The 55,095-nt window shown below is 62.7% G+C and carries 60 protein-coding genes (2 of these 60 only partly in view); 41 read left to right on the top strand and 19 right to left on the bottom strand.

Annotation, left to right across the window (positions count from 1 at the left end):
- Together ACCO56_RS03475 and ACCO56_RS03470 are read right to left on the bottom strand one after the other, a co-directional pair.
- Window positions 1-188, bottom strand: the start of a protein-coding gene (locus tag ACCO56_RS03475) for a tungsten formylmethanofuran dehydrogenase (protein WP_433637641.1). It extends 892 nt beyond the left edge of the window; 188 of the gene's 1,080 nt are visible here — the first part of the coding sequence; it begins with the start codon at window positions 186-188; its stop codon lies off the left edge, out of view.
- 96 nt (window positions 189-284) lie between these two features.
- Window positions 285-659 (bottom strand): 4a-hydroxytetrahydrobiopterin dehydratase, encoded by a 375-nt coding sequence (locus ACCO56_RS03470; protein ID WP_433637638.1) that lies wholly within the window; start codon window positions 657-659, stop codon window positions 285-287.
- A gap of 140 nt (window positions 660-799) precedes the next feature.
- Here ACCO56_RS03470 and ACCO56_RS03465 point away from each other — a divergent pair, with 140 nt between their 5' ends.
- The 7 genes from ACCO56_RS03465 (at window position 800) to fae (ending at window position 7,267) form a co-directional block, all read left to right on the top strand.
- A complete protein-coding gene (locus ACCO56_RS03465) occupies window positions 800-1,768 on the top strand; it encodes a beta-ribofuranosylaminobenzene 5'-phosphate synthase family protein (protein ID WP_433637637.1) in 969 nt (322 codons plus the stop codon).
- 18 nt (window positions 1,769-1,786) lie between these two features.
- Window positions 1,787-2,683, top strand: coding sequence for an NAD(P)-dependent methylenetetrahydromethanopterin dehydrogenase (locus ACCO56_RS03460; RefSeq protein ID WP_433637634.1), 897 nt, complete (start codon window positions 1,787-1,789; stop codon window positions 2,681-2,683).
- Between the two features lie 16 nt (window positions 2,684-2,699).
- Window positions 2,700-3,842, top strand: a complete 1,143-nt coding sequence (locus tag ACCO56_RS03455) for an ATP-grasp domain-containing protein (protein WP_433637633.1) — start codon at window positions 2,700-2,702, stop codon at window positions 3,840-3,842.
- Window positions 3,839-4,795, top strand: a complete 957-nt coding sequence (mch, locus tag ACCO56_RS03450) for a methenyltetrahydromethanopterin cyclohydrolase (RefSeq protein ID WP_433637632.1) — start codon at window positions 3,839-3,841, stop codon at window positions 4,793-4,795. The genes ACCO56_RS03455 and mch overlap by 4 nt, the downstream gene beginning before the upstream one ends.
- 3 nt (window positions 4,796-4,798) lie before the next feature.
- Entirely contained in the window at window positions 4,799-5,749 is a 951-nt protein-coding gene (locus tag ACCO56_RS03445) for an ATP-grasp domain-containing protein (RefSeq protein ID WP_433637631.1), read from the top strand.
- A complete protein-coding gene (locus ACCO56_RS03440) occupies window positions 5,746-6,591 on the top strand; it encodes a triphosphoribosyl-dephospho-CoA synthase (RefSeq protein WP_433637630.1) in 846 nt (281 codons plus the stop codon). The genes ACCO56_RS03445 and ACCO56_RS03440 overlap by 4 nt, the downstream gene beginning before the upstream one ends.
- Window positions 6,592-6,760: 169 nt before the next feature.
- Window positions 6,761-7,267, top strand: coding sequence for a formaldehyde-activating enzyme (gene fae / locus ACCO56_RS03435; RefSeq protein ID WP_433637628.1), 507 nt, complete (start codon window positions 6,761-6,763; stop codon window positions 7,265-7,267).
- A 113-nt stretch (window positions 7,268-7,380) separates the two neighbouring features.
- Here the strand turns inward: fae and ACCO56_RS03430 are convergent, their stop codons facing one another.
- Window positions 7,381-8,082: a HisA/HisF-related TIM barrel protein gene (locus ACCO56_RS03430; protein WP_433637626.1), complete on the bottom strand. Its 702-nt coding sequence runs from the start codon at window positions 8,080-8,082 to the stop codon at window positions 7,381-7,383.
- A 43-nt stretch (window positions 8,083-8,125) separates the two neighbouring features.
- On the opposite strand from ACCO56_RS03430, the gene ACCO56_RS03425 reads away from it, so the two are divergent.
- Window positions 8,126-9,154: a hydantoinase/oxoprolinase family protein gene (locus tag ACCO56_RS03425; protein ID WP_433637625.1), complete on the top strand. Its 1,029-nt coding sequence runs from the start codon at window positions 8,126-8,128 to the stop codon at window positions 9,152-9,154.
- A 16-nt stretch (window positions 9,155-9,170) separates the two neighbouring features.
- Here the strand turns inward: ACCO56_RS03425 and ACCO56_RS03420 are convergent, their stop codons facing one another.
- From ACCO56_RS03420 to ACCO56_RS03390, 7 genes are all read right to left on the bottom strand, one after another.
- A complete protein-coding gene (locus ACCO56_RS03420) occupies window positions 9,171-10,394 on the bottom strand; it encodes a multidrug efflux MFS transporter (RefSeq protein WP_433637622.1) in 1,224 nt (407 codons plus the stop codon).
- Window positions 10,395-10,450: 56 nt separating this feature from the next.
- The gene (locus tag ACCO56_RS03415) at window positions 10,451-10,636 is read right to left on the bottom strand and encodes a hypothetical protein (RefSeq protein ID WP_433637620.1); all 186 of its coding nucleotides are present in this window, start codon (window positions 10,634-10,636) and stop codon (window positions 10,451-10,453) included.
- A 57-nt stretch (window positions 10,637-10,693) separates the two neighbouring features.
- Window positions 10,694-11,287 carry a DUF447 domain-containing protein gene (locus tag ACCO56_RS03410; protein WP_433637618.1) on the bottom strand — a complete coding sequence of 198 codons (594 nt, stop codon included), beginning with the start codon at window positions 11,285-11,287 and terminating at the stop codon, window positions 10,694-10,696.
- Entirely contained in the window at window positions 11,288-12,682 is a 1,395-nt protein-coding gene (locus tag ACCO56_RS03405; RefSeq protein WP_433638323.1) for a DUF6513 domain-containing protein, read from the bottom strand.
- A gap of 325 nt (window positions 12,683-13,007) precedes the next feature.
- Window positions 13,008-13,637 carry a dihydroneopterin aldolase gene (locus ACCO56_RS03400; protein ID WP_433637616.1) on the bottom strand — a complete coding sequence of 210 codons (630 nt, stop codon included), beginning with the start codon at window positions 13,635-13,637 and terminating at the stop codon, window positions 13,008-13,010.
- On the bottom strand, window positions 13,634-14,818 hold the full coding sequence (locus ACCO56_RS03395; protein WP_433637614.1) for a (5-formylfuran-3-yl)methyl phosphate synthase: 1,185 nt from the start codon (window positions 14,816-14,818) through the stop codon (window positions 13,634-13,636). The genes ACCO56_RS03400 and ACCO56_RS03395 overlap by 4 nt, the downstream gene beginning before the upstream one ends.
- Complete coding sequence (locus ACCO56_RS03390; RefSeq protein WP_433637612.1) at window positions 14,815-15,354, bottom strand: DUF3280 domain-containing protein; 540 nt, start codon at window positions 15,352-15,354, stop codon at window positions 14,815-14,817. The genes ACCO56_RS03395 and ACCO56_RS03390 overlap by 4 nt, the downstream gene beginning before the upstream one ends.
- A gap of 53 nt (window positions 15,355-15,407) precedes the next feature.
- Between ACCO56_RS03390 and ACCO56_RS03385 the strand changes: the two genes are divergently transcribed.
- The 6 genes from ACCO56_RS03385 (at window position 15,408) to ACCO56_RS03360 (ending at window position 20,562) form a co-directional block, all read left to right on the top strand.
- On the top strand, window positions 15,408-16,679 hold the full coding sequence (locus ACCO56_RS03385; protein ID WP_433637611.1) for an ABC transporter substrate-binding protein: 1,272 nt from the start codon (window positions 15,408-15,410) through the stop codon (window positions 16,677-16,679).
- 25 nt (window positions 16,680-16,704) lie between these two features.
- Window positions 16,705-17,679 (top strand): YVTN family beta-propeller repeat protein, encoded by a 975-nt coding sequence (locus tag ACCO56_RS03380; protein ID WP_433637609.1) that lies wholly within the window; start codon window positions 16,705-16,707, stop codon window positions 17,677-17,679.
- Between the two features lie 35 nt (window positions 17,680-17,714).
- Entirely contained in the window at window positions 17,715-18,188 is a 474-nt protein-coding gene (locus ACCO56_RS03375) for a hypothetical protein (RefSeq protein WP_433637608.1), read from the top strand.
- An 84-nt stretch (window positions 18,189-18,272) separates the two neighbouring features.
- A complete protein-coding gene (locus tag ACCO56_RS03370) occupies window positions 18,273-19,055 on the top strand; it encodes an ATP-binding cassette domain-containing protein (RefSeq protein WP_433637607.1) in 783 nt (260 codons plus the stop codon).
- 38 nt (window positions 19,056-19,093) lie between these two features.
- On the top strand, window positions 19,094-19,930 hold the full coding sequence (locus ACCO56_RS03365; RefSeq protein ID WP_433638321.1) for an ABC transporter permease: 837 nt from the start codon (window positions 19,094-19,096) through the stop codon (window positions 19,928-19,930).
- Entirely contained in the window at window positions 19,927-20,562 is a 636-nt protein-coding gene (locus ACCO56_RS03360) for a hypothetical protein (protein ID WP_433637605.1), read from the top strand. The genes ACCO56_RS03365 and ACCO56_RS03360 overlap by 4 nt, the downstream gene beginning before the upstream one ends.
- Before the next feature lies 1 nt (window position 20,563).
- Here ACCO56_RS03360 and ACCO56_RS03355 read toward each other — a convergent pair whose 3' ends face one another.
- Window positions 20,564-21,508: a LysR substrate-binding domain-containing protein gene (locus ACCO56_RS03355; protein WP_433637603.1), complete on the bottom strand. Its 945-nt coding sequence runs from the start codon at window positions 21,506-21,508 to the stop codon at window positions 20,564-20,566.
- Between the two features lie 115 nt (window positions 21,509-21,623).
- Here ACCO56_RS03355 and ACCO56_RS03350 point away from each other — a divergent pair, with 115 nt between their 5' ends.
- The 9 genes from ACCO56_RS03350 (at window position 21,624) to ACCO56_RS03310 (ending at window position 30,954) form a co-directional block, all read left to right on the top strand.
- Window positions 21,624-22,667 (top strand): class 1 fructose-bisphosphatase, encoded by a 1,044-nt coding sequence (locus ACCO56_RS03350; protein ID WP_433637601.1) that lies wholly within the window; start codon window positions 21,624-21,626, stop codon window positions 22,665-22,667.
- Between the two features lie 17 nt (window positions 22,668-22,684).
- Entirely contained in the window at window positions 22,685-23,557 is an 873-nt protein-coding gene (locus tag ACCO56_RS03345) for a phosphoribulokinase (RefSeq protein ID WP_433637600.1), read from the top strand.
- Between the two features lie 9 nt (window positions 23,558-23,566).
- Window positions 23,567-25,576, top strand: a complete 2,010-nt coding sequence (gene tkt, locus ACCO56_RS03340; protein ID WP_433637598.1) for a transketolase — start codon at window positions 23,567-23,569, stop codon at window positions 25,574-25,576.
- A 10-nt stretch (window positions 25,577-25,586) separates the two neighbouring features.
- Window positions 25,587-26,666, top strand: a complete 1,080-nt coding sequence (gene fba, locus ACCO56_RS03335) for a class II fructose-bisphosphate aldolase (protein ID WP_433637596.1) — start codon at window positions 25,587-25,589, stop codon at window positions 26,664-26,666.
- Between the two features lie 31 nt (window positions 26,667-26,697).
- Window positions 26,698-28,158, top strand: coding sequence for a form I ribulose bisphosphate carboxylase large subunit (locus ACCO56_RS03330; protein ID WP_433637593.1), 1,461 nt, complete (start codon window positions 26,698-26,700; stop codon window positions 28,156-28,158).
- Between the two features lie 11 nt (window positions 28,159-28,169).
- A complete protein-coding gene (locus tag ACCO56_RS03325) occupies window positions 28,170-28,589 on the top strand; it encodes a ribulose bisphosphate carboxylase small subunit (protein ID WP_433637591.1) in 420 nt (139 codons plus the stop codon).
- 210 nt (window positions 28,590-28,799) lie between these two features.
- Entirely contained in the window at window positions 28,800-29,690 is an 891-nt protein-coding gene (gene cbbX, locus ACCO56_RS03320) for a CbbX protein (RefSeq protein ID WP_433637588.1), read from the top strand.
- A 1-nt stretch (window position 29,691) separates the two neighbouring features.
- Window positions 29,692-30,381 carry a ribulose-phosphate 3-epimerase gene (gene rpe / locus ACCO56_RS03315; protein ID WP_433637586.1) on the top strand — a complete coding sequence of 230 codons (690 nt, stop codon included), beginning with the start codon at window positions 29,692-29,694 and terminating at the stop codon, window positions 30,379-30,381.
- 15 nt (window positions 30,382-30,396) lie between these two features.
- Window positions 30,397-30,954, top strand: coding sequence for a thioredoxin family protein (locus ACCO56_RS03310; protein WP_433637585.1), 558 nt, complete (start codon window positions 30,397-30,399; stop codon window positions 30,952-30,954).
- Between the two features lie 256 nt (window positions 30,955-31,210).
- Here ACCO56_RS03310 and ACCO56_RS03305 read toward each other — a convergent pair whose 3' ends face one another.
- On the bottom strand, window positions 31,211-31,588 hold the full coding sequence (locus tag ACCO56_RS03305; protein WP_433637584.1) for a c-type cytochrome: 378 nt from the start codon (window positions 31,586-31,588) through the stop codon (window positions 31,211-31,213).
- A 294-nt stretch (window positions 31,589-31,882) separates the two neighbouring features.
- Between ACCO56_RS03305 and ACCO56_RS03300 the strand changes: the two genes are divergently transcribed.
- The 6 genes from ACCO56_RS03300 to ACCO56_RS03275 are packed head-to-tail and all read left to right on the top strand — an operon-like array spanning window position 31,883 to window position 36,523.
- Window positions 31,883-32,092, top strand: a complete 210-nt coding sequence (locus ACCO56_RS03300) for a hypothetical protein (protein WP_433637583.1) — start codon at window positions 31,883-31,885, stop codon at window positions 32,090-32,092.
- Window positions 32,093-32,104: 12 nt separating this feature from the next.
- Window positions 32,105-33,082, top strand: a complete 978-nt coding sequence (locus ACCO56_RS03295) for an ABC transporter substrate-binding protein (protein ID WP_433637581.1) — start codon at window positions 32,105-32,107, stop codon at window positions 33,080-33,082.
- On the top strand, window positions 33,079-33,885 hold the full coding sequence (locus tag ACCO56_RS03290; RefSeq protein WP_433637579.1) for an ABC transporter permease: 807 nt from the start codon (window positions 33,079-33,081) through the stop codon (window positions 33,883-33,885). Before ACCO56_RS03295 ends, ACCO56_RS03290 begins: the two co-directional genes overlap by 4 nt.
- Complete coding sequence (locus ACCO56_RS03285) at window positions 33,854-34,588, top strand: ABC transporter ATP-binding protein (protein ID WP_433637577.1); 735 nt, start codon at window positions 33,854-33,856, stop codon at window positions 34,586-34,588. The genes ACCO56_RS03290 and ACCO56_RS03285 overlap by 32 nt, the downstream gene beginning before the upstream one ends.
- An 11-nt stretch (window positions 34,589-34,599) precedes the next feature.
- Entirely contained in the window at window positions 34,600-35,562 is a 963-nt protein-coding gene (locus tag ACCO56_RS03280; protein WP_433637574.1) for a quinoprotein relay system zinc metallohydrolase 2, read from the top strand.
- A gap of 13 nt (window positions 35,563-35,575) precedes the next feature.
- On the top strand, window positions 35,576-36,523 hold the full coding sequence (locus ACCO56_RS03275) for a quinoprotein dehydrogenase-associated SoxYZ-like carrier (RefSeq protein WP_433637572.1): 948 nt from the start codon (window positions 35,576-35,578) through the stop codon (window positions 36,521-36,523).
- Between the two features lie 7 nt (window positions 36,524-36,530).
- Here the strand turns inward: ACCO56_RS03275 and ACCO56_RS03270 are convergent, their stop codons facing one another.
- Window positions 36,531-36,887: a hypothetical protein gene (locus ACCO56_RS03270; RefSeq protein WP_433637570.1), complete on the bottom strand. Its 357-nt coding sequence runs from the start codon at window positions 36,885-36,887 to the stop codon at window positions 36,531-36,533.
- A gap of 667 nt (window positions 36,888-37,554) precedes the next feature.
- Between ACCO56_RS03270 and ACCO56_RS03265 the strand changes: the two genes are divergently transcribed.
- From ACCO56_RS03265 to ACCO56_RS03225, 9 genes are all read left to right on the top strand, one after another.
- Entirely contained in the window at window positions 37,555-39,456 is a 1,902-nt protein-coding gene (locus tag ACCO56_RS03265) for a methanol/ethanol family PQQ-dependent dehydrogenase (protein WP_433637569.1), read from the top strand.
- A gap of 162 nt (window positions 39,457-39,618) precedes the next feature.
- Window positions 39,619-40,140, top strand: a complete 522-nt coding sequence (locus ACCO56_RS03260) for a c-type cytochrome, methanol metabolism-related (protein WP_433637566.1) — start codon at window positions 39,619-39,621, stop codon at window positions 40,138-40,140.
- Window positions 40,137-41,003: a substrate-binding domain-containing protein gene (locus ACCO56_RS03255; RefSeq protein ID WP_433637564.1), complete on the top strand. Its 867-nt coding sequence runs from the start codon at window positions 40,137-40,139 to the stop codon at window positions 41,001-41,003. Before ACCO56_RS03260 ends, ACCO56_RS03255 begins: the two co-directional genes overlap by 4 nt.
- Window positions 41,004-41,023: 20 nt before the next feature.
- The gene (locus ACCO56_RS03250; protein WP_433637562.1) at window positions 41,024-41,584 is read left to right on the top strand and encodes a PQQ-dependent catabolism-associated CXXCW motif protein; all 561 of its coding nucleotides are present in this window, start codon (window positions 41,024-41,026) and stop codon (window positions 41,582-41,584) included.
- Window positions 41,585-41,946: 362 nt separating this feature from the next.
- Complete coding sequence (gene pqqB / locus ACCO56_RS03245) at window positions 41,947-42,885, top strand: pyrroloquinoline quinone biosynthesis protein PqqB (RefSeq protein WP_433637560.1); 939 nt, start codon at window positions 41,947-41,949, stop codon at window positions 42,883-42,885.
- Window positions 42,882-43,637: a pyrroloquinoline-quinone synthase PqqC gene (gene pqqC / locus ACCO56_RS03240; RefSeq protein WP_433637558.1), complete on the top strand. Its 756-nt coding sequence runs from the start codon at window positions 42,882-42,884 to the stop codon at window positions 43,635-43,637. The genes pqqB and pqqC overlap by 4 nt, the downstream gene beginning before the upstream one ends.
- Window positions 43,638-43,657: 20 nt before the next feature.
- Window positions 43,658-43,930: a pyrroloquinoline quinone biosynthesis peptide chaperone PqqD gene (pqqD, locus tag ACCO56_RS03235; RefSeq protein ID WP_433637555.1), complete on the top strand. Its 273-nt coding sequence runs from the start codon at window positions 43,658-43,660 to the stop codon at window positions 43,928-43,930.
- A complete protein-coding gene (pqqE, locus tag ACCO56_RS03230) occupies window positions 43,927-45,063 on the top strand; it encodes a pyrroloquinoline quinone biosynthesis protein PqqE (RefSeq protein ID WP_433637553.1) in 1,137 nt (378 codons plus the stop codon). The genes pqqD and pqqE overlap by 4 nt, the downstream gene beginning before the upstream one ends.
- 124 nt (window positions 45,064-45,187) lie before the next feature.
- Window positions 45,188-45,700 carry a Dps family protein gene (locus ACCO56_RS03225; protein WP_433637550.1) on the top strand — a complete coding sequence of 171 codons (513 nt, stop codon included), beginning with the start codon at window positions 45,188-45,190 and terminating at the stop codon, window positions 45,698-45,700.
- 35 nt (window positions 45,701-45,735) lie between these two features.
- On the opposite strand, the gene folP is transcribed toward ACCO56_RS03225, so the two are convergent.
- The 3 genes from folP to ACCO56_RS03210 are packed head-to-tail and all read right to left on the bottom strand — an operon-like array spanning window position 45,736 to window position 49,392.
- Window positions 45,736-46,575: a dihydropteroate synthase gene (gene folP / locus ACCO56_RS03220; protein ID WP_433637548.1), complete on the bottom strand. Its 840-nt coding sequence runs from the start codon at window positions 46,573-46,575 to the stop codon at window positions 45,736-45,738.
- A 10-nt stretch (window positions 46,576-46,585) separates the two neighbouring features.
- Complete coding sequence (locus ACCO56_RS03215) at window positions 46,586-48,268, bottom strand: SWIM zinc finger family protein (RefSeq protein WP_433637547.1); 1,683 nt, start codon at window positions 48,266-48,268, stop codon at window positions 46,586-46,588.
- Complete coding sequence (locus ACCO56_RS03210) at window positions 48,265-49,392, bottom strand: NAD(P)/FAD-dependent oxidoreductase (RefSeq protein ID WP_433637545.1); 1,128 nt, start codon at window positions 49,390-49,392, stop codon at window positions 48,265-48,267. The genes ACCO56_RS03215 and ACCO56_RS03210 overlap by 4 nt, the downstream gene beginning before the upstream one ends.
- A 494-nt stretch (window positions 49,393-49,886) precedes the next feature.
- On the opposite strand from ACCO56_RS03210, the gene ACCO56_RS03205 reads away from it, so the two are divergent.
- Entirely contained in the window at window positions 49,887-51,419 is a 1,533-nt protein-coding gene (locus tag ACCO56_RS03205) for an ABC-F family ATP-binding cassette domain-containing protein (protein ID WP_433637542.1), read from the top strand.
- A gap of 90 nt (window positions 51,420-51,509) precedes the next feature.
- Window positions 51,510-52,715 carry an adenylate/guanylate cyclase domain-containing protein gene (locus tag ACCO56_RS03200; RefSeq protein WP_433637540.1) on the top strand — a complete coding sequence of 402 codons (1,206 nt, stop codon included), beginning with the start codon at window positions 51,510-51,512 and terminating at the stop codon, window positions 52,713-52,715.
- 9 nt (window positions 52,716-52,724) lie between these two features.
- Here ACCO56_RS03200 and ACCO56_RS03195 read toward each other — a convergent pair whose 3' ends face one another.
- From ACCO56_RS03195 to ACCO56_RS03185, 3 genes are all read right to left on the bottom strand, one after another.
- A complete protein-coding gene (locus ACCO56_RS03195) occupies window positions 52,725-53,201 on the bottom strand; it encodes an SRPBCC family protein (RefSeq protein WP_433637537.1) in 477 nt (158 codons plus the stop codon).
- Between the two features lie 76 nt (window positions 53,202-53,277).
- Complete coding sequence (locus ACCO56_RS03190; RefSeq protein ID WP_433637535.1) at window positions 53,278-53,871, bottom strand: 2'-5' RNA ligase family protein; 594 nt, start codon at window positions 53,869-53,871, stop codon at window positions 53,278-53,280.
- 97 nt (window positions 53,872-53,968) lie between these two features.
- Window positions 53,969-54,568 (bottom strand): YdeI/OmpD-associated family protein, encoded by a 600-nt coding sequence (locus tag ACCO56_RS03185; RefSeq protein ID WP_433637533.1) that lies wholly within the window; start codon window positions 54,566-54,568, stop codon window positions 53,969-53,971.
- A gap of 300 nt (window positions 54,569-54,868) precedes the next feature.
- Between ACCO56_RS03185 and ACCO56_RS03180 the strand changes: the two genes are divergently transcribed.
- Window positions 54,869-55,095 carry the start of an outer membrane protein gene (locus tag ACCO56_RS03180; RefSeq protein ID WP_433637531.1) on the top strand. Its footprint extends 463 nt past the window's final position, so 227 of the gene's 690 nt are visible here — the first part of the coding sequence; it begins with the start codon at window positions 54,869-54,871; its stop codon lies beyond the right edge, outside the window.

Genomic DNA, 55,095 nt, shown 5'->3' with positions numbered 1-55,095 from the left:
AGCGACGCGCCGCGGGGATGATCGCAGGCTGCACCGATCCGCTCTGCCAAACCAATCGCGGCGCGTACGCCATGAATATCCGTGTCGAGACTGAAGACCGGGCACCGACTTGAACGAAGAAGCATCGCGGCATGCTCGACCGCGCGCCTCAACAGTGTTTCCCGGTTGCCGATCCAAGCAACCGCCATCCTGTTCGCCGCTTTCTGGTGCCGGACGGAACTCTAGACGAAAGCACCAGGGCCGAAAACCCCCGTTGTGAGGCAGGATCGCGGTGCTAGGCCGCCTCAATCATATTTGATGTAAGCAAACCGCTGGTCGGTCGGTGGCGTGCCTTCCAGCGCGCCTCCCTCGGTGGCCGGCTGCCAGTGGACCACATCCTCGATCTTCTTGGCCAGTTCGAAATCCTTGTCGGTGACGCCCTTGGCCGCATGGTTCATCAGACGCACCTCGACCCAGGCATAGGACGCAGTGATGTCGGGATGATGCCACGCGGCTTCGGCGAGATGGCCTACCGTGTTGATGACCATCAGCGTCGATTTCCAGCCATGGGTCTTGTACTTTCGCCTTATCCAACCGTTCTCATACCGCCATTTCGGCAGTTCCTTCTCCAGCCGCTCGACGATCTCGGCTTCCGAATAAACCCTTTCCTGTGTGCTCATCTCGACCTCGCTTGATCCGCCCGGCACCAAAGTAGGGGCTCGCCTTGCCGCTCCGCGCTTGCTCCCAAGGTGAAAGCGGCTATCATTGCGCCGGGCACCTGAACTTCCTGATGCATAATCATGCACCCAACGGGGAGCAGATGTCGAATTCTGTTACGGTACGTGTGCCCGCACGCCTCCATCTCGGTTTTCTCGATCCCAGCGGCGACGCCGACCGGCGCTTCGGCAGTCTCGGCCTTCCCCTGGACGAGCCGGAGACCGTGGTGACGTTGTCGCGTTCGGCGGAGGACCACGTGGCCGGCCCCGACAGCGCTCGGGCCGCAGCGCATCTCACCACGCTGTGCCGGCGCCTCGGTATTCGCGCCCGGCACCGTCTGGTCATCGAGGAGGCGATCCCGGCGCATGCCGGGCTCGGTTCCGGCACCCAGATCGCCCTGGCCGTCGCCGCTGCATTGCGCACTCTGCATCAACTCGCGCTCGACACCGATGGCGATGCGACGCTGCTGGCGCGCGGCGGGCGCTCCGGCATCGGAATCGCGAGCTTCGCGAGCGGCGGGGTCATCATCGATGCCGGCAAGGGCGGGAGCAGCCGGCCACCGACAGTGGTGGCCAGACTGCCCTTTCCCGAGGATTGGCGGGTGGTTCTGGTACTCGACTACAAGCGGGAAGGACTCCACGGGGCGGAGGAGGTCGCGGCCTTTCGTGCCCTGCCACCCTTTCCCAGAAGCAGCACAGGCGAAATCTGCCGGCAGGTGCTGACGGGTTTGATGCCCGCCTTGATGGAGCAGGACATCGCAGCCTTCGGCGCGGCGGTCTCCGCGGTGCAGATTCTGGTCGGCACGCATTTCGCCCCGGCACAAGGGGGAATCTTCACCTCGTCGCGGGTGGAGCGGGTGATCGGCGGCCTTGCAGAAGCAGGCGCCGTCGGTATCGGACAAAGCTCGTGGGGACCGACCGGCTTTGCCTTCGCAGCCTCTCAGAACGCCGCGGAAAGCATGGTCGCATCCATCGCGGCGCTCGTGCCGGAAGGCATCGAGACCAGGATCGTGCGCGGGCGGAACCATGGCGCCACGATCAGCGCACGCGGCCTCGATCTCGTGGGGAGCTGAAGTTCGAGGGAGGACAGTATGGCACGCAAACATATCCTTCATATGCTCACCCCGCTCGGACATATGAGTCCCTTCGACGTCAATATGGCGCTCGACGCGGGGTTCGACGCGGTCCTGCCCTATGTCGGCGTCAGTCCCGGCGAGGTGACCGGGCTTGTGCAGGACGCTATCTTCTCCCGCCCGCCCGATGCCGGGGTCGATACCGGTATCTTCATAGCTGGCAAGGATGTCTCGCTGGCACTCGACATGTTCGACGCGGCCAGGAAAGCGATGGTGCCGCCCTTCAAGGTCTCGGTTTTTGCCGATCCCGCGGGGTCATTCACCACGGCCGCCGCCATGGTCGCCAAGGTGGAGAAGGCGCTGCAGGCCAAGTTCGATCGGGGCTTGAACGACAGCCGCATCGCGATTTTCGGCGCCACCGGTGTTGTCGGCTTCTGCACGGCCGTCATTGCGGCGAAGGAGGGTGCACATGTGACGCTTGTCGGCCATGACGGGGTCGAACGCGTGAAGAAGGTCGCGGCCGAGATCGAGAGCCGGTTCGAGGCGTCTGTCGATATCGCCGACGGATCGACCGAGGCTGGAAACAAGAGAGCCGTCGCGGCATCCGAGATCGTCCTTACTGCAGCCAAGGCCGGCGTTCAGGTCATTTCCAAGGCGCAGTTCGAGAATGCGGGCGATCTGCTGATCGCGGCCGATGTGAATGCCGTGCCGCCCGCCGGCATCGAGGGGCTGACGGTCAACGCCAACGCCGAGCCGCTCGAAGCGACAAAAGCTGTCGGCATCGGCCCGCTCGCCATCGGCAACGTCAAGTACAAGGTGGAGTTCGGCCTCTTCAAGAAGATGATCGAGGCTGAAAAGGCAGTCACTTTCGATTTCCAGGATGCATTCGCACTTGCACGCGAAATCGCCAAATAGAACATCAGGCCCAAAAGTGGATTTCGGGTTCGGGACGGGCCGCTCCTCCCGTGCCGGGCTTCTCCTTATCGCGGCGATTTCCGGACGGGCGCTCGCGGCCGCGGCGCAACGGGCGGGCTATCGATCGTTGGTGATGGACATGTTCTGCGACAGCGATACGGCAGTCCTCGCCGAACGGATGGCCGGGATTCCAGGCAGCCTGCAGGAGGGTATCGACGGCGAGAAGCTCATTTCCGAGATGAAGCGACTGGCGGGGACGAGCCGGCCGGATGCCGTCGTCCTCGGCTCGGGCTTCGAGCGGAAGGGCGAGCTTGTCGATGACATCGCACGTCATTTCCCTCTGGCCGGAAACGGCGGACCAGCGATCCGCCGGGTCAAGGATCCCTGGTTGCTGGCGAATGACTGCGCCGAACTTGGCATTCCCCATCCCACCTTTCGATGGACGCCACCGCCCGATCCCGAGAACTGGATCGCAAAAACCGCGGGCGGCGCAGGCGGGGCGCATATCAAGCGAGCTCATGACGGAGGCGCGGCTCCCGGGCGCTACTTCCAGCGCTTCGTCGACGGCACGAACATATCGGCACTGTTCGTCGCGGACGGGAATGCCGCCCGCATTGTCGGTTTCAGCAGGCAATGGACGTCACCAGCGCCGAGCACCCCCTACCGTTATGGTGGCGCCGTGCGCCTGAAGCGTTTCGACCGCGCGAGTGCCGCGACCATCACGGATTGGCTTTCCCGCTTGGCGCGTCGCGCTGGACTGCTTGGACTATGCAGCGCGGATTTCATCCGCGCCAAGGATGGTTACCGGCTGATCGAGATCAATCCCCGTCCGGGCGCCACTCTGGACATTTTCGACAGCGCCGACGCACCATTGCTGGAAGCGCATCTGCGGGCCTGCCGCGGCCAAGCCTTCCGTCTGCCGAGCTTCGACGATTGCATGGCCTCGATGGTCGCCTATGCGAGCCGGCCCTTGCCTGATTTTCCGAGGATCGCCTGGCCGGACTGGACGGCCGACCGCCAATCGCCCGGCACGAGGCTGATCACCGGCGACCCGATATGCACCGTTTTCGCCCGAGGCCCGAGCGCGGCCGCAACCCACAGGGCCCTGAAAATTCAGGTCAGGCAACTGGAGGCCAGCTGGCACGGAGACCGGAGATGAAGGACGGTTCGGCATTCCTGAATGACAACGCCCAGCGGATCGCCGAAGGGATGATCCGCGATGCGGAGCGGCTGCGTATCCTCGTATCGAGGGGCTCTTCGGGCGAATGCCTGATAGACGCCGGCGCCAAGGCAGAGGGCGGCATCGAAGCGGGCCTGCGCATGGCCGAGGCCGCGATGGGCGGTCTCGGCACCGTCTCGCTCAGGCTGGATCGCGTCCTGCCGAAATGGCCGCTGGCCATCGAAGTACGCTCTTCCCAGCCCGTGCTCGCCTGCCTGGGCGCTCAGTATGCCGGCTGGAATCTTTCGAGCGAGAACTACTTCGCCATGGGCTCGGGGCCGGCCCGGGCGCTCGCCCGGGTCGAGCCCCTCTACGAAACGCTCCCCTACCGGGATTCCGCATCGGCCGCTGTCCTCGTCCTCGAAACCGCAGAACCGCCGCCGCCGACCCTGGTGGCGAAGGTGGCGCAGGCCACCGGCCTTCCCCAGGAAAGCCTGACCTTCCTGTTTGCGCCTACGCAAAGCCTTGCCGGCACCGTGCAGATCGTCGCGCGCGTGCTGGAGGTTGCCCTGCACAAGGCCAACGACCTGAAATTTCCGCTGGAGAACATCGTCGAAGGTATCGGCGCTTCACCGTTGCCGGCACCGCATCCCGATTTTCTCGTCGCCATGGGCCGGACCAACGACGCGATCATCTATGGTGGTCTCGTGCAGCTCTTCGTCCGAGGCACTGCGAAGGATGCGCTTGCCCTCGCAGAAAAACTGCCGAGCAGCGCGTCGCGCGACCACGGACGGCCCTTCGCCGAGATCTTCACGGCCTTCAAGGGTGACTTCTACGCCATCGATCCTCTGCTGTTCAGCCCAGCCGAAGTCATCGTGACGGCATTCGAAACCGGCGATACGTTCAGGGCCGGCGGCCGGGATCTCAAAATGCTCGAACAGAGCCTGGGTTAGACCATGCGCGCGCCTCACATCCTCATCGCAAACGACAGTTCCGATCTCCGCGCCAAGGGGCTCGCGGGTCGGCTACGCCGTCGCGGAGCGGTGGCAACAACTGCGCCCCTGTCTTCGATCGCCTTCGACAGCGAGCGCCCGCACGGTCTCGCAATACCCGGTTTCGAGCATGGGCTCCCCGATGCCGTGCTCGTCCGCTCGATCGCGGCGGGTTCTTTCGAGGCAGTCACGCGACGCCTCGGCTTACTTCACGCGCTTTCGCGGCTCGGGGTTCCCGTCTGGAATTCCGCGCCGGCGATCGAACGCTGCGTGGACAAGTCGATGACGACCTTCCTGTTGAAGAAGGCCGGCCTGCCGACGCCCGCGACATTCACCGTCGAGGGGCGCGTGTCGGCCGAGGCGATCGCGACGCGGGAACTAGCGCGTGGTCCTCTGGTCTTGAAGCCTCTCTTCGGAGCGCAAGGACGAGGCATCCGGCTGATCCGCAACGTCGCGGAACTGCCGTCGGAGGACCATGTCAACGGAGTTTACTACCTTCAGCACTATGTGCCACGCGACGGGCCTCCTTTTCGCGACTTCCGCGTCTTCGTCTGCGCCGGCCGGGCTGTCGCAATGATGAGCCGGCGCGGCACGCACTGGATCACCAATGTCAACCGCGGCGCAGTCCCGGAACCCATATCGGGCCAGTGCGAAGGCGAACTCGCCGCCATGGCGGTCGGAGCCGCCGACGCGGTCGGCGCCGACTTCGCCGGCGTCGACATCGTGCCGGCGCAGGACGGCAGCTTCTCCGTGCTGGAGGTCAACAGCATGCCGGCCTGGTCCGGCCTCCAGTCCGTCGTGGCGGTGAACATCGCCGACGCGATCGCCGAAGCCCTGCTGGCTCTCCTAACCAATCGCGCGGTGACGGCCGACGTCCGTCGCCTCTATCGCCTTGCCGTGCCGGCAAATTCATGACGCTGTCGCGAGACGACATCCGAACCGCCTATGAACACGCCTGCCGTCTGGAAATCGAGGCGCTGAAGCCAGGGAATGTCCATGTCTTCGCCGACGGTCACCGCATGACGGCCGAGCAGTTCCTTGCCAGCGCGCGCGCCTCGGCCGGTCCGCTCGGTGATCCCGGACTGACGACAGGGCGGCGCGTCCTGGAGGCGGTCCAAGCGACAAAGTCGGCCGTCGGCACCAACACCAATCTCGGTATCATCCTGCTTTGCGCGCCGCTCATGCGCGCAGCGGAACTGCCGGGGGGAGAGTACCGCGACAATCTCGGCGCCGTGCTCGAGGGCATGGACATGGCCGACACGAAAGCGATCTTCGAGGCGATTGTGCTTGCATCGCCCGGCGGGCTGGGATCGGCGGAGGCGCACGATGTGCGGGAGGAGCCCAAGGGGCTCATCCTCGAGGCGATGGGTGCCGCGGCCGACCGGGACAGCATCGCTCGCCAATATGTCACCTGCTTCGCTGATGTGTTCGGCATCGGACTTGGAGCTTTGGATCAGGCACTGCAACGGGGAGAAACAGGAATGTGGCCGGCGGTGCGCGCCTATCTGGCCTTTCTCGGCGGGCTTCCTGACAGCCATATCGCCCGCAAGCATGGGCTGGACGTCGCGAACAAGGTGACCGCCGAAGCCGGCATTGTCCGGGCGCAATTGGCTGTAGAGGAAGATGAAACGAAGCGCATCGGCCTGCTGGCTCGGTTCGACCGGCACCTGAAGTCTCGGCAGATCAATCCCGGCACCTCGGCGGACCTGACGGTAGCTTGTCTTTTAGTCCACCTTCTCCGCCGCCAACTTGCATAAAGAGTTTTCTGATGCTTCAATTTCCGCAGCGGAAAGCAGTGCTTCCGCTGCTATCTAGCCAACCGGTCCGGGTCAAACCGGACGCTGCCAACAAGGATAGCTGTCCATCGAGCGTCCGCTCGGTTGCGGCGTCTTTGGACACAATAATCGTGTCTTGGAGGAAATTGGCATGGCAAAGATCTCGAAAGTGATGGTCGGAGAATCGCTGGTCGGCGACGGCAACGAAGTCGCGCATGTCGACCTGCTCATCGGCCCCCGGGGGAGCGCGGTCGAAGCAGCCTTCTGCAACGCCCTCACCAACAACAAGGACGGCTTCACCACACTTCTGGCCGTCATCGCGCCCAACCTGCCCTGCAAGCCCAATACCGTCATGTTCAACAAGGTCACCATCAAGGGAGCCAAACAGGCCGTGCAGATGTTCGGGCCGGCGCAGCATGCCGTCGCGAAGGCCGTCCAGGACAGCGTGGCCGAAGGGATCATCCCTGCCAATGAGGCCGATGACGTGTTCATCTGCGTCGGCGTGTTCATCCATTGGGACGCGGCAGACGATGCCAAGATCCAGCAATTCAACTATCAAGCGACCAAGGAAGCCATTCAACGCGCAGTCGACGGAACGCCGACCGCTGCAGAGGCCACCGAGAAACGAAACTCGGTGACACATCCCTTCGCGGCCTAGACAAGAGACAGCCCCGCACAGGCGAAACCCTCTGCTGAGCCGGATGGTCTGTTGCGCCGGCTGAAACGCCTTCTGGGCATCTGAGGGCCTGCCCGGAGCCACCTTCGGGCGCCCTACCGCTGGGCCAGCGCCGCGAGCTGAGTTGGCGTGAGCGTCCCGTCGTGCAGCGACGTGGCGACGAGAGCGCCGTCTATGCCGTGCGCGACCAAGGCACGGATATCGGCTTCATCGCGCACGCCCCCGGCGGCCACGACGGATCGGTCTCCGGCCATCGCCTTGATATCCCTCAGCCTTGCGAAATCGGGGCCGGCGCCTGCGCCGACCCGGGCAAGCGTCATGACGATCACCTGTTGGGGCCAGTATTGCGGCTGATCGAAGAGAGATGCGGGGCCATGATAACCCTCGGCGAAGAAATCCAGCGAAAGGATCAGCCGAGGATGGTCACGAAAGCGTCGCAGCAGATCTGCGTCGGCCTGGGATTCCGATCCGAGGACCGGCCAGATGGCTGCGTCGGCGAGGGCTGCCGCAAGAGTGCCGGCATCCGCAAAGGCTGCATCGATCCAGAGTTCCGGCGCGTCGGGCATCGCTTTCAGCCGGGCCAGCGCCGCGCGGTTCGGGTCGCGTCCCTCGATGGCATCGAGATCCGCTATGTAGAAGGTCCTGAAATCGTGGAGGCTGCGCAGCCCCTGCGCGACGGAAACGGCGTCCGGGCTTTGGCTGAGCGGCGTGACGATCGGCCGATAGAGGTCGCGCCGGCCTTTCTCGGCCCGCACCACCTCGCCGCCTTTCAAGTCGAGAACAGGGATGATACGCAAGAATCTTTCCCGCCAAGTGTATGCCAGAATGAAAGCGTGAAGCGTGGAAAAAGGGAAGAACATCGTTGCGGGCTTCGATATCGGCGGAGCACATCTCAAGGTCGCACGGGCCGAGAACGGGCGGGTTGTCGCAGCTGCCACCCTTGCCACGCCTCTCTGGCAAGGTCTCGGCAGTCTCGTGTCCGCCTTCAATGAAACCGCGTCTCTCCATGAGGACGCCCATCTCGCTGCCTTCACGATGACCGGCGAATTGGCGGATATCTTCAGGTCCCGACAGGAGGGGGTCGCGGGGCTGCTCGTCGAGATCGGCCGGCATTGCCCATCGGCGGCAAAACTGATCTATGCCGGCCGCTCGGGTTTCGTGAATATCGAGGAGGCCGGAAGGGTCTGGGCGGACGTAGCCTCCGCCAATTGGCACGCCACCGCGTCCCTGGTCGCAAGGCATCAGGGCGACGCCCTGTTCGTGGATATGGGTTCGACAACGACGGACATCATTCCGATCGGTGCCGGCACGCTGCTCAACGAAGGCTATACCGACGCCGAGCGGCTTCTCGAGCGCGAACTCGTCTATACCGGCTTCACCCGCACCTTTCTTTTCGGCATTGCCACCGAGGCGCCCGTGCGCGGCAGGCTGAGCCCGCTGATGAACGAATATTTCGCCTCGATGGCGGACGTCCACCGCATACTGGGAGTGCTCGATGAAAGCGACGACAAGCACTCCGCCGCGGACGGCAAGGAGAAGACCGTGGCCGCCTCGACCGAACGGATCGCCAGAATGGTCGGCCGCGATGCCGGCGACCTTGCGTTCGGCGAATGGCTGAACATTGCAGCCTGGTTCAGCGAGCGACAACTCCGCGCGTTGCACGATGCTACGTTCCTGGTCACCAGCAAGCTCGTGAAAGGCGCTCCGATCGTCGGCGCGGGCACGGGGCGCTGGCAGGTCCGTCGCCTGGCCGACCGCATGGATCGCGCTTTCATCGACTTTGCCGAGGTCATCCCCGCGGACGACGCGGTGCGCGCCGAGGCCGGCGCCGCGGCCCCTGCCGCAGCGGTGGCTCTTTTGGCCGGGTAAGCTCATCCCAGCTCCACTACGTGTCGCGCCCCTCCCGATCCGTACGGCTCGCCCATGCATAGATGGCGCCGAGCCCCATGAGAACGGAGGTGCCGAGGAACACCGCAGGCATGCCGACGTGGCCTCCGACGAAGCCGCCGAGGAGGGGTCCCACGACTTGTCCGGCATATTGGGCCGAGGTCGAGTAGCCGAGAACGCCACCGGCCGCATGATCGGGGACGTTGTGCCGGATCACGCTCGTCACCGAGGGCAGCAGACCGCCCAGGGCAAGCCCCATCAGGAAACGCAGGACGATGAGCTGCCAGCCTTCCGTGACGAAGGCCTGCGGGATCAGCAGCAGGGCGGAGACCGCAAGCGCGCCGATGATGACGTTCCAGTGCCCGATCTGGTCGGCGAGCCGGCCGAGCCGTGCCGCCGAAAGGATGCTGCCCAGCGCCGCGGCGGACATCACGATGCCGGCGACCATCGTGACCCTGGACGGATCTTCCACGAGTTGGGCCACGTAGAGCGTGATGATCGGCTCGATCGACATGTTGGCCAGCATCAGGAGCAGACCGGTCGCCAGCATGGCTACCACAGGCCGCTTGTCCGGCACTGCCGCCCAGCCGGCGCTGGATCCCGGTGCCTTCACACGACCTGGCCGCCAATCCTCCCTGATGAAGAAAACCGTTGCGAGGAAGGTCACGAAGATCACCCCGCCTGCCAGCCAGAACGTGTTGCGGATGCCGATGAGCGGCGGGAGGGCGCCGCCGAGCAGCGGCCCGACGAGGTTCCCGGCCATGATGCCGGTGGAGAGCATGCCCAGCGCCCAGCCGGAACGATTCTTCGGCGTCTGCGTCGCGACCAGTATGGTCGAGCCCGAGGCATACCCGCCGGCGAGGCCGGCGAAGAGACGCAGACCCACGAGCTCCCAGACATTCTCGGCCATGCCGATCAGCGACATGGCGACAGCCATCCCCAGGCTGGCGCGCACCAGCATGGCCTTGCGGCCATATCGATCAGCCAGCCGCCCCCAGAGGGGCGCCACCAGAGCGGCGGCAAAGAAGGTGGCGCCATAGGCTATTCCCGACCACTGCGCGATGGCCGCGTGGTCGCTCACGCCCAGTTCCTCCACATAAAGCGGCAGGAAGGGCAGAAGCAGGGTCATCGCGACGATGGTCGTGAACGACCCGACGAGGCAGACGGCGAGATTGCGCCGCCAATAAGGATGGTCCTGCTCTGCTTGATTGTCGGCCGACATGGATTGAACTGTGGCAGTTTGGGAGGAAGGTGGTCGGTTTAGCTCGAAATACGCTTTCAGCCTACCGGAAGAAAAATCTTGCGCCGCATATTCTCGACGAGGATAGCATCAGCGCAGTCCGTTCCCGGCCGATACGCCGCTTCGGTGGCCAGCAGCACGTCTTCGAGCTTGAGGAGCTTTGCCGCTGTCACGAAAGCCTCGAAGGGCAAAAAGGCCTTCGCCAATTCTTCAGTCGCCGCCATTTCCGTTCTGTTTCCCGCTTCGGCTGCGACAACCATGGCGCGAGGACGCCACGCAGCCTATCCCCGTCTCGCTTCTTCCCCGCCAGCATCCTCCCCCGCGAAATGGTCCGTCACCTTTTGCATCAGCCAGCCCCAAGCCTCTTTCTCGTTCGGCCCAGCTGTCTTTTCGATGGCGATAGAAAGATAGCCAATCTCCGCCTCGATTTTCTCCCGCGGCAACATGCCCAGCCGGCTGACGAGAATAGCCAATTCCAACACCGCAGCTTTGGCCCGGTTGAAACCGGTGAAAGGCGCATGGGTAGCCTCGCTCACTACGCGGCAAAAATGGCGAGGGCGAATGCCGTCTTCGCTGACTTCGACCACTTCGAGAACGGAATGGGCAAGCGCATTGGACAGGCGCGGGACCGGACATCCCGCAACTGCAAGTGTCGGCCACTCGCGCCGGCCGGTCAGGCATCCGGCAAATGTCTGCACGTCGTCCGTGTAGTTGGCGACAGCGAAGGGCACCTCCGCGAGATTGTCCAGCGTTACCGAGGGACGGAACGGCGCGATCACCCAGCCATCCCTTTCGGCGATGATACCGATCGGCGCGATATGTACCTTGCCGGCCCGGTCGGCGGTCGTAACGATGGTTTCGCGGATGTATGGCATCTAGCGCTCCTTCTTCGCGCGCAGCGTATGCCCTGCTTCCGCCAGGCGTGTGCGATCGACCTCTGGCGCGACCGCCGCCACGCCCCAGTCGAGAGGCTCGTCCTGCGTATAGCGTTTGCCGAGGCGCCAGGCGATCTCGGCTTTCATCAGCTCCGCGCCGAGGTAGAAAGCATGGGCGCCATCCCTCTCGACGCCCAACCCGGCAAAGAGTTCGAAGGCATCCGTCGCCGTCCTGTGGCCGCTACCGTTGAAGATATGAATGCCATCCTCGGCTGTCATGATACGGAAATTGGTGTCGCGCACATCCGCCGCTAGGGCTGCGATGTCTTCGAGCGTGGCCGGATAGGGCTTGCGATCGTGTACCTGAAGCAGCCCGCGAGCGTAGCCTCGCGGCAGCGCGCCATCGTTTCGGGCCGCAAACAGGATGCGGCGCGCAAGGTCGTGCTCCTCGACCGTGCGGACGGTATGCGGGCTGACATGGACAACCAGCACGTTGCGGATCTCGAGTTCGGAGCAGAGGCCGGCCAACACCGCCGTCACGCCGGAACTGTCGGCATCCGTCAGCTCGGTGAGATTGCCCGTGCCCATCAGCAGTTCGGCGACCGGCCAGCGTCGGCGTGCCTCGATGAAACGGCCGATCGAAGCAGCGAAGCCAAAATGGATAGGGTCGAGGACGGGATCGGCGATGAAGGGAATGCCCGCACGCTCGGCTTCTTCCATGGCGCGGCCGAGGGAATCGAGATCGCCCGGCGTCGAGGGAATGAGCACGGGCGTCACTTTGTGGTCGAAGGCCAACGGCAAGGTCTTCTCGTCGAGGCTCAGAAGATAATCGGCTCCGGCCCGCGCACCCGTCGCCAGCTCCTCGACGTCAGCCGAGTCGACGCTGACGGAGAAGCCTTCACTTTTTAACGCCCGGACGGCTTCCTCGAGCAGCGGAAACGGTGTCTCCGGCAGGCAGCCGAGATCGATGACATCCGCGCCGACGGCCGCGAGCCGCGCGGCCCGCGCAATCAGCGCTTCGATCGACAGAGTCGGTGCCTCGACGATCTCCGCGAAGATTCGCATATCGTGGCGCGTGAGGTCGGGCGGCGATCCGGCACGGCCCAGGAAAGCCGGAAGGTCGGCGATCTCGTCCGGGCCACGCTGGAACGGCAGGCCGAAGTGCTGGGAAAGCGATGCGAGATCGCCGCGGAAACGGCCGGGCAGCAGGACACGGCTTGCACCGTCCGGCAGTTTCAGGCGGCGCTTGATGATGTCTTCCGTCATCAGCGCTGCCACCTTCACGCCGATGTCAACGACGTCCGAGGAAAATTCGGTTTCGCCGAGGCTGTCGAGCAATCTCTCCAGCCGCGCACGGGCGAGATGTCCGGTGAGAAAGACGAGCCGTTCAGACATGGCGAACGGGCCTGGATCCATGTTTGCGGTCGCCTAGCGGCCAACCTCCGCAGTTGAACATGGCGCGTATGACCAATCCCCCTCTCCGTCTCGGCTGCGCCGAGCCACCTCTCCCCCACATTCGTGAGGGAGAGGAACCGCCGGCCGCACACTCGCCACCTTTCCTCTTCCCTACAAAGTGGGGGAGAGGTGGCTCGGCGCAACCGAGACGGAGAGAGGGACTTGCCAAGCAATAAGGAAAGACATTTCCGGATATAGGAATGCTATAGCTCGCCCGGTGGGGGCGCAGCATCGGCAGAACTGGTGATTGCGGGCTGACCATGAGCTATGCCACCCCTTCCCACACCGACCCGATGCGTATTCCCGGCAGCTTTCCCTCCGCCAGGATCGCCGCCGCGTTGGCCGTGTCGCGTGGCCCCGCCAGACGAAACTCGATGCCGGCGGACAGCATCGCGTCGAAGGCCGGATCGAGAATGCCCCTGGCCGTCAGGCCGGCTATGTCGTCACGCTCCGAAAAAGCGCAACTTTGCTTGACGAGCAGCAGTCCGTCGGCTTCGAGCTTATTCGCTAGCCAGGCGGCCAGCGCATCCGAAGTGATATCCCAGGACGCGCGAATGTCCGGCGCGGCGATCGTCAGCGTAGACGGCAGCCATACCGGGATCCTGTGCTCCCCCAATGCATGCTCGATATCTCCGACGGACCACGCCGGCACGAGATTTCGGCCGTGGTCGAGGATGACATAGCCGAACTGGTCCATCGCCAGGATCGCCATGGCGTGAGCGGCCTTGTCTGAAAAGCCCATGCTCTTCTGGGCGGCACGAACCTGGTTCGCGAATGGTCCCCCTCCGGGCACGATCACCAGCGGCAGGCTCGACGCGGCAAACGCCTCGATCCAGACGCCTCGTTCCGCCTCCCATGCCGTGCTGCCGCCGAGCTTGACGACGGCGCGCCTCATGAGGCGCCGCCTTTTCGCCCGGGGCTGCTATCCGGCTTGGACGGCGCAGCCGTCCGCAGCGCACCATGCCGTTCCTTCGCTCTCTTTCGCTCTATCTCCACGCCAACGCCCCCGGGGCCCAATTCGAGCTTTTCGACCCTTACGGTTACGCGGGTGACACGGGGATTCTCCAGGACATAGGCAGCCACTTGCTCGGCCAGCGTCTCGGCCAGCATGACATGCCCCCGTGCCACGATGGACCGGATGCCGTCCATGATGACGTCGTAGGAAAAAACGTGCCTCATATCCTCGGGATGGCTGGTAACCCGCAGCACGTCAGCGGAGACGTCGAAGCGCACCTCCTGCGCATGACCATGCTCGAAACTGTAGGCGCCGATGTGGACGGGAAGCACGAAGTCCCGAACGAAGATCCTGTCGGTGCCGAGCGCGGTCTCGCCGTCGCCGGGCGCATAGCCGCGCGCCGCGAGCAGGCGATAGTCGATCCCTGTCGTTTGGCCGGTCGGCCGCTCCTCCGGGATGAGCGAACGTATCTGCGACACCGCTTCAGCGTCGACGGCGGCGGTGCGCAGCGAGTTGTCGCAGAGCGCGCCGCGAAAACCCAGGAAATCCGGCGAGAAGGCAAGAAGCCGCGGAATGTCAGGCGCTTCGAGTGAACCAGCGAGCCCGACGGCCAGCCCGCTATCGCGAGCCATTTCGATGAAGCCCGGCACGCGCTCGGGCGGCAGGTGGTCGAGCAACCGCCCGCCCATCTTTCCCGCCGTATCCACCATGACGCCGTGAAATCCATGGCCGGCCAAAATCGGCAGCAAGCCGAAATCAGGCGCGCGGTCGGCGAAGAGCACGGCGATCAGCTTATTGCGCGACGCAGGCTCGGCAAGCGCGGCGGCGCAGGCCTCGGCGGTCTCCGAAGGGAAGAAGCCGATCTTGACGAAATCGACACCGGTCGAAGCAATCTCCTCGACCTTCCCCAGGATCGTCTCAGGCACCATGGGCAGGTCGCCGCAGACCGCACTGGTGGCTCGACGGCCTCCAACGGATTTGACCACATGGCGGATCGTCTCGACCGGAAGTGCGCCTAGAGCGCCGGCGCTGGGGTTCTTGAGGTCGACGATGTCGGCGCCGCACGAAATCACGATCTCGGCCTCTGCGGCGTCCATGACGCTGGCCAGCATCTTGGTCATTTGGTCAGCCTCTCCAGGCGCTGCGACAGGATATTCTTGTAGAGATAGGCGACGGCTCGCCGCCAGGATTCATCGGTATTGCCGCGCATGTCGACGCTGGCGCTCGTCAGCGGTTGCGAGGTAGCCGCGTCGTGAACGAAAACGTGCATGCTCAAAACCAATTCGGAAACCTTGCGGACTACGCCGGTGAAAGCGTAATCCGCGCCGAGTTCGCGTGCAAAGGCGTCGGCGCAGTCGCCGCAGGCCTGGAGATTGGCTGCCGACGCCTTGGCGGCGACCGGCGCGATGTCAACGATCTCGAAGCCGGTCGAGGCCAATTGCCCGCGCAGGCTTTCGCCGACCATGTGCAGCCTCTGTTGCTCGGCTTCACGGCGATCGGGCGCACCGGGCACCAAGCTGCCATGTTCCAGCTCGAAATCGAAAACCGCCGCCTTTCCGGCCGCATATCCAGGAAGGGTTGAACCGCACGTTGCGATAGTTGCCAGTAAAAGGAAAGTTATGGGGGTTGCGGGCGGCAATAGCTGCGATAAAGTCATTTTGGCACCAAACCTTCGCACCGTTGCCCGCCTTTCAGGTGGGATAATGGTGCATGCGGAAAGAACGCGTTGCTATGAAGAGCATGGTGCCGAATACTCTCTTGGCTTTCATCGGACTTTTTTTGGCAAGCGTCAACGCCGTGCCTCTGCTGGCTCAAGAGGCGCAACCGACGAAACCTGCACAGGCAAAGAAGGTCGAAAAACCGGTAACGGAAATCAGGATCGGATATCTTCGCGCCTACGAGCCGCAGCTCGCCCTGTCGGTTCTCGACGTGCCGCCCCGCGATGAGGGAGTGGCCGGCGCCAATGTGGCGATCGCCGACAACAATACGACCGGGAATTTCCTCGGCCAGAAGTTCACTCTCGACGTAACCGAAGTGAAGCCCGGCTCCGACATCGTGCCGTTGTTCAAGTCGATGATCGAAAAAGGCGATCGCTACGTGCTTGCCGATCTGTCGGCCGCACAGTTGCTTTCGATCGCCGACATTGCCCGAGACAACGGGGTGCTGCTTTTCAATATCGGCGCCACCGACGACGCACTGCGCGAGGAAGAGTGCCGGGTAAACGTGTTCCACATCGCGCCGACACGCTCCATGCTGGCCGATGGCCTGGCTCAGTACCTCATCTGGAAACAATGGCCGCGATGGGTTCTGATCTACGGCTCGCATGAAAGCGACCGGCTGTTCGCGGATGCGCTGCGGCGGGCCGCCACCCGCTTCGGCGGTCAGATCCTTGCCGAAAAGGAGTTCAAGGATGAAGGCACGGCGCGGCGGACGGATACGGGCGTCGTGCAGATCCAGCGGCAAATGCCGGTATTCACCCAAGATCTGCCCGAACACGACGTGGTGCTCGTCGCCGACGAAAGCGAGGTGTTCGGCACCTACGTGCCGTTCCGCACCTGGATCCCGCGCCCGGTCGCCGGGACCGCCGGCCTCACGCCGTCGGCCTGGCATCCTGCCAGCGAGCAATGGGGCGGCACTCAGATCCAGAACCGCTTCGCCAAGGCGAATGGCCGGCGCATGCTCTCCAAGGACATGTCGGCTTGGACGGCAGTGCGCATCGTCGGCGATGCGGCGACACGCACGCAAAGCGCCGAACCCGAGAAGATCGAAGCATTCATACGCGCCGACGATTTCTCCATTGCAGCCTTCAAGGGCCAGAAACTCACCTTCCGCAAATGGAACTGGCAATTGAGGCAGCCGGTCTTCCTCGGCGACGGCCGCTCGGTCGTGACGACCTCGCCGCAGGAAGGTTTCCTGCATCAGGTGTCGGAACTGGACACGCTGGGCGTGGACCAGCCGGAGACAAAGTGTGTGCTCAAATAAATCCGTAACATACGGGAGGAACTTGATGCGAAGAGGATTGTCCATTCCTGCGATGGTCACGGCGCTGGCCCTGACGGCCAGCCCGGCATGGGCCTACATGGTCTATGTCTCCAACGAGAAGGACAACACCATCACCGTCGTGGATTCCACCACGATGCAGGTGGTCGACACGGTCAAGGTCGGGCAGCGGCCGCGCGGCATCACCATCTCGCATGACGGGAAGTTCATCTATCTCTGCGCCAGCGACGACGACACGATCGAAATCATCGACGCCGCCACGCTGGAGATCGTCGGCACCCTGCCCTCGGGTCCCGACCCTGAACTCTTCGTGCTCTCGCCCGACGGCAAGACGCTTTATGTCGCCAACGAGGACGACAATCTGGTCACCGTGATCGACGTCGAAGGCAAGAGTGTCATCGCCGAGATACCGGTCGGCGTTGAGCCCGAGGGCATGGGCGTCAGCCCGGACGGAAAGACCATGGTCAACACGTCGGAAACGACGAACATGGCGCATTTCATCGACACGGAGACGCATGAGATCACGCACAATGTTCTCGTCGATTCTCGTCCGCGCTTCGTCGAATTCACGCCCGACGGCAAGGAGGCCTGGGTCAGCGCCGAGATCGGCGGCACGGTGTCGGTCATCGACAACGAAACGCGCGAAGTGAAGCACAAGATCACTTTCGAGATTCCCGGCCTGCGCGCGGAATCGATCCAGCCAGTCGGCGTACGCATTACGGCGGATGGCAAGAAAGCCTATGTGGCGCTCGGGCCGGCGAACCGTGTGGCGGTCGTCAACACCGAGACCTACGAAGTGGAGAAGTATGTGCTGGTCGGCCAGCGCGTCTGGCAGCTCGCCTTCACGCCCGACCAGAAAACGATCATCAGCACCAACGGCGTGTCGAACGACATCACCTTCATCGACGTGGCGAGCGACGAACCCGTCCAGTCTGTCACCGTCGGGGCGTTGCCGTGGGGCGTTGTGGTCTCGCCCAAGTAGAACTTGTCTACTTCAATTGGTTAGGAGGAAAATGGATGTACAAGGCAATCGCATTCGCGGCCATGATTGGACTGGCAGCCGCCCAACCACAGGCCTGGGCGGGAAGCGGAGACGACGATGACGACAATGCACCGCAGGCGGCAGCCGCGGAAAAGCCCACGCGGGCCAGCAAGGATGTTCCCGAGCTTATCCTGGGGACCAAGGACGATCAGTTCACGGTGAACCAGAAGGATTTCGAACTGATCGCGAGCCAGGGCTATCGCTGGAAAATCACCGCCGCCGGAGGCCTGGAGTATAAATTTCATACCGATCTCTTCCGCAACGTGTGGATGAACCAGATCGTCATCAACGATCTCGAGGTTCACATGAACGGCGCGCCGGCCTGGCTGGAATTCGACGGCGACGGAACGATGCAGGTCCAGTTTTCCACTGTACGGCCAGGCGTCTATACATGGTCGGTCCCTGACCTTGCCGACAAAGGCATGAAAGGCACGATCACCATCAAATAAGGCCGGGCAAGACAGGGGCGCCTTTAGTCGGGACTGCAAAAGGTGGCCCCCTGTCCTAACTTGTGGCGAGGAGGAGCCTCTCCCATGCAGCACGTGCGGACATATGGTGGATCGGACGGTGTGGCGGCACTCGACGTCGCCGCGGTCAGCCATGCTTACGGGCCGAAACGTGCGCTCGACAGCGTCTCCTTTTCCTTGGCGCCGGCGAGCTTCGCGGTTCTGCTCGGTCCGAACGGAGCCGGCAAGACTACGCTGTTCTCGTTGATCAGCCGTCTTTATGACACGCGCCAGGGGGCGATCCGCATCTTCGGTCACGACGTGACCAGGGCCTCGGGTGAGGCGCTGAGGCGACTGGGCATCGTCTTCCAGGCACGCACGCTCGACCTCGACCTCAGCGTCCACCAGAACCTCTCCTACCATGCGTCTTTGCATGGCATCGGCTCGGCGGAAGCGCGGCGCCGGATCGACGCCGTGCTCGCCACGGTCAATATGGGCGATCGCCTCCACGACAAGGCGCGCAGCCTGTCGGGCGGCCAGATGCGACGCATCGAGATCGCCCGCGCGCTGTTGCACCGACCGCCCCTCCTTCTGCTCGATGAGGCGACCGTGGGGCTCGACGTACAGTCGCGCGCCTCGATTCTCGCAGATATCCGCAAGCTGGTCGCGACAGAGGGCATCAGCGCCCTGTGGGCGACGCATCTCATCGACGAGGTGGAGGACAGCGATCATGTCGTGATGCTGGCCGACGGCCGTGTTGTCGCCAATGCCAGCGTGGTCGAGGTCGTGCGCACCACCGGCACCGGGACGATCGGCGAGGCCTTTTCCAAGCTCACACACAAAAAATCCGCACCGGGGGATCTGGCGTGAACGGGCCGAAGCGCGAGGAAGCCGCGAAGGCCGGGGCACTGGCGCTCCCCGCGCCGCCCTTCGGTATTCGCGACTATCTGGTCTGCCTGAAGGGCATTCTCATCCGTGAGGGCCTGCGCTTCCTCAACCAGCGCGAACGTTTCGTCTCGTCACTGGTCAGGCCCCTGCTCTGGCTCTTCATCTTCGCCGCCGGCTTTCGCCAGGTTCTCGGCGTCTCCATTATCCCACCCTACAAGACTTATGTGCTCTACGAGGTCTACATCACGCCAGGCCTCTGCGGCATGATCCTGCTCTTCAGCGGCATGCAATCGTCGCTATCGATGGTCTACGACCGCGAGATGGGTAACATGCGCACCCTGCTCGTCAGTCCCTTCCCGCGCTGGTTCCTGCTCGTCTCTAAACTGCTCGCCGGGGTCGCCGTCTCGATCGCGCAGGTCTATGTCTTCCTGGCAGTCGCCTGGTTCTGGGGCGTCAAGGCGCCGCCGATCGGCTACCTCACGGTGCTGCCGGCGCTTTTCCTGGCAGGGCTGATGCTGGGCGCTCTAGGCCTTTTCCTGTCCTCCTGGATCAAGCAGCTCGAGAATTTCGCGGGCGTCATGAACTTCGTGATCTTCCCGATGTATTTCGCGTCACCGGCCCTCTATCCGCTCTGGCGCATTCAGGAAGCAAGTCCGCTGCTCTACAAGATCTGCCTGGCCAACCCCTTCACCTACGTGGTCGAACTCATCCGCTTCGCCTTTTATGGTCAGACCGACTGGGTCTCGCTGGCCGTCGTGGCCGGCTTTACCGCGCTCTTCCTGGCCGGCGCGATCATCGCCTACGATCCGGCTCGCGGACTGATGGTGCGTAAACAAGACATGGGAGGAAACGGATGACGATTCGCGGGAGCGCCCTCCGCAATTTGACGATCGCCGCGACGCTGCTTGCGACCGCCGGCGCGTCGACCGGAGCGGCGAACCAGGATCCGGATTGGCCGTGCATCCAGAGGAAGGTCCCCGAGCTGTCGCTCGGCCAGATCTGGAACGGACCCGAACTTCCACCAGAAGCCCGGGAATGGGCAGGGGACAAGGATGTGGCCGAGCTGGTCAGCGAAGTGGCCGCGCGGCGCGTGCCGATCGAGGAGGCCCAGCAGGAGATCCGCGACTTCGCCGACGGTCTGCCCACCGAGCAGCTCAAGCCGCAACTCGCGAAGCTCGTTCAAGGCCTGTTCGACCATATGAACGCCGAACGTTCCCAGGTCATTTCCGGTATAGCCCGCTACGCGCGAAAGCAGGTCGAGTTGGCTGCACGCCTGCGCAAGGAAGCGTCGGAGGTCGATGCCTTGCGCAACAAGCCGGATGCTGACCCCAATCAAATCGCGGCGCAGACCGACAGGCTGACCTGGGAAACGCGTATTTTCGAGGAGCGCGTGCAGTCCCTCACCTATGTCTGCGAGGTGCCCACCCTGATCGAGCAGCGCCTCTACGCCCTCGCAAAGACCGTGGGGGAGGTTATGGCGGGAAAGTGAGTTAGGCCGTGGCCCGCGGGTCGGGATACAGCTTGCCGAATAGCGGCAGGTGTATGGCGCCCTTGCGCATCAGGAACTCGTGGAACGTGGCCATGGCCGGCGAGATCGTTCGATCGGTCCGCATCACGGCGAACCATTGACGACGGATCGGCATCCCGACAACGTCCAGGATGACCAGACGGCCAGCTTCCACCTCGGACGCGATCGTGTGGGCGGAGATAAATCCGATGCCCAACCCGGCCATGACCGCCTGTTTGATCGTCTCGTTGGATCCCATCTCGGTGCCGAGATCGTCGAGCCGTCCGGGGATCTCGCCGAGGAAGATCTCCAACGAGATGCGCGTGCCGGAACCCGGCTCTCGGATCAGGAAGTTCTCCTGCGCGATCCGCTCTTTCGAAATGTCGCGGACGCCGGCCAAGGAATGATCCGGCGGCGCCACGATCACCAGCGGATGGTCGCCGAAGGCCATCGCGCGAACCGGGATGTCTTTTGGCGGTCGGCCCATAAGGGCAATGTCGACGTCATGGCTCCGCAAACTGGCGATCGTCTCCGCCCGGTTGCCGACGACGAGCCGCATGTCGATATCCGGATGTTCCTTCATGAAACTCGCCATCAGGCTCGGCGCGAAATATTTGGCCGTCGAGACGACGCCGAGCTTCAGGCTGCCCGCGCGAACGCCCTTGATCGCGTCGATCTCGTCCTGCAGCAGCCGCAGACGTTCCTCGATCGCCTGGGCGGCATCGACCACAGCGAGGCCTGCGGCGCTCGGACGCATGCCGTCCGGCGTGCGGTCGAACAGCGTCAATCCAAGCTCCTCTTCGACTTGGCGAAGCTGGATCGTCACAGCTGGCGCCGTCAGGTGTAACGTCTTGGCGGCATTGACGATCTTGCCGTGCCGGACGATCGCCTGAATTGCTCGGAACTGCCGGAGCGTGAGATTGTTCATACGGCAATGCTAAACGATTTTTAGTGGCGTCGTAAAGTTATTCAAATTTACTTACTCGTAGAGCGTGCTTCAGATGTCGCCACTGGTTCGGAAGGAGCCAGTTCGGGAGGCCCTGATGACTGCTGCGACGCTTGATGCATTCCTGAATTCCTATGCTGGCGGCGACACGCTGCGCTCCGCAGCGGCAACGGTGGTCCGCCGCCTGACCGAGGCCGCTATCAAGGTCCGCCATGCCGTCAATCAGGGCGCTCTCGGTGCTGCCTTCGCCGGAACGCGCGGGACGAATTCCGCAGGCGACATCCAGAAGGATCTCGATGTCTTCGCCGACGACATATTTCTGGATGCGATGCGGCATGCGCCTGTCGCGCTTTATGCTTCGGAAGAGCTCGATCAGCCCGTTCTGATCGATACGGAAGCGCCGCTCGCCGTCGCCATAGATCCGCTCGACGGTTCCTCGAACATCGAAACGAACGTCTCCCTCGGAACGATCTTCTCTATTCTCCCAGCGACTGGCGTGCCGGGCGGAGGCCCGGCCGCCCCTTTTCTGCAGCCGGGAGCGAGACAGCTCGGAGCCGGCTTCTTCATCTACGGGCCGCAGTTGGCGCTGGTGCTCTCCCTCGGAAGCGGCACGCATATCTTCGTTCTTTCGTCCCGGCTCGGCACCTTCGTGCAGGCTTATGAAAGCCGCAGCATTCCGCTGCGAACCCAGGAATTCGCCATCAACGCCGCCAACTACCGCCACTGGGACGAGGCCGTCCGGCTTTATGTCGACGACTGCCTGAAAGGTGGCGAGGGCCCGCGCGAAAAGGACTTCAACATGCGCTGGATCGCTTCTCTCGCGGCTGATTGCTATCGCATCCTCATCCGTGGCGGCGTGTTTCTGTATCCGGGCGACCAGCGCAAGGGCTATCACCGCGGACGACTGCGTCTCGTTTACGAAGCGAATCCAATCGCCTTTCTGGTGGAGCAGGCAGCGGGAGCCGCGACCGACACCGTAAACCGCATCCTCGACATCGAGCCGGAGAGCCTGCACCAGCGTGTGCCCGTCGTGTTCGGCTCTGCCCGGGAGGTCCAGCGCATCGCCCGGTACCACCTGGCGCCCAGCAGCATCGGCGAGCGCGCGCCGCTGTTCGGCAATCGTGGCTTGTTCCGCGCCTGACGGGGAGTGATCGAGCTATGTCCGCCAGACACCCCATCATCTCGATCACCGGCTCCTCGGGAGCGGGCACGACCTCGGTGAAGCAGATCTTCGAGCAGATCTTCCGTCGCGAGAAGATCGAGGCCGCCTTCATCGAAGGCGACGCCTTTCATCGCTACGACCGCGATGCGATGAAGCGAAAGGTTGCCGACGAAGAAAGCAAAGGCAATCCGAACTTCACCCATTTCAACGCTGAAGCGAACGAACTTCCCATCCTGGAATCGGTCTTCGACGAATATGGCCGCAGGGGCACCGGCAAGACCCGCACCTACGTCCACGACGAGAACGAGGCGAAATTCTACGGCACGCCACCGGGCACCTTCACCGACTGGCGCGAATTCCCGCCGAGCGACCTGCTTTTCTACGAGGGGCTCCATGGCTGCGCCGTGACGGAGAGCGTCGATCTTGCCCGTCATGCGGACCTGAAGATAGGCGTGGTGCCGGTTATCAATCTCGAATGGATCCAGAAGATCCATCGCGACCGCGCCACGCGTGGTTACTCGACCGAGGCGGTGGTCGACGTCATCCTGCGCCGGATGCCGGACTACGTGCGCTATATCGTGCCGCAATTCTCGCTGACCAACATCAACTTCCAGCGCGTGCCGATCGTCGACACGTCGAACCCGTTCATCGCCCGCTGGATCCCCACTCCGGACGAGTCGATGCTGGTGATCCGCTTCGCCAACCCGCGCGGCATCGACTTCCCGTACCTGCTGTCGATGATCCACGATTCCTTCATGTCGCGAGCGAATTCGATCGTGGTTCCGGGCAACAAGCTCGACCTTGCCATGCAACTCATCCTCACGCCGCTGATCCTGCAGCTCATCGAACGCAAGCGCCGCGTTTCATAGGAGCACGATATGAACGACATAGCCCTCGCCATCGAAGCCGCTTCCGACATCGACGAGGAACGCGAGATGGCGAATGCCATCCGCGCCTTGGCCATGGACGGCGTCCAGAAAGCGAATTCCGGCCATCCCGGCATGCCGATGGGCATGGCGGATGTGGCGACAGTCCTCTTCAATCGTTTCATCAAGCTCGACCCGAGCCGGCCGGGCTGGCCCGACCGCGACCGTTTCGTGCTCTCCGCCGGCCATGGCTCGATGCTGCAATATGCGCTCCACCATCTCATCGGCTATGCGGACATGCCGATGGAAGAGTTGCAGCGCTTCCGCCAACTCGGAAGCAGGACGGCCGGTCATCCCGAATACGGGCACGCAGCCGGCATCGAGACGACAACCGGCCCCCTTGGACAAGGCATAGCCACAGCAGTCGGCATGGCGCTTGCGGAGCGTCTGCTGGCGGCATGCTTCGGCCCGGAGCTCGTCGACCACTACACCTATGTGATCGCCGGGGACGGTTGTCTCCAGGAAGGGCTCAGCCACGAAGCGATCGATCTCGCCGGTCACCTGCGGCTCGATCGGTTGATCGTGCTTTGGGACGATAATTCGATTTCCATCGACGGGCCGACCTCCCTCGCCACGTCGATGGACCAGCCGGCGCGCTTCGCGGCCGCCGGCTGGCATGTCGAGCGTGTCGATGGGCACGATGTCGAGGCCATCGCCGACGCCATCGACGTGGCCCGGAGTATCGAACGACCGTCGCTGATTGCGTGCCGAACCATCATCGGCAAGGGAGCGCCTAATCTCGGCGGCTCGGAAAAGACCCATGGCGCGCCGCTGGGCGAAGCTGAAATCGCCGCTACCCGTGCGAATATCGGCTGGCCCTACCCTCCTTTCGAGGTTCCGGATGGCATCGTTTCGGCCTGGCGCGGCGTCGCCCGGCGCGGCGAAGCGGCGCGGCGCGCATGGGAGGATCGCTTGGCGGCTTCGCCGCAGCGCGGCTCCTTCGAGCGGGCGATCGCTGGCAAGCTCCCGGAAACGCTGTTCCAGGAGCTCGAAGCTTTTCGCAGGGATCATGTGGAGAAAGCGACCAAAGTCGCCACGCGGAAGGCTTCGGAGCTCGCTCTGGAAGTCATCAACGCCGCCACCGACCTCACTATCGGCGGCTCGGCCGACCTTACTCATTCGAATCTGACCATCACCAGGCAGATGAGGCGTATCGCACCGGGTGATTTCGCGGGGCGCTATGTGCATTACGGTATCCGCGAACACTGCATGGCGGCGGCGATGAACGGGCTCGCCCTGCATGGCGGCGTCATACCCTATGGCGGTACATTCCTCTGCTTCGCCGACTACGCTCGTGGCGCGATGCGGCTCTCCGCGCTGATGGGGCAGCGAGTCATCTATGTGATGACTCACGATTCCATCGGCCTCGGCGAGGACGGGCCCACGCATCAGCCCATCGAGCATCTGACGATGCTGAGGGCGACGCCGAATCTCAACGTGTTCAGGCCAGCCGACATCATCGAGACGGCCGAGTGTTGGGAACTAGCGCTGAAAACCGAGGATCGGCCGAGCGTGCTCGTGCTTTCCCGTCAGAACCTGCCGATGCTGCGGCTGGCGCATAGTCGCGAGAACCGGTCGGAACGAGGCGGCTACGTGCTCCGCGAGCCGGCAAGGGAGCGTGCCGTAACGCTGATCGCCACCGGCTCCGAAGTCGAGATCGCCGTCGTCGCCGCCGAAAGATTGGCAAGCGACCACGGCCTTGCGGCAGCCGTCGTGTCGATGCCGTGCTGGGAACTGTTCGAAGCGCAAACGCAGGAACATCAAAGCGCCGTGCTGGGGTCAGCACCGCGCGTCGCGGTCGAAGCGGCCGCCCGGTTGGGCTGGGATCGCTGGATCGGCGAGAAAGGCGCCTTTGTCGGCATGGCCGGCTTCGGCGCCAGCGCCCCTGCCCCGGATCTCTATCGCCACTTCAACATCACGCCGGACGCGGTCGTCGCCGCTGCACTGAAGCTCGTTGCCTAAGGAGAACCAAATGGCCCGCATCACCCTTCGACAGCTTCTCGATCATGCGGCCGAACACGGCTACGGTGTGCCGGCCTTCAACATCAACAACATGGAACAGGGCCTGGCGATCATGGAGGCGGCCAAGGCTTGCGACGCGCCGGTGATCATCCAGGCGTCGCGCGGCGCCCGTGCCTACGCCAACGATATCATGCTCGCCCGGATAATCGACGCGCTGGTCGAGATCCATCCCGATATCCCGATCTGCATGCATCAGGACCACGGCAACGACGAAGCCACCTGCCTGACCGCCATCCGCCACGGCTTCACTTCGGTGATGATGGACGGCTCGCTGATGGCGGATGCGAAGACGCCGGCGAGCTACGACTACAATGTCGCGATCACCGAGCGCGTCGCTCGCATGGCGCATTGGGTCGGCGCTTCGGTTGAAGGCGAACTCGGCGTGCTGGGCTCCTTGGAGACCGGACAGAGCGAGGCCGAGGACGGTCACGGCGCCGAAGGCGCCCTGTCGCATGAGCAACTCCTGACCGACCCCGACCAGGCGGTCGACTTCGTCGCCCGCACCAAGGTCGACGCGCTGGCGATCGCCTGCGGGACCTCACATGGCGCTTACAAATTCACGCGCAAGCCGGACGGTGACATCCTCGCCATGGCTGTCATCGAGGCGATCCACCGCAAGCTGCCCGACACCCATCTCGTGATGCATGGTTCCTCGTCGGTGCCCCAGGAGCTCCAGGACGTGATCAATCGGCATGGCGGCGAGATGCCCCAGACCTGGGGGGTGCCGGTCGAGGAAATCGAACGCGGCATCCGTCACGGCGTACGCAAGGTCAATATCGACACCGACTGCCGGATGGCGATGGCCGGCCAGTTCCGCCGCATCGCGGCGGAGCATCCGTCGGAATTCGATCCGCGCAAGTTCCTCAAACCGGCCATGGATGCCATGCGCAGCCTTTGCCGCGACCGCTTCGAGCGCTTCGGCGCGGCCGGCCGCGCCTCGAAAATCCAAGTCATTCCGATGGACGAGATGGCGAAACGTTACGCGTCCGGCCGCCTCGACCCGCAAACAGCAACCGCGAAGGCTGCCTGAACAGCCGCTTCGCAAGGGAAAGGACAATGCCATGACCAACATGTCCGAAACCGTGACCGGCGCCGCGCGCTACAGATCGGGCGTTCTGGAATACAAGAAGATGGGCTATTGGGAGCCGGACTACGAGCCGAAGGACACGGATGTCATTTCGCTTTTCCGGATCACGCCGCAGGAGGGCGTCGATCCGATCGAGGCGGCGGCGGCCGTGGCGGGCGAATCCTCGACGGCCACCTGGACGGTGGTGTGGACGGACCGGCTCACAGCTTGCGAGAAATACCGGGCCAAGGCTTATCGGGTCGACCCCGTGCCGAACACGCCTGGTCAGTATTTCGCTTATATCGCCTATGATCTCGACCTGTTCGAACCGGGGTCCATCGCCAACCTGTCGGCCTCGATCATCGGCAATGTCTTCGGCTTCAAGCCCCTGAAGGCGCTGAGGCTCGAGGATATGCGTTTCCCCGTCGCTTACGTGAAGACCTTCCAGGGGCCGGCAACCGGGATCGTGGTCGAACGCGAACGGCTCGACAAGTTCGGCCGACCGCTTCTTGGCGCCACGGTCAAGCCGAAGCTCGGGCTGTCCGGCCGCAACTACGGTCGCGTGGTCTACGAAGCGTTAAAGGGCGGACTTGATTTCACCAAGGACGACGAGAACATCAACTCGCAGCCCTTCATGCATTGGCGCGATCGTTTTCTCTATTGCATGGAGGCCGTCAACAAGGCGCAGGCCGAAACGGGGGAAGTCAAGGGGACCTACCTCAACGTGACGGCGGCGACGATGGAAGACATGTACGAACGCGCCGAGTTTGCACGGGATCTCGGCTCCGTCATCGTCATGATCGACCTCGTCATCGGCTATACCGCCATCCAGTCCATGGCGAAATGGGCGCGCAAGAACGACATGGTGCTCCATCTCCACCGCGCCGGGCATTCGACCTACACGCGACAGAAGAGCCACGGCGTGTCGTTCCGGGTCATCGCCAAGTGGATGCGGCTCGCCGGCGTCGATCACATCCATGCCGGCACGGTGGTCGGCAAGCTCGAGGGCGATCCGGCCACCACCAAGGGCTACTACGATGTCTGCCGCGAAGATTTCAATCCGATGCGGCTGGAGAACGGCATATTCTTCGACCAGGACTGGGCGTCGCTCAACAAGCTGATGCCAGTTGCTTCGGGCGGAATCCATGCCGGTCAGATGCATCAGCTGCTCGATTTGCTCGGCGAGGATGTCGTGCTGCAGTTCGGCGGCGGCACGATCGGCCATCCGATGGGCATCGCCGCCGGCGCCACTGCCAACCGTGTCGCGCTGGAAGCCATGATCCTCGCCCGCAACGAGGGCCGCGACTATGTGCGCGAGGGGCCGGAAATCCTCGACGCCGCGGCCCGGAATTGCCTGCCGCTGAAACAGGCGTTGGAGACCTGGAAAGACGTCACGTTCAATTACGCTTCAACGGATTCACCGGACTTCGTGCCGGTGGCGACCGCGGCCGAATGAGGAGAATTGCCATGCGCATAACCCAGGGAGCCTTTTCCTTCCTCCCCGACCTGACCGACGACCAGATCCGCGCACAGGTCCAATATTGCATCGACAATGGTTGGGCCGTGAGCCTGGAATTCACCGACGACCCGCACCCGCGCAACACCTATTGGGACATGTGGGGGCATCCGATGTTCGACAATCCGGACGCGGCAGCGCTCATGCTTGAACTCGCCGAATGCCGCAAAGCCTACGGCGACCGCTATATCCGCGTCGTGGCCTTCGATGCCACGCATGGCTGGGAGTCGGTGAAGCTGTCCTTCATCGTCAACCGCCCCGCGGACGAGCCGGGCTTTCGGCTGGAGCGCCAGGAAATGGCGGGGCGGATGGTCCGCTATACGACGAAGGCTTATGCAGCAGATCGGCCGGCTGGGAGCAGGTACGGCTGATACACTGGTTCAGCATTTGCGCCGCCCCTCATCGGCCTGCCGGCCACTTCTCCCCGTGAAGAACGGGGAGAAGGACGCTGTCATCTCCACATTCGCCAATCGTCGGCGTTTGCGATTGGCGCAGCCAAGCAGAAGGCGTCTCCCTCCCGCTTGCGGGAAGAGATGTCCGGCAGGACAGTGAGGGGGAGCCCTGACTGCAAGGAGAATATCATGTCCAGCGTGACGGAAGCGGTCGACCTGCGCGAGGAGTTCGAAAGCTCGGGAGTCAAGGCCGTGCTCGACGAGCTAGACCGAGACTTGATCGGCCTCGCCCCGGTCAAGCAGCGCATTCGCGAGACGGCCGCGCTGCTGCTGGTGGAGCGCGCGCGCCGGCGCATGGGGCTCGAGCATGACACACCGACGCTGCATATGAGCTTCACCGGAAACCCTGGCACGGGCAAGACGACGGTGGCACTGCGCATGGCCGACCTGCTTCATCGCCTGGGCTACATCCGCAAGGGGCACCTGGTGTCGGTCACGCGCGACGACCTTGTCGGGCAGTATATCGGGCACACCGCCCCCAAGACGAAGGAGATCCTGAAGAGGGCGATGGGCGGCGTGCTGTTCATCGACGAAGCCTACTATCTCTATCGCCCTGAGAACGAGCGCGATTACGGCCAGGAGTCGATCGAAATCCTTCTGCAGGTCATGGAGAACCAGCGCGACGACCTCGTGGTGATCCTTGCCGGCTACACAAAGCGCATGGAGCGTTTCTTCGAGAGCAACCCCGGGTTCCGCTCGCGCATCGCTCATCACATCGATTTTCCCGACTATGACGATGGAGAGCTCCTTCAGATCGCGAAAAGAATGCTGGATCACCAGAATTACCGGCTGGACGAGACGGCAAATGCCGCTATGTCGGAATATATCGCCCGGCGCCGTGCCCAGCCGCATTTCGCCAACGCCCGATCGATCCGCAACGCGCTCGACCGGGCGCGTCTCAGGCAGGCGAACCGACTGTTCGAGACGGCAAAAGGGCCGCTCGACGCCGCGGCGCTTTCGACGATCGCGGCGGAAGACATCACCGCCAGCCGCGTGTTCGGTCGGCCGACAGGAGCATGACATGACGACGACCAAGACCCTCATCGCCCCATCGGTACTGTCATGCGACTTTTCGCGGCTGGGCGAAGAGGTCGAGGCCGTTGCCGCGGCAGGCGCCGACTGGATCCATCTCGACGTGATGGACGGTCACTTCGTTCCGAACATCACCTTCGGCCCACCGATCATCAAGGCGATCCGCAACCGCACCGACAAATTCTTCGACTGTCATCTCATGATCGCACCGGCCGACCCATATCTCGCGGCCTTCGCGGAGGCCGGCTGCGACGGCATCACCGTCCATGCCGAGGCCGGTCCACATCTTGACCGTTCGCTGCAGACGATCCGCAATCTCGGCAAGCGCGCCGGTGTGTCGCTCAACCCCTCGACCCCGGAAAGTGTCATCGAATATGTGCTCGACCGGCTCGATCTCGTGCTGATCATGACCGTCAATCCGGGCTTCGGTGGCCAGGCCTTCATCCCTGCGGTGGTCGAGAAGGTCCGGCGCGTGAAGGCGCTGATCGGCAACAGGCCGATTCGCATCGAGATCGACGGCGGCGTATCGCCCGAGACCGCTCCGCTCGTCACCGCGGCCGGCGCCGACGTGCTTGTCGCCGGGGCAGCCGTGTTCAAGGGGAACGGCATCGACGCTTATCGCCGCAATATCGAAGCGATTCGGACCGCGGCGGATCTTGCCGTCGGCAGAGCCGCCTGAGCGAAGGAGACAAAGATGGCGGAAACTCCTCCCGTCTGCGATTTCGGATGGCCGGCAGTCGACGCCACGCTTCCAGGCACGGACGGGAGCAAGCACTCGACCTTCGCCCAGGCTGGCCCGAACGGATTGGTGGTTGCCTTCATCTGTAACCATTGCCCATATGTGAAGGCGGTCATCTCGCGCATCGTGCGAGACGCTAACGATCTAAAATCCCACGGCATCGGCTTCGTGGCGATCAGTTCGAACGATGCGATCGCCTATCCCGAAGATTCCTTCGAGAACATGAAGCTGTTCGCGCAAGCGAACCGCTTCATGTTCCCCTACCTCCATGACGAGGACCAGACGGTCGCCCGTACCTATGGCGCCGCCTGCACGCCGGACTTCTTCGGCTTCAACGGCAAGCTCGCGCTGCAATATCGCGGACGTCTCGACGCCTCGCGCCGGGAAACCGGTCCCGACGATCTCAGGCGCGACCTTTTCGAGGCGATGAAGCTCGTGGCGAGCACCGGCGAAGGGCCGAAGGACCAGGTCGCCTCGATCGGCTGTTCGATTAAGTGGAAAGAGCGGAGGTGAGATCCTGACCCCTCATCCGACCCCGCGGAGCCTGTCCTCGGGCTTGCCGGAGGCAAGACCCGTGGCGAGGCCACCTTCTCCCACAAGGGGAGAAGAGGGAGCTTGGGATTTGGCGCTTCTGTCAAATCGCAAACACTGGCGACCGGCACCAGCGTTGCGGCCGGTCTTCCCTTCTCGCCTTGAGGGAGAAGGCGTCCCGAAGCGCCGGATGAAGGGTGCTTCGCGCCGATCGTGGCGTTGATACAGTGCCAGCGTCTTAGGGGTGCTCTTTGAGATAGGCGATGACGTTGGCGATCTCGTCATCCTTCTTGAGGCCAGGGAACACCATCTTGGTTCCTTTCACCATTGCCTTCGGATCCTTAAGATATTCCGACAATTTGGCCTCGTCCCAGACCAGCCCGCCCTTGCCGGCATCGACCATCGCGGTGGAATATTTGAAATTGGGATGGGTCCCTGCCGTGCGGCCGATGACGCCTTTCAGCGACGGCCCGACCTTGTTCTTGTCCTCGTCGGCGACGTGACAGGCCTTGCACTTGGCAAAGACCTTTTCACCAGCGGCCGCGTCCTGCGCCTGGGACTGACCGGCCCAAGCCGTGACCATGGGGATGGCTGCTAAAACTGCGATGAAGCGCATGGCGTTTCCTCTCAATCGTCAAGGTGCCCTGAACGATTCCACGTTGCCGATGCCTCGGTCCCGCCGGCACACGATTTTTCTTGCGGGCCCGCAGAAGCTAGAGGGAGGATGGCCGAAGTCAATCGTACCATGGTCCTGAATTGCCGGCCGGAACGCTTTTCGCCGTTGTTGACGGGCATTGCCCGAGCGCGTAGCCTCCCATCAGCTTCTCGCTTGGCACCTGCGGGAACTGTGGTGGCGTTCGTCCGGCGCGGCGAGCCGGCGTGTATTGGGCTCACAAGCCAGAGGTGCCGCATGAACATGGTCGATCTTATCCTGACGGTCTGTCTCACCGCGCAGCCCACCGATTGCAGGACCGAGCATCTTTATTTCGAGAGCCACGGTTCCCTCACCCAATGCATGTTTCTCGCGCCCCCGGAAATCGCGAAATGGGCGAGCGAACATCCAGCCTTCAAAGTCGTGCGCTGGAAATGCGCGTTCCCCGACCGGGAGCGGTCGATCTAAGCGGTGCCCCGGATGCATTTTTCAAGGCGACAGATCCTGACGTTCCTCGCGGTGCTGGCGATGCCGGCGCGGCGCAGCCTCGCAGCAGCCAAGATCCGAATCGGCGTGCTGAAATTCGGCACGGTCAGCTGGGAGCTCGACACGCTGAAACACCATGGGTTCGATGCGGCAAACGGGATCGAACTCGACGTTGTTCCCTTTGCCGGCGAAGACGCGACCAATGTTGCGATGCTGGCCGGCGAGGTCGACGTCATCGTCTCCGACTGGCTGTGGGTGTCACGCCAGCGCTCGGAAGGCGAGGATACGACGCTTGTCCCCTACTCCACGGCGGTGGGCGCGATCATGATCGCGCCGAGCTCGCCCTTGCAGTCGCTGGCCGACTTCAGGGGCAAGAAGATCGGCGTGGCGGGTGGCCCGCTCGACAAGAGCTGGCTGCTGATCCAGGCGCTGGCCCGGCGTGACCACGGCCTGGAGCTAGCGCAAGCGAACGATGTCGTCTTCGGCGCGCCGCCGCTCCTGTCGGAGAAAGCAATGCAGGGCGAGCTCGATGCGGTCCTGAATTTCTGGCATTTCTGCGCACGCCTCGAAGCCAACGGATTCAGACGCCTCATCGGCGCTCAGGATGCGGCGGTGGCGCTCGGCGCCTCGGGTCCTGTATCGGCGCTCGGCTACGTCTTTTCCGAGCAATGGGCCAACCGCAACCCGGATGCCGCGGCCGGCCTAGTCAAGGCATCGGCCCAAACCAAGGACCTTCTGGCCCAATCGAACGACGAGTGGCTGCGCCTTGCGCCACTCGTGCGCGCCGAGGGCAAGGAGCTGGAGACGTTGCGCGACCGCTACCGCGAAGGCATCCCGCGCAGGCCGATCGCACATGAAGAAGCGGACGCCGGCAAGCTCTACCATGTATTGGCGGATATCGGCGGCGAGAAGCTCGTCGGTCCTGCTCCCGAGATGGCGCCAGGCACCTTCTGGTCGGGGCTCGCTAAATGATCGAACGGCGTACCGGCCCTGCCAGGACGGCGTCGGTCCAGCCCGCCCTGTCGTTTTGGCCTGGCCTCACGACTGCGGCCTCGCTATTGGCCTTCGCCGCCCTCTGGGCTGTCGCGGCGCGGCTCTGGCCAAGCCGCGCATTCCCGGCGCCCGATGAGGTCTGGCAGGTGTTCCTGAGGGAGGCAGCCAATGGTGATCTCGGCTTTCACCTCGGCATGACACTGGGTCGCGTCGCGGCTGCCTATATCGTGTCCATGGTGATCGGCTCCGCCATAGGCGTGTTCCTCGGGATCAACCGGAGCGCCGACCGGTTCTTCAATCCCTGGCTCATTCTCTTCCTCAACATACCCGCCTTGGTCATCATCGTGCTCGCCTATATCTGGTTCGGGCTGAACGAAGCGGCGGCGGTCGGCGCCGTAGCGGTCAACAAGATCCCCAACGTCGCCGTGACCATGCGCGAAGGCGCCCGCGCGCTCGACCTACGCTATGCGGATATGTCCGCGGTCTACCGCTTCGGCGCCTTCGACCGAATGCGTCACGTGCTCTTGCCGCAACTTCAGCCCTATTTCGCGGCGGCCTCTCGCTCCGGCATCGCGCTGATCTGGAAGATCGTCCTCGTGGTCGAGCTGCTCGGCCGCTCGAACGGTGTCGGCTTCCAGATCCATCTTTATTTCCAGCTCTTCGACGTGGCCGCCATCCTTGCCTACACGCTGGCCTTCGTGGCGGTCATGCTGCTCATCGAACTTCTCCTGGTGCAGCCCTTTGAACGACATGCAACCCGTTGGCGCAAGCGTTCCGCTTAGCGCCTATATCGCTGAAAAGACCTTCAGCTCTGCCCAAGGCGTCTCGCTCACGGCGTTGAAGGACCTGTCCTTCGAGGTGCGGGAAGGCGAATTTGCATGTCTCTTCGGCCCGTCCGGATGTGGCAAGACGACAACGCTGCGGATACTGCTCGGCCTGGACAAGGATTTCTCCGGCTCCGTGCAACTGCCCGCAGGGGCCCGGATCGCCGCCGTGTTCCAGGAACCGGTCCTGCTGCCGTGGCGCACGGTCGAGCAGAATGTGCGGCTGGCCTTGCCGAGAGATCGCAGGAGTGCCGACCTCGACGAACTGTTCGACCACCTCGGCCTCGCCGCCATGCGATCGCTCTACCCATCGGAACTCTCGCTCGGCCTCGCCCGCCGGGCAGCGCTTGCCAGGGCCTTCGCGGTCGAACCCTCGGTGCTGTTCCTCGACGAACCTTTCGTGTCGCTCGACGAGCAGACGGCCGAAAGGCTGCGCCACCTTCTTCTGGCCGTCTGGTCGGCGCGCCCGACAACCGCCCTCATGGTCACGCACAATCTGCGCGAAGCGCTGATGCTCTCAGACCGAATCGTCGTGCTGTCCAACCGCCCAGCCCACGTCGTGGGCGTCTTCGACGTAAGGCTGCCCCGAGAATACCGTTCTGCCCAGGTGATGAACGACCTCTTGCGATCGTTCCGTCAGAAGTTCCCGGATTCCATCTGAGTGAGTGGCGCATGCGAATCGACCTGCCGAGACGCAACTTCATAAAGGGATTTGCGTGCGTGGGCGCGGGCGCCGCCATGCTGCCGTGCTGCCTGCCTCGCGTCGCGCTCGCAGCCGGCGGGCTTGCGTTCACCATGCGGGAAATCGCCAATGGCGTCTTTACTTTCCAGGGCGTCAACGAGCTGATGACCCCCGTCAACCAAGGGGCGATCGCGAATATCGGCCTTGTCGTGGGAAATGACGCCTCCGCCGTGATCGACAGCGGCGGCAGCATGGTCGAAGGGCAGGCGTTGGCCAACGCAGTGAAAGAAATCACCGATAGACCGGTCCGCTATCTCATCAACACCCATATGCATCCCGACCATATCTTCGGCAACGCGGCCTTCCCAGATGCTACCGTTGTCGGGCATCGCAACCTACCCGGGGCCTTGGAGGCGCGAAGCGCCTTCTATTTGCAGAGCTATCGCAACCAGCTCGGCGACGCGCTGATGAAAGATATCGCGATCGTGCCGCCGGCCCTGCTTGTCGACGACCGGCTGGAACTCGACCTCGGCGGTCGAAGGCTCGAACTGCGGGCTTGGCAGCCCGCCCATACGGACAACGACTTGACGGTGCGCGACATCGCCAGCGGCACTTTCTTTGCCGGCGATCTCGTCTTCATGGGGCATCTGCCGACACTCGACGGCTCCCTGCTCGGCTGGATGCACCAGATGGAAGCACTCGCAGCAGTCGATGCCCGGCGTGTCGTCCCGGGACATGGCCCATCACCCACCGACTGGCCCGCCGCCTTGACCGCCGAACGGCGCTACTTCGAAGCATTGGCCCGCGATGTGCGCAAAGCCATCGCGGATGGGGTACCCCTGGCCGAGGCAGTCAAAACCGCAGGCCGGGGCGAGCGGGAGCGCTGGGCACTGTTCGACGACTACAACGAGCGAAATGCCACCGCCGCCTTCGCGGAGCTCGAATGGGAATGAGCAGACGGCTCGCATGGCCTCGTTTGCCAAGGCCGTCATGGCGGCCTATTATGCTGGAAGCCTGGGCACCACCTGTTTCGGATTGGTGGAGGCATCGATGCGACATCATACTTGCGGAGACCGGCGCAACCCGTCGCCGATCGCGGTTCTGCTTACCCTCACGTTCCTAGCCCTGGCGACCCTGACGGGGTCCACGGCGGGGGCGCTCGCCCAGCAGACGATGGCCTCGTCGGACAAGCTCTGGGATAGCATGAAGAGCGATGTCTTCGGCGAGCGCCCAATCCTCATCGATACCGGGCTCGTCCGGATCGAGGCGCCCAAACGCGCACAGGATGCTGCCCTTGTGCCGGTCGACATCTTCATTGATCCAGCCAAGGCACCGGAAGGCGTAAAATCGGTGACGATGATCATCGACGCCAATCCCGCTCCTGTGGCCGCGACATTCCAGTTGGGCAAGGAGGCGGGCGTGACGCATCTTTCGACCCGCGTTCGAGTCAACGACTATTCCTATCTGCGCGCAATTGCCGAAACTGAGGGCGGCGAACTTCATATGGCCAGGACATTCGTCAAGGCGTCAGGAGGATGCTCGGCCCCTGCAGTGAAGAACCAGGCCGAGGCCCGTGCCTCGATGGGCAAGATGAAGCTGCGCCAATTCCCAGCGGCCGAGACGATGAGCAAGGCGCAGGAATTGCAACTGATGATCCGTCATCCCAACAATTCGGGACTTCAGCGCGACCCGCTGACCCAGTATTTCATCCCCGCGCATTTCGTGCAGAAGCTGTCGATCTCGCAGGACGATCGGCTGATCCTGTCGATGGAGGGCGGGATATCGATCTCGGAAGATCCCAATTTCCGCTTCGACTTCGCCGCACATGGCGGTGGCGATATCCGGGTCGAAGCGACCGACACTGACGGCAAGGTCTTCCGTAACCAATGGCCTCTGGAGGCGGCGGGGCTCTGACGAGCTTTCAGAAGCAGCGTATATCGGCTTCCGCCTGCGCGCGGCGCAATTCCGCCCCGGCTGCCTTGGCCGGGGCGCTCTCCCGGAACAGGCCGCTCGCCTCCCCTGTCGTCAGCGCCATGCGCCGAAAGGTCTCGGCCGCTTCGTAGCGATCATAGGGAACGATCGAGGCTATGACGTCGATGGAGCAGGAACAACGTTCGAGCGCGTCGCGCGTGTCGCCATTCGGTTTCATGCAACCGAGCACATAATCGGCAACCGCGGTCGTGGGGTAGTCTCCGGCTGCATGCGCGGGGCCCAAGGTCGCGACAATCGACGCCACCAGCCCGAACGGAATGGCGGCCAAGGCAATCAATCTGCGCATCGGAAACTCTCCCATTTGCCTGAACTGGCTCGGATCGTATCGGCCTTATCAATAGGACGCCCGCTGCAATGACAGTCAACCTGTCATATAGGACCAAAGGAGGAATGCTTGACTGACCTGGGAACATAGACCGCGGCCGGATTTGCGTCCGACTCCATGGTCGGGTCAGGGCGCAATCGCAGCTTCGCCCTACTATCGGTGCGCCCGATACGGGGCGTATTCTCCAAATCTTCCGCAACGGAAAATACAGCTTGTGATTTTCTTATTTATGTCAATAAATTAAACCATCATAAGTACACACAACTTATATAATTCAGATAAATCATGAAATTCTATGATTGATATAAATTATGTTAACCATCTTCATTGCTTTATTGTGCGTTGCATCATTTAGATATTGCGCCGCAATATCGACGCGATGGTTTTTCCTTGCCTACCGGTTTCTAATGACATAGCCTTTCCTTGTTTCCGGCTTCAAGGGCGTCACCGTCTTAGGGAGCGGCGACTGTCTTTCGTAGGCCAAGTGAGGTGGGCAGCAATGGTGCCCTCTGCTCATCTGGCTTAGGTCGTGACACGCTGCCGGAAATACTTCCCACACATGAATCGCTCGGGCGGCCCCGTGGGGGCTCGCCCATCGATTCTGATCGTGAACCCCGGGAGGATTCGAATGCGTGCATCCATCAAGGCACTATGCATTCCCATCGCCGCTGCGCTGCTCACGGGCGCTTCGGCCGTGGGCGCCTGGTCCAACGAAGATCTTCAGAAACTTGCCTCAGACCCCAAGAACTGGGCAATGCCGACGGGCGACTACGCCAATACGCGTTACTCGAAGCTCAACCAGATCAATAAGGACAACGTAAAGAACCTGCAGGTCAAGTGGACCTTCTCGACCGGCGTGCTGCGCGGCCACGAAGGCGGCCCGTTGGTGATCGGGGATGTGATGTATATCCACACGCCCTTCCCGAACACTGTCTATGCCCTAGACTTAAAAAACGACGGCAAGATCCTCTGGAAATATGAACCCAAGCAGGATCCGAACGTCATCCCGATCATGTGCTGCGACACGGTCAATCGCGGCGTTGCCTATGGTGATGGCAAGATCATCCTCAACCAGGCCGATACGATGGTCACCGCGCTCGACGCCAAGACCGGCAAGGTCGTTTGGTCGGTCAAGAACGGTGAGGCCACGGACGGCAGCAAGGGCGAATCCGGTACGCATGCGCCCATGGTATTCAAGGACAAAGTCATCGTCGGCATCTCCGGCGGCGAGTTCGGCGTGCGCGGCTGGGTCTCGGCCTTGAACCTGAAGGACGGCTCAGTCGCCTGGAAGGCCTATTCCATGGGGCCAGATTCCGAGACGCTGCTCGATCCGGAGAAAACCACCCATCTCGGCAAGCCGGTCGGCAAGGACTCCGGCCTCAATACCTGGGAAGGCGAGCAGTGGAAGACCGGCGGCGGCGCCACCTGGGGCTGGTATGCCTACGATCCCAAGCTGAACCTCGTCTACTATGGTTCCGGCAACCCGTCGACCTGGAACCCTGTGCAACGGCCGGGTGACAATCGCTGGTCGATGACCATTTTCGCCCGCGACGCGGACACAGGCGTTGCCAAGTGGGTCTACCAGATGACCCCACACGACGAATGGGACTATGACGGCGTCAACGAGATGATCCTCGTCGACGGCATGGACGTGAACGGCGCGAAGCACGACGTTCTCGTGCACTTCGACCGCAACGGTTTCGCCTATACGATGGATCGAGCCTCCGGCGAGCTCCTGGTCGCCAAGAAATACGATCCGAAGGTGAACTGGGCGACCGAAGTGGTCATGGATCCGAAGAGCGACCAGTATGGCCGCCCGCAGGTCGTGGCGAAATACTCCACGCAGCAGAACGGCGAGGACGTGAACACGACCGGCGTATGCCCGGCAGCGCTGGGTACCAAGGACCAGCAGCCGGCGGCCTATTCGCCCAAGACCGGCCTGTTCTACGTGCCGACCAACCACGTCTGCATGGACTATGAGCCATACCGGGTAAGCTACACGGCCGGCCAGCCCTATGTGGGCGCGACCGTGTCGATGTATCCGGCTCCGGACAGCCATGGCGGCATGGGCAATTTCATTGCCTGGGACGCGGCCAAGGGCGAGATCGTCTGGTCGAAGCCGGAGCAGTTCTCGGTTTGGTCGGGCGCTTTGGCGACTGATGGCGACGTCGTCTTCTACGGAACGTTGGAAGGCTACATCAAGGCTATCGATAAGGACGGCAACGAGCTCTACAAGTTCAAGACCCCGTCCGGCATCATCGGCAACATCAACACCTACGAGCACAACGGCAAACAATATGTAGCCGTGCTGTCGGGCGTCGGCGGCTGGGCAGGCATCGGTCTTGCTGGAGGCCTGCTATCGCCGGAGAACGCGGCCGCCTGGCATGGCGCCGTCGATCAAGGACGCGAACAGGGTGATGAAACCCAGGTGGTCGGTACCGCTGGTCTCGGAGCCGTGGGTGGTTATGCAGGTCTCGCCGAATACACGACGCTCGGCGGGCAGTTGACCGTCTTTGGGCTTCCGGACTGAGTACGGACGTCAGAACAGGCTGGCGGTTTGCCCGGCCTAGAGAAACGAGAGCCCGGCTTGGCCGGAAAGCCCGCCGGGCTCTCGATTTCGCCACGCCACCCAGAACTCCTGTCACCGCCGCATAGCGACAGCCGTCCGTGGCGAAATGAGAAAGAGGTTGGAATGCCCTATCGCAATGCAATCCCGTTACTTGCCGCCCTCCTTGTCACGATTGCCGGGTCCGTACACGCCGAGGACGACAAGCAGAAGGCTGCCGCGGTGAAGGAAGAAGACGGCAAATACTTTGACGCCGATGGAAACCCGACATTCAAGATGCAGGAAGACGGTACGGTGGACTGGTACACGTTCAGCGGCTACCGCCGCTATCATTCGGATTGCCATGTCTGCCACGGGCCGGACGGTGTCGGATCGACTTACGCACCGGCGCTCGCCACTTCGCTGAAAAACATGGATTACGGGACATTCCTGTCGATCGTCGCCGAGGGACGCAAGAACCTGGCGGCCGGCAAGGAAAGCGTCATGCCGGCCTTCGGCGAAAACAAGAACGTCTATTGCTACATGGACGATCTCTATATCTATCTGAGGGCCCGCGCCGTCGATGGGATCCCGCGTGGACGTCCGCCGAAAAAGGCCGACAAGCCGCAGGCGGCCAAGGACCACGAAGCCTCGTGCATGGGAGGATGACATCCATGCCACTCCGCAAGATGGTGCGGGTCACGTTGGCGACGGCACTGCTGTCCGCAACGGTGACGGCTTCGGCTCTCGCGCAGGGCGCCGGGCTTGGCGCGGCTGGCGAGTTGGTCGATCCCGACATATTGCGAGTTTGCGCGGACCCGTCCAACATGCCCTTCACCGACGAAAGCGGCGAGGGCTTCGAAAACAAGCTCGCCGAGCTCGTGGCGGAGAAGACCGGGCGCAAGTCCGTTGCCTATACGTGGTTTCCGATGGTGGTGGGATTTGTGCGCAACACGCTGCGGGCCAATCGCTGCGATATCATCATGGGTTTCGCGCAGGGCGACGAGCTCGTGCAGAATACCAATGCCTATTACCGCTCCTCCTACGCGCTGCTCTATAAGAAAGGCGGCGGTCTTGATGGTGTGGAGACAATCGAGGATCCGAAACTTGCGGGCAAGCGGATCGGTGTGGTGCAAGGCACGCCTCCCGGCTCAAACATGGCCAAGGCCAACCTCATGAAGACGGCCAAGGTCTATCCGCTCATGGTGGACACGCGCTTCGCGCCGTCCGTCGCGGAAGTGATGATCAAGGACATGCTTGCCGGGGTGATCGACGCGGCAGTCGTGTGGGGACCGATGGGCGGGTACTACGCCAAAAAATCAGGCGCTGACCTCGCGGTCGTGCCGCTGGTCAAGGAGAAGACGGGATCTCGCATGACCTACCGCATTACGATGGGTGTGCGTCCGTCCGACCAGGAGTGGAAGCGCGCTCTCAATCGAGTGATCAGGGAAAACCAGAAGGAGATCAATGACATACTGATCAGCTTCGGCGTACCTTTGCTGGACGAGCAGGATCGGCCGATCACCCAGTGACATGAACAATCCCTACAGCAATGCGCAAGAGACGAAACATCACGGGAGCATTCCTGCTGGCATTGGCCTGCTTGTCCGGCCCTGTCCGCGCTGGAGACGTGCCGGAACCGGCGGGCTATCGGATGGAGGACTATCGAGCACCAGTCCCTGCGACGCTCAAGGGCGCGACGGTGGTCGATACGGCCGAGGCGGAAAAGCTCTGGCGGGACAAGAAGGCGGTGTTCTTCGATGTCATGCCGCATACGCCGAAACCGGCCAACCTGCCGGCGGGAACGGTCTGGAAGGACAAGGTCAGAAAAGACATACCGGGCAGCACCTGGCTCGCCAATGTCGGCTACGGCGCGATCTCGGCGGAGACCGAGGGCTATTTTCGCGACGGGCTCGCGGCCAAGACGGGCACCGATATGTCGAAGACCATCCTGTTCTACTGCATGACGGATTGCTGGATGTCATGGAATGCCGCCAAGCGGGCAATGGAATGGGGGTACAGTTCGGTGCTCTGGTATCCCCTCGGTTCGGACGGATGGGAAAAAGCAGGCCTACCCCTGAAGGAGAACAGCCCCTACATAATCGAAAACTGAAGTCGTGTTTCTGATTTTCCGGATTTTGAGGACCTTTCCTTTCTTTTGTCCATTTAATGGACGAGCCATTGCCTATCGGTGCCCTGCAATGGCTAACCGACCAATGACCGGCTTCGACGCTGGCGCAAAGGAGGAATGAATGAAGAAGAGCTGGAAGAAACCGACCATGTGTCAGGTCGCTGCAGGCTTCGAAATTTCTCGTTACCTGCCTGCGGAAATCACCCCCAAGAAGTAACGCTTGGGGTGGGTGCTCTCTGCCAGGGAGCACCCGCTGCCGCATTGAGGGCGGCAAGAAGTGCCGCCGACAAGCTGTCGGCCGGGTGTTGGTGTTTGTCCCAATTTCGACGTGCCTGGAGATCGCCATGCGCCTGAAGATCATCGGATCGGCGGCCGGTGGCGGCTTTCCGCAATGGAATTGCAATTATCGGCTGAGCCGCGCTGCACGGCATGGCAAGGCGACAGTCAGGGCTCGGACGCAATCCAGCCTCGCGGTGTCGGCCGATGGCAATGGTTGGGTGCTTTTCAACGCCTCACCCGATATCCGCCAGCAGATTGCCGAGACCCCGGAGCTTCAACCGGGCCCCGACGATGCTTTGCGCTCGACACCGATCCGTGCTGTCGTGCTCACCAATGCCGATGTCGACCATGTGGCCGGACTGCTCAGTCTTCGCGAGCGCCAGCCTTTCGCGATCTATGCGGCTGCGCAGGTCCTCGCAGTGCTTGAGCAGAATAGTATCTTCAACGTTCTCGACGCGACCCTCGTGCCGCGACGCGAGCTTCGCCACGGCGTGGAAACGACGATCTGCGATGCGGCGGGACAGGCAACTGGCGTGATCGTCGAGAGCTTCCCGGTGCCCGGCAAGGTGGCGCTTTATCTTGAAGACAGCGCCCATCCGGAAGCCGACTTCAGCTCCGACAGCGGCGACACGATCGGCCTGTGCATAACGGGCGGGGCCGATGGAAAGGCACTCTTTTACATTCCGGGGTGCGCGAGGATCGACGCTCCCCTGCGCGCGCGCCTCGACGGCGCAGCGGCCTTGCTGTTCGACGGCACGCTCTACACCGACGACGAGATGATCACCGCAGGCGTCGGGCAAAAGACCGGCAGGCGCATGGGCCATATCGCCATGTCCGGCGCGGCGGGCAGCATGGCCGGGCTTGCCGGCACGGCGATCGGGCGGCGCATCTTCGTCCACATCAACAACACCAATCCCGTGCTCGACGAGACTTCGGGCGAACATGCGGCCGTCTTGGCGAGCGGCTGGGAAGTCGCCCATGATGGCATGGAGATGGAATTATGAGCAGCTTCCACGATGCGGCGGCAGGCGGATTGTCCCCGGCGGAACTCGAGGCCGTTCTGCGCCGTGTCGGCGCGGAGCGGTATCATAACCGCCATCCTTTCCATCACAGGATGACGGCAGGCGAGCTGTCGAAAATGGAGATGCAGGCCTGGGCGTTGAACCGCTATTGCTATCAGGCCGTGATACCGCGCAAGGATGCCACGATCGTGGCGCGCGCCGAGGATCCGGCGTTCCGCGCCGCGTGGCGCAAGCGCATCGAGGATCATGACGGACCGGACGGATGGAGCGGCGGCATAGCGCGCTGGCTGCATCTGGCGACTTCGCTCGGCCTCGACGCGGGATTGGTTAAAAGCGAGAGGCTGGCGCTACCAGCCACGCGCTTCGCCGTCGGCGCCTACCTGTCCTTCTGCGCCGACCGTACGCTCCTGGAAGCGGTCGCCTCGTCGCTCACGGAGCTGTTCTCACCGGTCATCATCGGGGAACGCGTGCCGGCGATGCTCGCTCGATACGACTACATCACGGAAGATACGCTCGCCTATTTCAAGGCGCGGCCCGATCAGGCTAACCGTGATTCCGACTTCGCCCTCGCCTACGTGCTCGAACACGCCGACACGCCCGAACGCCAGCAGGCTGTGATCGATGCCCTGGTATTCAAATGCGACATCCTCTGGGCCATGCTCGATGCGCTTCAGCACGCTTACGGCGAAGGCAACATACCGCCGGGCTCTTTTCGGCCTGAGGGACCATCATGAGCGTCTCGCGGGAGAGAGCGATGGTCACGTTCCAATCTGCCCCCTGGCTGCCGAGACACGTACGCATCCAGTATGACCCGGTCCGACAAGGCTTCGCCGTGCTGTCACCGGAACGCGTGTTCTGGCCGAACGAGATCAGCCTCGACATCCTGCGCCGCTGCGACGGTCGCTCGGATGTCGCTCACATTATCGCCGACCTAGCCGTGGAATATGATGCGCCTGAGGCCGAAGTCGCCGAGGACGTCATAGCCTTCCTCCAGGAATGGTCGGACAGGCTTTTGGTACGAGTATGAACGAGCCACTTCTTTCACCGATCGGCATGCTTGCGGAACTCACACATCGCTGTCCGCTGCAATGTCCCTATTGCTCGAATCCGCTGGAGCTTCTCAAGGCCAACCGCGAATTGGATACCATGACCTGGCTCGAGCTTTTCGACCAGGCGGCCGATCTCGGCGTGCTGCAGGTCCATTTGTCCGGAGGCGAGCCCACGCTGCGCCGCGATCTCGAGCAACTGATCGCCGGGCTTGCGAGAAGGGGCGTATACACGAACCTCATCACAGCGGGCGTCGGCATCGCCGAAGGGCGTATCGAAGCGCTTGCAGATGCCGGTCTCGATCATCTCCAGCTTTCCTTCCAGGGCGCGCGGCCAGCAACGACCGACCTGATCGGCAATCATCGCGGCAGCCATGAGAAGAAGGTCGACACGGCTCGACGCGCCCGCGCCGCTGGACTGCCGCTCACCATCAACGCACCGATCCATCGCCACAATATCGAGGAGGTGCCGCAATTCATCGAGCTCGCCCTCTCGCTGGGAGCGGAACGACTCGAGATCGCCAATGTGCAATATGCCGGCTGGGCGCTAGCCAACCGCAACGCGCTCATGCCCGACAGAGAGGCGGTCGAGCGGCAGGCCGAGATCGTCGCTGCTGCGCGCGAAAGGTTGACCGGTATCATGAATATCGACTTCGTGCCGCCCGACTATTTCGCGACCTATCCGAAGCCCTGCATGGGCGGATGGGCCCGCGACGCCTTCATGGTGGCGCCCGACGGCACGGTGCTGCCCTGCCACGCGGCGCAGACCATCTCTTCGCTGTCCTTCGAACGCTTCGGTGAACGCAGCCTCGCCGAGATCTGGAGGGACTCTCCCGCCTTCAACGCCTTTCGCGGAACGGATTGGATGCTGGAACCCTGCCGCAGTTGCGAAAGGCGCGAGATCGACTGGGGCGGCTGCCGCTGCCAGGCGATGGCGATCGCCGGCAGTGCGACGGCGACGGATCCCGCCTGCGTCAAATCGCCGATCCATGCGCGCATGGCGACGCTTATCGAAGCCGCCCGGCTAACTCCCCGCGAGGAAACCGAAGTCCAGGAGGATTTCGTCTGGCGCCGGATAGGGACGACCGTAGGTCGCACCGAACCGGTCGGGTGAGACCAAAGCTCCTTTGACAAGGGCAGACGAGCCTCGCACTATGACAAGGTGCGAGGAACGCAGATCGATCGTGCAATCCAAGCATGTATTTGAAAATGAGTGCGGGCGGGCAGGAGTTCAGACAATGAATACCGAAAATGCGCGTAAACTCAGGAAGGCGCCGCTCGCGACGCCGGGCAACCTCGGCCAGAATGCCGCCAAGGACATTTCAGGCGCTTTGACCGCGCTCCTGGCCGACATGTTCGCGCTCTACATCAAGACCAAGAATTTCCATTGGCACGTCTCGGGTCCGCATTTCCGCGATTACCACCTGCTGCTCGACGAGCAGGGTGCCGAGATCTTCGCGACAACCGACGAGCTCGCCGAGCGCGCCCGAAAGGTCGGGGGGACGACGCTCCGTTCGATCGGGCACATCGCCAAGCTGCAGAAGATCGAAGACAACGATGCCGATTTCGTTTCGCCGGAGGACATGCTGGCCGAACTGAAGGAAGATAACCTGCAACTGACGCAACGCATGCGCGCCACGCATGACGTTTGCGACGAACATGGCGACGTCGCTACCGCGAGTCTCCTCGAAAACTGGATCGATGAAGCGGAGCGCCGCGTCTGGTTCCTCTTTGAAACAACACGGCGCTGAGATCTTTTGGGGCCGCCCATAATTTAGGGCAGCCCCTACCCTTTTGCCTTTCTTTCCCGTTCAAGCACCGCATCGGCAAAGGCCAGCGCATCGCGATTCACCGACACGTTGTGAACGCGGAAGATGTCGGCGCCTTTCATGCGCAGCATGACGCTTGTCGCCGCCGTTCCCACGTCACGCGCGGCCCTATCGTCGCCGGCCAGATGGCCGATCATGCGCTTGCGCGACGTGCCGACAAGCCAGGGGAAACCGAGCGGCCGCAACTCCCCGAACCGGGCGATGAGCTGGAGATTCTCCTCTTTGTCCTTCGCGAAACCGAAACCGGGATCGAGGATGATCTGGTCGTCCTTCACCCCTGCCTCCCGAGCGATCTCCAACGACCGGTTGAGGAAAAGGAACTGGTCCTCGATGACGTCGGCCAGCTTCTCACGATCGCGTCCCGTGTGCATGATCGCCAGACCCGCTCCCGTTTCCGCCGACACCCGGGCGATGCCCGGCTCGCGTTGAAGGCCGTAAACGTCGTTGACTATATGGGCGCCGGCGTGCACCGCTAGGCGCGCCGTTTCCGCCCGATACGTGTCGACAGAAATCAGAACCTTTCCTTCGGACGCCAACGCCGCGATAACGGGCAGAATGCGCGACTGCTCCTCCTCGGCGGATACCGCCTCGGCCCCCGGACGGGTGGATTCGCCGCCGACATCGACAATAGCCGCACCCTCGGCGACCATGTTCGCGGCATGCGCCAGCGCACGGTCCGGGACATCGAACTCCCCACCGTCGGAGAAACTGTCGGGCGTGACGTTCAAGATCCCCATGAGCAGCGCCTTCGCGCCCAGTTCGAGTTGGCGCCCATGCGCCAGTTTCCAGATGGTCATGGGTCGCCTTTTATCCGAGAAGCTTCATGAAGTTGCGCTTGCGGCCAAAGCGCGACTTGAGGCTCGCGACATATTTCGCCTGTTCAACTTTTCCCTGGAGAGAAGCAATCCGTCGGATGAGCTGCGCCGCTTCCTCGTAGGCGGGATTGCCGCCCGCTTCGACGAGTTGCTCCACCTTCCGGACATAGATCACAACCGCATCCTGCCCATGCGTTGTCTCGGTTGCTTGCGCGAGCTCCATTGCTACCCACAAGGAAGCGCCATGGGTGCGGGCGATGCTCCAGGCGCTATCCATCTCCTGCTCGTGCATGAACACCTGCAACAGGAGGTCGGCCGGATGTGCCCAAAATACGGGCCTGGATTTCCTTTCCGCTAGCTGCGCGGTGAGAATTCTTACCGCGCTTTCGCGCACCGTCGAGCCGCCGAGCTTGGTCCAGGTCTTGTACAATGTCAGGCTCGGATTTCTGGTGAAAGCTCGCTCCAAAAGTACTTCCGCATCCTTCTCGCGTTCGGCTTTGGCCAGAAGGTCCGTCGTTGTCAGAAGTAGCGTCTCGTCAGGGCGGTCATCCTCGAAAATCCGCACGCCCTCCTCGGCCCAGCGCAAGGCGTCCGCCTGGCGCCCCTGCGAGAGGCAGAAATCGACGAGTTTGCTATAGCACCAGGGAGTTGAAAGGTCCCTGGTGCGGAGCGCGATACGATATTCGACGTCACCGTCGCGCTCCGCCAAGAAGTCGACCATTGATTCCAGCCGGTAAACGCTTTTGTCAACGTAGCTCAATCTCTCAGGCCCAACCAGTTTGGAGGATTGTGTCTCCCAGGCTTCGTGTGCAAGGCGTCGAAATTCGGTCAGCCCTTCGTCTCCGAGCACATCGGCATAAAGGGCCGCGCTCCTGTGGAACGGGTCGTGGGCCCCCTCCAGCTCAGCGCGGAAGAGTTGGCGGGCGAGTTCGAGAGGTTCGGGGCGGACCGCCTTGGCTGCCGCCAAATGGATGTTACATGCTCGTTGCAGGACAGCACCCCAGTGACCGTCGGAATCATCCATGTTGACCATGGCCCGCTCCATCCGCTCGATCGCGTGCCAGGCAAGGTCGAGCGCAAGATCGCTCTTGCCGACCCCGACGAGATCGGACACTGCATCAAGGGCAATATCCACCTCGTTAGCCCAGTCCGAAGCGTCCTGATGGTATACGTGATCGCGAACGCGCGTCGCCCTGTCGAGCATGCTGCGAAGCTGTTTCGACACCGACCCCGCATCCGACCGTTTGATGCTGGCAATCATATCGAGTCTGGCCAACAGCGCCGAATTTCGTTCCGCCAGTTGCATGATCATTTCGACGAGGGCTTCGGCACTCTCTTCCCGGAGATGTCCGCGAATGCGATCTAAGGCCCCGATCCCCTCCCCATTGACGGCGGTCGCATTGGCCGCGAGCGCCGTTGCCACCATATGCTTGCAGAACCCCCGATCGTCGAAGGCGCGGCATGAACAACTGCCGCCAATGCGCCTGCCGCGCCCGGTGACTTCGATGCGATAGGTCTCCCTCCCTTCCACCTGCGCGAGCACTCGCTCGGGTAGCAGGGCAAGAATGCGGACGTTGCCGTCCCGATAGTAATCCTCGCCGCTCGCGAACACCTTGTCGCCGACAAGCTCACGCAGTTTGTCGACGTCGACCCCGAATTCATCCATCGTTGTCATGGCCTGATGTCTGTTTCCACGAGCTTCGCCACATAATCGGCGATGGCGAGCGACGAAGTCAGGCCTGGAGACTCTATCCCGAACAGATTTATCAGACCGGGGGCGCCATGGGCACTCGCATCCTGGATCACAAAATCGGCAGTTGTCGATCCTGTCGCATGCAGCTTGGGCCTGATGCCCGCGTAGTCCGGAAGGATCGCTCCGTCTGGAAGCGACGGCCAGTATTCGCGGATAGCGGACTCGAATGCCGGGAGCCGGGTTTCGTCGACACGATAATCGAGGCGGTCGACCCACTCCACATCCGGACCGAAGCGAGCCTGCCCGGCCAGGTCGAGCGTCACATGCACGCCTGCACCGCCGTGAGCGGGAAGCGGGTATACCAGATGACGAAAAGGCGCCTTGCGCGCCAGTCGGAAATAGTTGCCCTTGGCGAGGTGAAGAACGGGGATCGCGTCGTTTCGCATGCCTGCGATGCTGCTCGCCACCTGCTGTGCTCCGAGCCCCGCACAATTCACGACCGTTCGGCAACGAAGGCCGAATGTTCCACCGGCATCGACCTCCAGCAGAATGCCCTCTCCGGTTGCACCGCCTCCGCGGACCCTTGAGTTGAACGCGATCACACCACCGTGCTGTTCCAGATCGCCCTGGTAAGAGAGCATCAGGGCATGGACGTCGATGATGCCCGTCGAAGGCGACAGCAGCGCTGCATCGCAAACGACCTCCGGCTCGAGCTCATATGCCTGCCGGGCATCGAGCCAGATCAGGTCGTCGACGCCATTCTCCCTGGCGCGCGCGCCAAGCCGACGCAGCGCCTCCGTCTCGCCCGGCGCCGCCACGATCAGCTTGCCCAGCCGGCGATGCGGGATGCCTCTCTCCTCGCAGTAGCGATAAAGCGCCTTGCGGCCGGCGACGCAGAGCTTCGACTTCAAGGAATCGCGCGGATGGTAGATGCCGGCGTGGATGACCTCGGAGTTGCGGGAACTCGTCCCGCTGCCGATCACCGCTTCCGCCTCGATCACCAGGACCTCTCGTCCAGCAATCGCAAGGGCCCGCGCCACGGCCAGGCCAACGACGCCGGCGCCGACCACGACCACATCCGTCTCTTCCAGCCCGTTCGAACTCATCCACCTACCCTACGCCGTCGGACCCGATTGGGGTCATCCCGATGCTGCAGATTCTTGCCATCACATCAATGGTCCAAACCGGTTTCGCAGTCTTGGGGCCGATGCCGGCGCGATTGGATTCCGGTAGCACACGCTTGGGTCGACCGCCATTGCCACCGCGAAGGCCTTACCGCTTCACTTCGCATATCGGGGATTGCAACCTTTGGCGGGCACGGCTATCCCTTACATATAACGTCGAGAAAGGAGGGCTGCGTGATGATACCGTTCTGTCACCATCGTAAGCGCGGCCCTGTCCAAGCCCTGCAAATGCGTTTGCAGGGCTGACCCAAGGCGATCATCAATTTCGTTCCCTTCCGGTCCGCCCTTGTGGCGATGCGGTGTCGGTCCGATTTCGGCCGACCGCGTCATGACATCAACCGCAACTGAACCGCTCTTCATCCTCTGTGAAGTCCTTCGGGATGGCGGCGGTCGTTCGGACGGATCAGAGAACGACAATGGCATTGATCACCCTCAGGAATCTCGGCGTTGGCCTGAGCACGCCGCTCTTTTCGAACCTAAGTTTCGTTATCGGAGCCGGGGACCGACTCGGCGTCGTCGCGGCCAACGGCCGAGGCAAATCCACCCTGCTGCGCTGCTTGGCCGGGACGCTGGAGCCGACTGCCGGTGAGATCATCCGGGCACGCGGCACACGCATCGGACATGTCGAACAGGATATCCCGGATCGGCTGACAGACGTACCGTTCCGCGACGCGGTGCTGAGAGCCCTTCCGGAAGAGGAGGCCGAGAGCGAGGCATGGCGCGCGGATGTGGCGCTCGAATCATTCGACGTGCCTGAAGGGCTGCGCCAACGGCCACTTTCACAGTTGAGCGGTGGCTGGCAACGACTTGCCATGCTGGCGCGTGCATGGGTATGCGAACCCGATGTCCTGCTCCTCGACGAGCCGACAAATCATCTCGACCTCGCCAGGATCGCGCAGCTGGAAGACTGGCTGAACGCGCTGCCGCGCGACCTTCCCGTCGTGATCTCGAGCCACGACCGTGCGTTTCTCGATGCGGCCACCAACCGGACGCTCTTTTTGCGTCCGGAGCAATCATATGTATTCTCCCTGTCCTACAGCCGGGCCCGCGCAGCGTTGGACGAGGCGGATGCCTCCCAACAAAGACAGTTCGAGCGCGACGTGAAGACCGCAGAGCAATTGCGGCGCCAGGCGGCCAAGCTCAACAACATCGGCATCAACTCCGGTAGCGACCTCCTGATCGTCAAGACCAAGCAACTCAAGCAGCGAGCCGAGCGACTGGAAGAGGCCGCCCGGCCTGCCTATCAAGAGCGCTCGTCGGGCAATATCAAGCTCGCCAACCGCGTGACGCATGCCAAGATCCTCGTCACGCTCGACGACGCGCCGATCGCAACACCCGATGGTGTTCTGCTTTTCCGAACCGGCAAGCGTTGGATCTGCCAGGGCGACCGCATCGTGCTGCTCGGCCCCAACGGTGCCGGCAAATCACGCCTTCTCGAAACGATCAGAAAGGCGATCGGGGCGCCCCAGGAGGCGTCCGAGACGATCAAGGTCACGCCGTCTCTGGTTCTCGGCTACAGCGACCAGGCCCTGTCAGACCTCGCCGACGATCCCACGCCTATCGACACGATACTGCGCCGTTTCGAGATCGGCGATCAACGCGCGCGCTCGCTCCTTGCCGGGGCGGGTCTCGCTATCGACATGCAGGACAAGCCGATCGGCAGGCTGTCGGGCGGCCAGAAGGCGCGTCTCGCCATGTTGGTCCTGCGCCTTACCACCCCAAATCTCTACCTTCTCGACGAGCCGACCAACCATCTCGATATCGACGGACAGGAAGCTCTCGAGGCTGAGCTCACCGCTCGCGAGGCAAGCTGCCTTCTGGTGTCGCACGACCGCAGCTTCGTCCGGGCGGTCGGCAACCGTTTCTGGCTCATCGACAAACGACGGCTGATCGAAGTGGATGGCCCGGAAGAATTCTTCTCGTCGATGGCAGCAGCAAGGGCGAACTGATGGCCAGCCAGGTGCCCGCAAGCGAGCCGACTGGCCCGCCGAGCGAAGCGACTTAAATGATGCATGGGCGAAGCCGAGGAATCACGGGCCATGAAGCCAGCAGACATCGACAACATAGCGACATGGGTCGTCGAACGTGGCCTCGCCGGTGACGGCGAGATCCAGCTTCTGCACAGTTTCTGCGAACGATGCACGGCGGCAGGGCTCCCGCTCACACGCGCCTTGATGATCGTCGACACTCTCCATCCGATCTACGAGGGTCGGGTCTTCTTCTGGGCCGGCGACAGGCCGGTCGACTCGCCCGTCTCCGAGTACGGCCCGCGCAGTGAAGAAGAAGACGCGCACGGCTGGATGAGAAGCCCTTTTTACCATCTGATGGAATCGGGCCTGGGCGAACTCCGTCGCCGCCTTGTGGAAGGCGCGACTGGCGATTTCCCGGTATTGGAGGAGTTGCGACTGGACGGGCAGACCGATTGGTTCGCGCTGATACAGCGCTTTGCTCCGGAGACCGTGATCGGCGAGATGGACTGCGTCATCTCCCGTTGGATGACGGCTCGGCCGGACGGTTTCAGCGACGCCGATCTCGACGCCCTGCGCCGGCTCGTGCCGACGCTCGCCCTTGCGGTCAAATCTGCGTCTCTGGCGCGCGTCGCCGAAGCCCTGGTCGAAACCTATCTCGGCCAGGACGCCGGGCAGCGCGTCCTGAGAGGCAAGATGTCGCGCGGCGTGGCCGACAAGATAAATGCCGTTCTATGGTATTCCGACATGCGCAACTTCACCGCCGTATCGGACACCATCGCCTCCGACCGGCTCATTCCGTTGCTGAACGACTACGCCGAAGCCGTGATTTCCTCGGTTCACAGTGCCGGCGGCGACGTGCTCAAGCTGATCGGCGACGGCATATTGGCGATCTTCACCCACAGCGATCCGGCCGCCGCCTGCAGTGCTGCGCTACGCGCGGAAGCCGACCTTCGCCAGCGTCTTGTCGATCTCAACCGCCGCAGGACGGACAGCGAGGAGCCGGTCAGCTCCATCAATCTCGGCCTGCATATCGGCGACGTCTTTTACGGCAATATCGGCAGCAAGGACCGTCTCGACTTCACAGTGGTCGGCCAAGCGGTCAACGAGGTAAGCCGCATCGTCGCGATGTGCCGGTCGGCCGAGCGTGACATCCTCGTCTCGCCTGCATTTCGCGAGGCCCTGCCTGAGGCCGAGCGGAAGCAACTCGTCTCTGTGGGACGCTACGCGTTGCGCGGAATCGGGCGCGCGCAGGAACTCTTCACGCTTGACCGATGACGGGAGGCCTCATTCCGTGAATGCCGCGAGGTTCGCCAAGGTGGACGCGATTCCTGCCTCGTGATCCGCCTGCGAGATACCGCTGGGCACGTTCTCGCAAAGGATGGTGACTTTGGTGCCGTCGGGCTGGGCATCGAGCGTGGTCGTCACCGTCATCGCCCCGGCGAAGGCGGGATCCTCGGATTCGAATTCGACCCGCTCGACAACGCGCCGGTTCGGGACCAGATCCATGAACTCCCCCTGGAAGACATCGGCATTTCCGGACGTTTTGCCCGACATGGTTCGGTCAAGATAGATGAACGACATCCGGAAGGTTCCGCCCACACGCGGCTCGAAGACATGAACTTGCGCCTTCATGCCTTCAGGCGGACGCCAGGCAGCGATTGCCGTGGGATCCAGCATGGCCCGGTAGATAGCCTCTGGCGACGTCTTGATAAGCCGCGACCCGCTGTCCGACCGCTTCCCATTCGATGCTTGCGACATCATCCTCCCTGTTCCGGCTTTCGCCTTGCACCGCCCTCACTGTCACATGTCTGGGCCGATGTGGACACCCCATCGTGGCCTACTCCTTGAATGGCCATCGGCCAAGGATTTCGTATTGCGAGAGCCATAACCTGCTGTGAATCAGCACAAGTTCCTTGGCCGTGAACCGCACCGGTTCGATCGCTTGGGGCGGAACCCTTTCTGAACCGTATGACAAGGTCATATGCGGCGTAAAATCCACTGCCGCCCTGAAGCCGTTCTTCTCCATGGCGGCTCCAAGCAACCCGTGCAATGTCCTCAACGCGGCTCCTTCGCCGATGAGAACCAGCGGTCGCCGTCGAGGCTTGCCGCTTCTTGACGGAGGGCCATCGAAAGTCGCCACGGATTGGAATTTCACGTCGAATGGCGGCGGCATCGGGATGGATTCCGCTGCTTTGCGGGCACCATAGACGAACTTCTCCCGCAACCGCCTGTAGTCGCCCACATGGTGCAGCGAAACATGCCAGCGCTCGACGTCGAGCAGACCATGGAGCCACCGACATTCCATAATGAAACGCCGAGCGAACTCTTCGATAGAAAGGCGGGCGCCTTCCGGCAACAATGCAAAGAACAGCCGTTCCGGCCGCTTCGGCCTTGTGGGATAGGGACCGTAGAAATCGAACGCGTACTGCATGGGGTACATCCTTGACGTGGTACCCCCTCATTCCCCGACAAAATGTGGTTTTGGAACAAACAGAGAACAAAATCAAGTGAAATTGCGATTGCCGCATTCACTTCCGGCGTTGCGGATAGATCGTCTCACCACGTTTCAGCATCTCGACGAAGCTCTCGATCTTCTTCTTGCGTCCGGCTTCGGTCTTCATGTTGTGGACGCGGAAGGCCAACGCGAAGCGGTTCTGCTCGCTGAGCTTCTCCAGCATTACCCTTGCCTGTGGCTCGGCGTCGATGGCAGCCTGAAGATCGTCGGGTATCTTCATATCCCTGCCGCTCTTGTACGCTCGATGCCAGCGTCCGTCGGCCTTTGCCGCCTCGACCTCTTTCAGGCCGTGCTCGGTCATCCGGCCTTCACCAATGAGCCGCGCGACGTTATCGACGTTGATCTGGCTCCAGGTGCTCTTGCGACCCCGTCTTGTGTAACGCTGAAGATAGCTCCTGTCGTCCAGCCCTTTGCGCACCGCGTCGATCCAGCCCCAGCAGAGCACGACGTCGATCGCCTCCTTGGGCGTGATCGAGGGAAGTCCGGAGTTCACCTTGTGGATCTTGATCCAGACTTCGTCTTCCTTGTCATGGTGTTCGGCCAGCCACGCGTAAAAGCTCTCGGCATCCTTGAATTCGCGGACCTTCTCGGGATCGACCGTGACGGACGGCATGGATGAACCTCCTTCGTGACGTGTCTCGAGCACCGGTGCTTGTTCGCAGGCTTTGTGGACGGTGCCCCCCGACCAATATCACAGCATGGCGTATCGCCATGGTTGCGACAACGCCTCGAACGGTGCGTCATGCACTCACGGTGCATTCACGTTTTCGTCTGTGGATATCCTCGACCGGAAATTGTGCAAATCCGGTCACGCTCATCTCTGGCGTGGGGTGTTGCATCGCTGCACTAGGAATACGCTCGGCATCTGATACGAGCAGCTGCGGGGCAATATCAAAGACTTAGGATAACAATCATGAAAAGAATTTTGTTGACGGCGGCCTTCTCGGCTGCGCTGTTTTCCAGTGCCCATGCCGCCGATGCCATCGTTGAGCAGGCGCCGGAACTGCCGGTCACCGCCTACAATTGGTCGGGCGCTTATATCGGCGTCTTCGGCGGCATCACCACTGGCGACTATGGCTACGAGGCGGCCCCGGCGGGCGGCCCGACTGCTTCGTTCGACGTATCCGGCAGCGGGGCGCT

The sequence above is a fragment of the Mesorhizobium sp. 1B3 genome (assembly GCF_050958605.1).
In the GTDB taxonomy this organism is placed as follows: Bacteria; Pseudomonadota; Alphaproteobacteria; order Rhizobiales; family Rhizobiaceae.
Note: the sequence above shows the minus strand (reverse complement) of the source record. Positions and strands in the feature narration are given on the sequence as shown.

Coding starts and splice junctions, on each gene's coding strand:
- ACCO56_RS03330 (WP_433637593.1), top strand. CDS start 26,698: ATGACCAACATGTCCGAAACCGTGACCGGCGCCGCGCGCTACAGATCG.
- ACCO56_RS03385 (WP_433637611.1), top strand. CDS start 15,408: ATGCGGAAAGAACGCGTTGCTATGAAGAGCATGGTGCCGAATACTCTC.
- ACCO56_RS03200 (WP_433637540.1), top strand. CDS start 51,510: ATGAAGCCAGCAGACATCGACAACATAGCGACATGGGTCGTCGAACGT.
- ACCO56_RS03405 (WP_433638323.1), bottom strand. CDS start 12,682: ATGTCTGAACGGCTCGTCTTTCTCACCGGACATCTCGCCCGTGCGCGG.
- folP (WP_433637548.1), bottom strand. CDS start 46,575: ATGACCATCTGGAAACTGGCGCATGGGCGCCAACTCGAACTGGGCGCG.
- ACCO56_RS03400 (WP_433637616.1), bottom strand. CDS start 13,637: ATGAGGCGCGCCGTCGTCAAGCTCGGCGGCAGCACGGCATGGGAGGCG.
- ACCO56_RS03355 (WP_433637603.1), bottom strand. CDS start 21,508: ATGAACAATCTCACGCTCCGGCAGTTCCGAGCAATTCAGGCGATCGTC.
- ACCO56_RS03290 (WP_433637579.1), top strand. CDS start 33,079: ATGATCGAACGGCGTACCGGCCCTGCCAGGACGGCGTCGGTCCAGCCC.
- pqqB (WP_433637560.1), top strand. CDS start 41,947: ATGCGCCTGAAGATCATCGGATCGGCGGCCGGTGGCGGCTTTCCGCAA.
- ACCO56_RS03360 (WP_433637605.1), top strand. CDS start 19,927: ATGACGATTCGCGGGAGCGCCCTCCGCAATTTGACGATCGCCGCGACG.
- ACCO56_RS03375 (WP_433637608.1), top strand. CDS start 17,715: ATGTACAAGGCAATCGCATTCGCGGCCATGATTGGACTGGCAGCCGCC.
- ACCO56_RS03460 (WP_433637634.1), top strand. CDS start 1,787: ATGGCACGCAAACATATCCTTCATATGCTCACCCCGCTCGGACATATG.
- ACCO56_RS03440 (WP_433637630.1), top strand. CDS start 5,746: ATGACGCTGTCGCGAGACGACATCCGAACCGCCTATGAACACGCCTGC.
- ACCO56_RS03275 (WP_433637572.1), top strand. CDS start 35,576: ATGGCCTCGTTTGCCAAGGCCGTCATGGCGGCCTATTATGCTGGAAGC.
- ACCO56_RS03395 (WP_433637614.1), bottom strand. CDS start 14,818: ATGACCAAGATGCTGGCCAGCGTCATGGACGCCGCAGAGGCCGAGATC.
- ACCO56_RS03300 (WP_433637583.1), top strand. CDS start 31,883: ATGAACATGGTCGATCTTATCCTGACGGTCTGTCTCACCGCGCAGCCC.
- ACCO56_RS03250 (WP_433637562.1), top strand. CDS start 41,024: ATGCGCAAGAGACGAAACATCACGGGAGCATTCCTGCTGGCATTGGCC.
- ACCO56_RS03270 (WP_433637570.1), bottom strand. CDS start 36,887: ATGCGCAGATTGATTGCCTTGGCCGCCATTCCGTTCGGGCTGGTGGCG.
- ACCO56_RS03285 (WP_433637577.1), top strand. CDS start 33,854: ATGCAACCCGTTGGCGCAAGCGTTCCGCTTAGCGCCTATATCGCTGAA.
- ACCO56_RS03295 (WP_433637581.1), top strand. CDS start 32,105: ATGCATTTTTCAAGGCGACAGATCCTGACGTTCCTCGCGGTGCTGGCG.
- ACCO56_RS03205 (WP_433637542.1), top strand. CDS start 49,887: ATGGCATTGATCACCCTCAGGAATCTCGGCGTTGGCCTGAGCACGCCG.
- ACCO56_RS03410 (WP_433637618.1), bottom strand. CDS start 11,287: ATGCCATACATCCGCGAAACCATCGTTACGACCGCCGACCGGGCCGGC.
- ACCO56_RS03265 (WP_433637569.1), top strand. CDS start 37,555: ATGCGTGCATCCATCAAGGCACTATGCATTCCCATCGCCGCTGCGCTG.
- ACCO56_RS03215 (WP_433637547.1), bottom strand. CDS start 48,268: ATGACAACGATGGATGAATTCGGGGTCGACGTCGACAAACTGCGTGAG.
- ACCO56_RS03190 (WP_433637535.1), bottom strand. CDS start 53,871: ATGCAGTACGCGTTCGATTTCTACGGTCCCTATCCCACAAGGCCGAAG.
- pqqD (WP_433637555.1), top strand. CDS start 43,658: ATGGTCACGTTCCAATCTGCCCCCTGGCTGCCGAGACACGTACGCATC.
- ACCO56_RS03225 (WP_433637550.1), top strand. CDS start 45,188: ATGAATACCGAAAATGCGCGTAAACTCAGGAAGGCGCCGCTCGCGACG.
- ACCO56_RS03470 (WP_433637638.1), bottom strand. CDS start 659: ATGAGCACACAGGAAAGGGTTTATTCGGAAGCCGAGATCGTCGAGCGG.
- ACCO56_RS03185 (WP_433637533.1), bottom strand. CDS start 54,568: ATGCCGTCCGTCACGGTCGATCCCGAGAAGGTCCGCGAATTCAAGGAT.
- ACCO56_RS03195 (WP_433637537.1), bottom strand. CDS start 53,201: ATGATGTCGCAAGCATCGAATGGGAAGCGGTCGGACAGCGGGTCGCGG.
- ACCO56_RS03280 (WP_433637574.1), top strand. CDS start 34,600: ATGCGAATCGACCTGCCGAGACGCAACTTCATAAAGGGATTTGCGTGC.
- ACCO56_RS03445 (WP_433637631.1), top strand. CDS start 4,799: ATGCGCGCGCCTCACATCCTCATCGCAAACGACAGTTCCGATCTCCGC.
- ACCO56_RS03415 (WP_433637620.1), bottom strand. CDS start 10,636: ATGGCGGCGACTGAAGAATTGGCGAAGGCCTTTTTGCCCTTCGAGGCT.
- ACCO56_RS03305 (WP_433637584.1), bottom strand. CDS start 31,588: ATGCGCTTCATCGCAGTTTTAGCAGCCATCCCCATGGTCACGGCTTGG.
- cbbX (WP_433637588.1), top strand. CDS start 28,800: ATGTCCAGCGTGACGGAAGCGGTCGACCTGCGCGAGGAGTTCGAAAGC.
- ACCO56_RS03370 (WP_433637607.1), top strand. CDS start 18,273: ATGCAGCACGTGCGGACATATGGTGGATCGGACGGTGTGGCGGCACTC.
- ACCO56_RS03210 (WP_433637545.1), bottom strand. CDS start 49,392: ATGAGTTCGAACGGGCTGGAAGAGACGGATGTGGTCGTGGTCGGCGCC.
- ACCO56_RS03345 (WP_433637600.1), top strand. CDS start 22,685: ATGTCCGCCAGACACCCCATCATCTCGATCACCGGCTCCTCGGGAGCG.
- ACCO56_RS03310 (WP_433637585.1), top strand. CDS start 30,397: ATGGCGGAAACTCCTCCCGTCTGCGATTTCGGATGGCCGGCAGTCGAC.
- ACCO56_RS03350 (WP_433637601.1), top strand. CDS start 21,624: ATGACTGCTGCGACGCTTGATGCATTCCTGAATTCCTATGCTGGCGGC.
- ACCO56_RS03420 (WP_433637622.1), bottom strand. CDS start 10,394: ATGTCGGCCGACAATCAAGCAGAGCAGGACCATCCTTATTGGCGGCGC.
- fba (WP_433637596.1), top strand. CDS start 25,587: ATGGCCCGCATCACCCTTCGACAGCTTCTCGATCATGCGGCCGAACAC.
- ACCO56_RS03390 (WP_433637612.1), bottom strand. CDS start 15,354: ATGACTTTATCGCAGCTATTGCCGCCCGCAACCCCCATAACTTTCCTT.
- ACCO56_RS03465 (WP_433637637.1), top strand. CDS start 800: ATGTCGAATTCTGTTACGGTACGTGTGCCCGCACGCCTCCATCTCGGT.
- ACCO56_RS03380 (WP_433637609.1), top strand. CDS start 16,705: ATGCGAAGAGGATTGTCCATTCCTGCGATGGTCACGGCGCTGGCCCTG.
- tkt (WP_433637598.1), top strand. CDS start 23,567: ATGAACGACATAGCCCTCGCCATCGAAGCCGCTTCCGACATCGACGAG.
- ACCO56_RS03325 (WP_433637591.1), top strand. CDS start 28,170: ATGCGCATAACCCAGGGAGCCTTTTCCTTCCTCCCCGACCTGACCGAC.
- rpe (WP_433637586.1), top strand. CDS start 29,692: ATGACGACGACCAAGACCCTCATCGCCCCATCGGTACTGTCATGCGAC.
- pqqC (WP_433637558.1), top strand. CDS start 42,882: ATGAGCAGCTTCCACGATGCGGCGGCAGGCGGATTGTCCCCGGCGGAA.
- pqqE (WP_433637553.1), top strand. CDS start 43,927: ATGAACGAGCCACTTCTTTCACCGATCGGCATGCTTGCGGAACTCACA.
- ACCO56_RS03255 (WP_433637564.1), top strand. CDS start 40,137: ATGACATCCATGCCACTCCGCAAGATGGTGCGGGTCACGTTGGCGACG.
- mch (WP_433637632.1), top strand. CDS start 3,839: ATGAAGGACGGTTCGGCATTCCTGAATGACAACGCCCAGCGGATCGCC.
- fae (WP_433637628.1), top strand. CDS start 6,761: ATGGCAAAGATCTCGAAAGTGATGGTCGGAGAATCGCTGGTCGGCGAC.
- ACCO56_RS03260 (WP_433637566.1), top strand. CDS start 39,619: ATGCCCTATCGCAATGCAATCCCGTTACTTGCCGCCCTCCTTGTCACG.